Consider the following 57,671-nt stretch of genomic DNA (forward strand, 5'->3'; position numbering starts at 1 on the left):
TTTGTATTATCATTTTTGGCGGTCACTTTAGGGCGCTTACACACCCCTACGCCCCACGCCAACAAACCCGATAAACAGTAAGTGACAGCCATCAATAAAAGCATTCTTGCGGGATCGACAGTCACTAATACAAACACCAGTACAGCAACAAACAGCACCACAAAAGGAACACGTCCTTTTAGGTTTAAACCTTTAAAGGAGGTATAGCGGACATTAGAGACCATTAGCAGACCGACAAGCGTCGTAATAATCGCTAAAGCCATTGATACCTCGTAAGAAGGTACAACATCGCTCCAGCTCCACACGGTACCCGCCAAAATAGCCGCCGCTGGCGGACTAGCCAAGCCCACAAAGTAACGGCTATCAACGACTTCTGCCTGTGTATTAAAGCGCGCTAAACGCAATGCCGCACACGCACAAAATATAAAGGCCGCAGCCCAACCCACTTTACCCAAAGGCTCAAGCCCCCAGCTAAACATAACCAGTGCTGGCGCCAAACCAAATGACACCATATCGGATAAACTATCGTACTGAACACCAAAGGCGCTGGTTGTATTAGTCATACGAGCAACACGGCCATCAAAGCCATCAAGTATTTGAGCGGCAAATATCGCCATACCTGCATGCGCAAAATGCCCATTCATACCTGATACGATCGCAAAAAAACCAGCGAACAAAGCGGCGGTCGTAAATAGGTTGGGTAAAAGGTACACGCCTTTACGACGAATTTTCTCGCCTTTTACCTCTACCTCTTCTACATGCTCATCTACAATTTGCGCCAAAGGATGCTCTTCAACATCCTTAAAGCTGTTGTCATCAGGGTTCGACATATCATCAACTCGCAACAATTTAGGGCTCTTGGCCATTAACTTTAATTGCGCATCATACTCCAGCGCAAGACATTGCCAAGCCCCAATAATGCGACAATCCAATTAATTAACACGCTCTCTCACTGATATTTAAGCCAATAGCACCGCACAAAACGAAAATAAAACCGATACACAGGAAATACTGTACCTAGATTGCCCAATACAAACTACTGAACTAAGCTATTAAGCAAGTCGCCAATAAGGATGCACAATGCAAGGGATAAGGCCGCGTCATCGCACAAGAGCATGCCAATTCATTATAGATTGCATTTTAATGCTAAGCGCCTGCACTGTATTGGGCACACTAGGACAAGCACACACTCTACACAAGCCAGCTGTCACTCTCGCCAATACTTACTCGCTAGACAAGCAGATCAACCTTAATGACTACTGGGCCAGTGAAAAACTTGATGGGGTGCGCGGTTACTGGACTGGGACGCGCATGCTCACTCGGCAAGGCAATATCATTCACATACCTCAAGCACTCCAAAACCAACTCCCCGCTACGGCTCTTGATGGCGAGCTATGGATAGCTCGTAATACGTTTGAGCGCATAAGCGCCCTTATTCGACGAAAAAAAACGACATATCGCGAATGGAGCCATGAACACCATAACGTTAGCTACAAAGTTTTCGATTTACCCCATCATCAGGGTACTTTTGATCAACGACTCAAAGCTTTAAGCACCCTTTACAGTCAAAGCCAGCCCCAAAATGCATTTTGGCAGCCCGTCAAACAATTTAAAGTCGCCAACCATAAAGAGCTAATGGCGCAACTCAAGACGATAGAAGACTTAGGCGGTGAAGGCCTGATGCTTCATAAAGGTGATAGCCTGTACCATACCACTCGCAATAATGACCTACTCAAAGTCAAAAGTTTTGACGATGCTGAAGCTACTGTTATCGCGCATCTACCCGGCAAAGGAAAGTATACTGGCATGCTAGGCGCTATTCGCGTTATCAATACCCAAGGCGAAGCCTTCAATATAGGCACAGGATTTAGCGACGCTGAGCGAGCCGCTCCACCCCCAATCGGCAGTATTATCACTTATAAATATTACGGAAGAACCCACAAAGGAATCCCGAAATTTGCCAGCTACTTAAGGGTTCGCCATGCCGTTACAGGTAATGCACCCTCCATGAGGGGATCATCAGAATAAATACAGCAAAACTCTAGCAAACTTCTACACTCTATATAGCAGCCATTTATACTGTATATACAGCCATAAAATGCATTGCTTTTTAACATGCATGGCTTTACTAAAGAGCTACTGCCTATCAACACACAACGCCATAAACACATAGCCCATTAAAGGTATTTAGCGTATGTCCCTTGCCGTTGTATTAACGCGCGCCCAGCTTGGCGTTACCGCGCCCGAGGTGCAAGTAGAGGTCCACCTAGCTAATGGCTTGCCAGCATTCACGATTGTGGGGCTACCCGAAACCGCGGTCAAAGAAAGTAAAGATCGCGTACGCAGCGCGATTGTGAACAGTCATTTTGAATTTCCGCAAAGGCGCATTACCGTTAATCTAGCCCCGGCCGATCTCCCCAAGCAAGGCGGGCGTTACGACCTCGCCATTGCCCTCGGTATTTTGGGCGCCTCAGAACAAATACCTTTAACCTTATTGAGTGACTATGAATTTGTCGGTGAGCTAGCTCTAACAGGGGCTATTAGAGCGATTCGCGGTACCATTGCCAGTGCAAAAGCCTGTAACCAAAATAACCGGCAGCTCATTTGCCCCAAGCAAAACCAGCAAGAAGCCGCCTTTTGTGCCCCCAATAATAGCTATATTGCCAATAGCCTATTAGAAGTCACGGCCCATTTACATCAACGAGAAACACTGCCAAGACCCGAAAAACTCATCGCCCTCGACGAGCCACTTAGCTACCCAGACCTAGCCGATGTTAAAGGGCAGTTACAAGCACGCAGAGCTTTAGAAGTTGCCGCATGCGGCGGCCACAACTTGCTCATGTTTGGCCCACCAGGTACAGGTAAAAGCATGCTCGCCGCGCGATTAGGCGGTATTTTACCGCCGCTCGAAAATGACGATGCATTAGATGTCGCAGCAATTCAGTCCATTATTGGTCATTGTAAGCCTAACCAGTGGCAACAGCGGCCCTTTCGCGCCCCGCATCACACAGCCTCTGCCGTGGCATTAGTCGGAGGTGGTAGCCACCCTAAGCCCGGAGAAATTTCATTGGCTCATAAAGGAGTTTTATTTTTAGATGAACTGCCCGAGTTTCCTCGCACGGTCTTGGAGGTTCTTAGGGAGCCTCTCGAGAGCGGGCATATTGCTATTTCACGCGCGAACGCCCAAGTGGAGTACCCCGCACAGTTTCAATTAATTGCTGCAATGAATCCCTGCCCTTGTGGCTTTTTTGGTGATAAGTCACAACGCTGCCGATGCAGCCCGCAACAAGTTGCCCGCTACAAACAAAAAATTTCTGGCCCGCTACTCGATCGTATCGATTTACACGTGCCGGTTACACCACTGCCCATTAGCGATCTTCAAAGCAAACCGCAAGGCGAGCCCAGCCATACCGTAAGAGCACGAGTGATAGCCTGCCGAAAAATTCAAAATGACCGACAAGGCAGCCCCAACAGCCAATTAAAAGGGATGGAGCTGCACGATTATTGCGCGCTCAGTAAAGAAGGTGAGCGCCTGCTCGAGCGCGCCGTTGAGCAATTAAATATGAGCGCTCGCGGTTACGATAGAATATTAAGAGTTGCAAGAACCCTCGCGGATATGGCGCAATCGGCGCATGTTGATATCAACCATATTAGCGAAGCCCTAGCCTATCGCGGGCTTGATAGAGGCAACCCATAAATGATCAGACCAAGCTTATGCTTAACCCAAATAAGCACATTTAATCGTCTAGCTCCACAGCAATAGCCACCGCCTCACCACCACCAATGCATAAGCTGGCAATGCCTCGCTTTAAACCGTGAGTTTTTAGCGCAGAAATGAGCGTGACAATAATTCTCGCGCCCGAAGCACCTAGCGGATGACCCAAAACACATGCGCCACCATGAATATTCACGCGCTCTGCGGGCAATTCTAAATCAGCAATCGCTGCCATAGTCACTACAGCAAAAGCTTCGTTAATCTCAAATAAATCAACATCACTCACCGACCAACCCGCTTTTTGCATAACACGCTTGATCGCGCCAACAGGGGCTGTGGTAAACCACTCAGGCTCATGAGCATATTGGCTATAGGCGACAACACGGGCCAGCGGTTTATGATTAAGCTCGGTGGCCTTTTTTTGACTCATTAGCATTAAAGCTGCAGCGCCATCACCAATACCACTGGCATTGGCCGCGGTGACTGTGCCACCGGGCTTAAAAGCCGCTTTCAATTGCGGTATTTTTTCGGGCCTAGCTTGCCCGGGTAGCTCGTCAGTATCTACCGTAATCTCGCCTTTGCGTGTAACCACGACTACTGGAGCCACTTCATCGCTGAAGTGGCCGTTAGCAATCGCTTCGTTTGCGCGCTTTAATGACTCTAAGGCAAAAGCATCTTGCTGCTCGCGAGTAAAGCCATACTTTTCGGCCGTTGCCTCGGCAAACAACCCCATAAGCTGTCCGCTGTGTGCATCTTGTAAGCCATCGGTAAATAGGTGGTCTAATACTTCACCGTGCCCTAAACGGTAACCTGCGCGCGCTTTAGGCAATAAGTGTGGTGCGTTCGTCATGCTTTCCATGCCGCCAGCGATCACAACCTCGGCGCTACCGGCCTTAATGGCATCAGCCGCTTGCATTACAGCCTTCATGCCCGAGCCACACACTTTATTAATCGTGGTCGCATTCACATTAACACCTAAACCACCATTCAACGTGGCTTGGCGAGCCGGCGCTTGGCCTACACCCGCAGGGAGCACACAACCCATAATGACTTCATCAACACCATATTCAGCAGCACCTTGAGCACCGAGTACAGCCTTAATGGCCTGGCCGCCCAGCTGTGCAGCACTCAAAGAGGCCAACCCCCCTTGCAGTGAACCTATTGGCGTGCGCGCTAGCGCAGTAATGACTATTTGGTTTTCGGTCAGTGTATTACTCATAATTAAAAGCCCCATGTGTGAAACACGAATTGAGTTAAAGTGAGAATCGAGTTGATAGTGCTTTACCCATACACAGGGCAAGCGCTAAGCCGAGCATCAAAGCTTAACCTAACACACTGCAAACGGGTGCTTATCCTCGGAATTGTCTTAATTTGTATCGTTTTTGCCACCTTATTTAACGCATATTTGGCTCTACAGAGGCGGCCACTAAAGCAAAGTCTGTCGTAACTATTCAGAGATACCGAAATTGGGCACTGATGAATTATTGTCTGGGCCGCTCAAGCCATCCATGGGCGCTATACAAGCGCTCCCGGCACTTAAATGCCCAGAAAATAATCCATCAGTGCCCTGTCAGATGATTTTTTCAGCTTGGCTGAATAGTTACAGCCTGACCAGCGTATGCACGCCAACACGCTAAAATTTAAACCCTTCAATACTTAAAGCCTTCAATAATAGCCGCTAGCGTTTCGATACGTTCATTCGATAACTGACGGTAATCAAGGTAAGGGCTGACAACTAAATGAGCCTCTTGATTCACCGCAAAATAAGCATCTACCCACGTTAGCGGGGGTAACTTAAGGGCTGCTGCGTAGGTTTTACCCGCAATAATTTTAATGTGAGGCTGAGATTGAAAGGCGGGACCAAAGTGCGGTGCACTAAACAATAAGGCTTCATGGCTATGCGCCTGTAAAAGCTGTGTATCGCGATACTCTTGCCAAGATTGAGCAGAGCTTTGCGTTGTTGGAGTGCGGCCGCTATTTAGCTCGTAATAAAGAGGGTGACCTTTTAAATAATGACCGCAGGGCCACTTTTGGTGCCATTTTAGCTGCCATAACACCTTGGCATACACATTAAACACTTTACGCCAGTGATTGGTATTATTGGCCACAATATGCGACAGCTCGCCAGGGGCTAGAGGCTGTAAATGATTGAGCGTCGGATAATGATCATTCACAGGACGGTTGGCCATGTAAATGGCTAATGGGGCTTGGCTAACGCCTAAACCCACCTCTAAATCGACGGTTGAATCCACCGCTAAAACAGCTTCGTCCGGCATACGTTTTTAATTACTGATCATTACTTAAAATACGGTATTCGGCCGAACGTGCATGCGCCTCTAGTGATTCGCTACGGGCCAATACACTCGCTGTTTTGCCTAAATCACTCGCTCCTTGTGCCGAGCAGTAAATAATCGAGCTACGCTTTTGAAAATCATAAACCCCTAAAGGCGAAGAGAAGCGCGCGGTACCCGAGGTTGGTAAAACATGGTTAGGGCCGGCGCAATAATCGCCCAATGCCTCAGAGGTATTGACCCCCATAAAAATAGCACCCGCATGGCGAATATTAGGTAATAGCGCCTCGGGATCGGCAACCGCTAACTCTAAATGCTCTGGCGCAATACGGTTACTCACCTCAACAGCTTCGGCCAAATCTTGCACCAAAATAAGCGCACCACGATCGCGCAAAGATGTAGCAGCGATGTCGCTGCGCGCAAGTGTCGGCAATAGCTTTTCAATGCTTTGCTGCACGGCCTCTAAGTGTGCGCTATCGTGAGTCAACAAAATAGCTTGAGCCACTTCGTCATGCTCAGCTTGGCTAAAGAGATCCATCGCTATCCAGTCGGGATTCGCTGTACCGTCCGATATGATGAGGATTTCGCTAGGCCCTGCAATCATATCAATATCAACCGTACCAAACACCGCGCGCTTAGCTTCGGCAACGTACATATTGCCTGGGCCCACAATTTTATCAACCTTAGGAATCGTTTCGGTGCCATAGGCCAAAGCAGCCACTGCTTGAGCGCCGCCAATGGTATACATACTATCAACACCGGCTATCGCTGCAGCGGCTAATACGGTTTCGTTAACAATGCCACCTGGGGTTGGCGTAACCAGCACAACATCGGATACGCCGGCCACTTTTGCCGTGACGGCAGCCATTAACACCGATGACGGATAAGCTGCTTTACCGCCTGGAGCATACACGCCCACACGATCCATGGGTGTGACCTTTTGGCCTAACTGGTTACCCATGGTGTCGGTATAGCGCCAGCTTTGTTGTTGTTGGTGCTCGTGGTATTGCGCAATACGGGTAGCGGCGGCTTCTAAGGCTTCACGCTCTTGAGCAGGAATACTGGCTAAAGCTTGCTGTAAACGCTCTTGGCCATAAACCAACTGGCTCATGTTGCTCGCCGCTAATTTATCAAATTTATGGGTGTACTCTAAAACGGCTTCATCACCGCGTGCACGCACATCGTGTAAAACCTCTTTAACCACCGCCTCAACATGCTCATGCGAACCTTCATCCCACGCCAGTAGCGTCGACAACTCTGTATTAAAGTTGGCATCGGTTGAATGTAAACGGTTAATCAGTGGGCTGGGCATAGTGACCTCAAAAAATCAATCAAATATAAAGGGCCGATTGTAACAGGTTTATAACAGACCGCGTTTAGGTAAACTTGCCGCGCACCGCTTTGGTCGCTACAGTGCCAGAGCCCAGCATCACGCCAACCCAGCGGGTTTCATCAAAACTTTCGAGGGCTATTTTGACTGTCATCGTCAACGGGATAGACAGCAACATACCGATCGAGCCCAATACCCACCCCCAAAAAGCTAATGACAAAAATACCACCAAAGCCGATAGATCTAAGCCTTTACCCATAATACGTGGCTCCAGTACATTTCCGATCAATATATTGACAGCCACAAAGCCTATTGCCGTTAGTACCGCATCGCCAATACCCAGCTGCACCAAAGCCAATAACACAGCAGGAATAGCCGCTAAAATAGAGCCCAACGTAGGAATAAAGTTAAGTAAAAAGGCCAGCATGCCCCACAAGACAAAGTAATCGACCTTCAAAAACCACAACCAAGCCATAACTAATAAACCCGTTAATAAACTCAGTGCCGACTTAATCGCCATATAACGGTTTACCACCACCTTAAAACGGTTAAGGGCATGCAATGTTTTTTGATAGTTATCGCTAGCGAGCTTAATTTTGTCACTAAAGCCTACTTCTTCTGCCAAAATAAAGACCACTGTGAGCAGTATTAAAAAGGCATTGGTCATTAGGTTGCCCAAATTAGCCAATGCACTACCGGCAAAGCCCAAGAGTGCAGCGGGGTTAAAGGTTTCGCGTAACTGCGCGGCATCAATATGCAAACCCAGCGCTTGCAGCTTGGTAAACAAGCCCGCAGTTAATGCTGTTAAGCGGGCTTGGTAGATGGGTAAGTCCTGCTTAAAATTACCGAGCGCCGCACCCACTACAGTTCCAATACCCAAACTTACCACTAAGACCGCACCAATAATAATAAAAATCGCTAGGCCATTCGGCACTCCACGCTCTTTTAACCAAACCAAAGGCGGCGAGCACAGCACCGATATAAACAACGACAATAAAAAAGGCACCAACAATGATTCTGCGGTACGCATACCCGCAACCACCACGACAAAACAGGCTGTACCAAATAAAAAACGTGCGACAGGCGAGGCGGGCATAATACAGTCCTTGATAATTAAAAAATTAGTAACTATTCAGAGATACTAAAATTGGGCACTAATGAATTTCTATCTCGGGCGCTCAAGCCATCCGTGGGCGCTATATGAGTACTCACGGCACTTAAATGCCCAGAAAACAATCCATCAGCACTCTATCAGGTGAATGTTTTCAGCTTGGCTGAATAGTTACAACAATTAATAGCGACAGGAATTAATAACCACAAGAATTAATAGTTACAACAATTATTGCCACTCAGGCTGGCGCCCTTCGTAGCGACTGGTTAAGTATTGCCGAATCGCTTGGCAATCGGCTTCGTGGTCACCGGTTGTCGCCCATACTTTTTCGAGTACTACACGCTTTGAGGCGTAATCCCAAGACACTAGCATCACCGGCACTTGAGCTAACTCGGCCACCCGTAAAAAACCCGTTTTATAGCTTTTTACTTTTCGGCGTGTCCCGTCGGGTGTAATCATTAACCAGCATGCTTCTTGCTCAGTAAACCAGCCCGCCAAAGACTCTACCATACCGCCATTGCGTCCACGCGCTACCGGTACGCCGCCGAGCCATTTAAATAGTCCAGCAAAGGGCCAAAAAAAGGCTTCTTTTTTCATTAAATACGAAGCTTTAAGCCCAAGCGTTAAAACCACTAACATCGAAAAAACAAAGTCCCAATTAGAGGTGTGTGGTGCGCCAGCAAGAATTAACTTAGGCTCATTAGGCAGTTCGCCCTCTACGGTCCAGCCCAATAACTTTAACAAACTCGCACCCAGCCAGCGGGTAAAACGGTTACCCTTGCGCGGTGCGAGTGGAGGTAAGACAGTCATCATGGTTATTCCGATTAGTGCTCACGGGTGGCTCTAAAACGTACTTTAGGGTAACGCTCTTGGGCCAATGATAAATTCACACGGTTAGGCGCTAAATATGTTAAATGCCCACCACCATCAATACTTAAGTTCTCGGCACATTTACGCTTAAACTCATCAAATACTTTGTCATCTTCACAATCGACCCAGCGCGCTGTAGCCACACTCACCGGCTCGTAAATTGCCTCAACTTTGTACTCGTCTTTTAAGCGATAAGATACCACTTCAAACTGCAATACACCCACAGCGCCCACAACAATATCGTTATTGTTTTGCGGGAAGAACACCTGCGTACTGCCCTCTTCTGATAACTGCTGCAAGCCTTTTTGTAGCGCTTTGGTTTTGAGCGGATCTTTAAGCCGAATACGACGGAAGAGCTCTGGCGCAAAATGAGGAATACCCGTGAATTTTAAATCTTCGCCTTCACTAAAGGCATCACCAATTTGAATTGTGCCATGGTTATGCAAGCCAATAATATCGCCTGCTTTGGCCTCGGATACCGCACTACGGTCACCCGCTAAAAACGTGACCGCATCGCTAATGCGCACATCTTTACCTAGGCGTACATGGTGCATTTTCATGCCTTGCCTATAAGTACCCGAGCACACGCGCATAAAGGCAATACGGTCGCGATGCTTGGGGTCCATATTGGCTTGAATCTTAAATACAAAGCCACTGAAATTGTCTTCGGTAGGAACCACCTCACGGCTGGCAGCAGGGCGCGCTAAAGGCTCTGGCGCCCATTCGACAAAACCCTCTAGCATTTCACGTACGCCAAAGTTGCCCAGTGCTGTGCCATAAAAAACAGGCGTTAGTTTACCTGCTAAGTAAGCCTCGCGATCAAAGACATGCGTGGCGCCACGCACCAATTCAATTTCCTCGCGCACATCATCAATGTAAGGGCCCAATAGCTCGGCAGCTTCATCGCTGGCTAAACCTTTGATTTGAATATCATCAGGAATAATCGACCCTTTACCTTGCTGAAACACATGCAAGGTATCAGTGTATAAGTTATAGACCCCTTTAAACTCTTTACCCATACCCAGCGGCCAGTTAATAGGCGCTGCTGCAATTTTAAGGACATCTTCAATTTCATCGAGCACTTCAATAGGGTCACGGGTATCGCGATCCATTTTGTTGATAAACGATAAAATAGGCGTATCGCGTAAGCGACACACTTCCATTAACTTAATCGTACGATCTTCAACCCCTTTCGCGCCATCAATCACCATAAGTACTGAGTCAACCGCGGTTAAAGTTCGGTAAGTATCTTCCGAAAAATCTTCGTGTCCTGGTGTATCAAGCAGGTTAACCATGCGCCCCTTGTAAGGAAACTGCATAACCGAGGAGGTGACCGAAATACCGCGCTCTTGCTCCATACTCATCCAGTCCGACTTAGCATGCGGGCCTTTTTTACCTTTTACAGAGCCCGCTACCTGTATAGCTTGCCCCCACAAAAGGAGTTTTTCGGTGATCGTCGTTTTACCGGCATCAGGATGCGAGATGATAGCAAAGGTCCTTCGCTTATTGATTTCATTAAGAAAATCTTGGTTTGCCATGTATAAATTCTTTTAGTTTGTACACGGATTTGTACACACTTTTGGAAGTACTCTCTTTTCAGTTCTTCGCTTGTCAAATCCGTCGTGTTAATCGTAATTGGCCGCTATTTTCGCTGATCTTGACTTTATAAACAATCAATGGTTATCTGATCGGTTACCATTTACTCTCAGCGTGCGCCAATGCTCAGTTGTAGCTGTTTGCAATCGTTGCTTCTTCAGCTCATGAACAACTGTGGCTAAACCACAAATTCCTTTGCTACCAAAAATCGATGATAGCTTGTCGTACTACACCAATGATGGTGCAGTTGCCGTTGATCGGTATTGCAGGGTATTGGGGGTTCAAAGGTTTTAGGTACTTCTGTTCACCATCAATGACCAACTGCTTAAAGGTTGCTTCTTTCGAATCATCCAAACGCGCAACAACCAATGAGCCTGAAGAGTAAGGTAACTCAGGATCAACAACGATCACTGCCCCCTCAGGTATGGATTTTTTTCCGCTTGGATTTTCCATACTGTCGCCTTTTACGCGAAGTGCGAAACAACCCTCATGTGCTTTCCCAGTGACTTCACGCCACTCCTCAGCATCTTCATGGGCAAATCCCTCCGCTATTTCAGTCCAATCACCGGCCTGAACCCAGTTAATGAGAGGAATTCTTCCCTTAATATCAGGCCCGACTTCTACATTACCGACCCCCAAGCCAATCTCGCCATCACCCGTGGCGAGCCAATGAGCATTCACGCGAAGCGCCTCCGCGATCTGCATGGTGTAACGAGACCTAGCCGATTTACCAGAGCAAATCTGGCTGATCGACTGCTGTTTGATACCAATGCGACGAGCCAACTCAGACTGAGTCACCCCAGTAAGCTGCAAGGCATGGTTTAGTCGTTCGGATAAAGTTTTCATAAGCCCGTATTCTACAAATAAAACTGTAGCCTTTCAACAATTTTAACTGTTGACTAATCTACAGTTTAAACTGTAACATTCAATCTTGTAACAGTTATTATTGTAACAGGAGACGGTATGGAAGTGTTCAACACGACACAAAAACATCTCCGCCGTGCCATTGACTTGGTAGGCGGGCAATCAGCATTAGCACGAGCCATCAACTCAAAACAGCAAAACGTTTGGTTTTGGTTGAATAAATCAGGGCGTGTTCCCGCTGAATTCGTTTTACCCATCGAACAAGCTACGCAAGGACAGGTAACCCGATCCCAGTTAAGACCGGACATCTATCCCGAATGCCCAAGCGAGCTGAAAGCCAGTAACCAGTAGGATTAAGGGCAAATAATGGTCAGCATTTTACGTAAACACAAAAGCGAGTTCCTCCATGCGTGATTATGGCAAGGTCTATACCCGCTTTTGGCTAAAGCAAAACGTTTTGTCCTGGAGTGACTCAGCGAAGTTGCTAGGACTGTATTTGCTTACATGCCCACATTGTAATTTGCTTGGCTGCTTTCGATTGCCGATTGGTTACGTTGCTTCTGACTTGAACTGGGATGAGCAACAGGTTGCCAAGGCTCTAAATGAGTTAGAACAAGATCAGTTCCTCATTCGTTGCGAGGAATCCGGTTGGACTTTGATTCGGAGCTTTCTGAAGCACAACCCAATCGAAAACCCAAACCAAGGTAAAGCAGCCTTTCGGTTGCTTAAAGATGTACCTGCCGACTTCATTGGTATGGCATCGCTTTTGAAATCTCTTGCCGCTTTTCAAGCTCGGCTACCAGAAGAATTTTCATCATTGTTTATGCCTGATGGCAACCCGGTAAGGGACTCTCAACGGTCGGATGACTCTGAGAGAAGCAATAAACCAACAGTTAAAACTGTTGACCACATACAGTTTGAAGACTTCTGGGATGTACAAATACGCAAAGAAAAAAAAGCGAAAGCCAAAGAAGAATGGCTTCGCATGGGCCTCAATGAAGACCATGAACTCGCCTTGGAAGTGCTAACACGCTGGAAAGAGCAACGAGACAACCGATTGCAGTATCAAGATCGGACTAAGACCCCTATGCCACATAACTGGCTTTTAAACCGGCAATGGGAAGACGAGTACGTTCGCATTGATGAAGTACAGCAATCATCGACGAGCCTAAAGGGCAGCAATCACCAATTGAATATTGAAGAAAGCAATCGTCGCATCGCTGAAAGCTGGGCCGGACCAGGTATTCGGGAGGTTCGTTCAAGTGCAGGAGGTTGATAAACGCGAGTTTGCTGAAGTTTGGGGAGCAGCTTGGGCCATGTATGGCAAAAGCGTATCACCGCAATTGCTATCCATCGCATTTGAAGCCCTTCGTGCTTATAGCATTGAAGAAGTGCGAATCGGTCTGACTCGGCATATTCAATCACCGGATACTGGGCAATTTTTTCCAAAGCCCGCTGACGTCATCAAGCATATCGATGGCAACTCGGGTTCAAGAGCCATGATTGCTTGGAACAAAGTTGACAAGGCTGTTCGTCAGGTTGGCGCTTGGACATCCGTGATGTTTGACGATGCACTTATCCACCGCGTGATTTCAGACATGGGGGGATGGGTTGAACTCTGCAAAGTTGATGACAGGGAATACCCCTTTAAGCAAAAAGAGTTTTTAACACGCTACCAGGCTTACTTGTTGCGGGACGAAGTGGGTGAATACCCAAGGCTATTACAAGGTATTGCAGACCATCAGAACCAGCAAAAAGGATTTGATATGCAAGCGCCGGTTGCCGTGGGCGACTGGTCAAAAGCAGCACAAGTTTATACAAGAGGCATCACCGACTTTAGCGCAGTGCCTTTGAAAAGAATAAGCCCGAAAGCCATTCAGGCGCTTCTCGGAAATCAATTAGAGGACAAAAATGAAAACGATTAAAGCAAAAACAATTGCCCTAGTGATAGCCATGTCCGCAAGCACTTCAGTCTATGCGTTTCCGGGCTATCAGTGGGAAAAAGCAGCACAAAGCGTTGGTATTGATCCAGTCATGCTCTACGCCGTTGCCTTGGCTGAGTCGGCCTCACATCGTGGTCTCAACATGACCAGTCCATGGCCATACGCAATTCGCAATGGTTCAAACGCAACCTACGCCAAATCTAAGACAGAAGCAGAGCAACTGTTAAACCAGGCACTGCAAGAGACTGAAAAATATCAGCTCGATATTGGCCTTATGCAAATCAATTTGCATTGGCATGGGCATCGGGTGAGCTCAGCAGCGGAACTGCTAGACCCCATCACCAACCTTACGGTCGGCTCAAGTATTTTGGCCGAAGCAATCAAGTCTTCACCAAATGATTTAGAGCTTGGCATAGGCCGCTATCACAGTTGGAACGAAGAGCGTGCACGCTGGTATGGGCAAAGAGTGCTTTCTATCTATCGCAATATTTTACATGAACTGGAGGTCCGTCAATGACAACCAATCAACAAGACTTCTATCAATTAAATTTGGCGTACCTACACGCAGCACGAGAATTAGCGCGAATTGATCCGCAAGAGGCCGTCTTGCGCTTTGGACTTACACGCGACGTGGTTGATGCTCTGATTAATGCTGGTGTTGATGACCTGCAACGAGTGGCGACCTCATCATTCATGCTGTTTCAACCAAGGGGTAACCAAAGCCAACTGATTGAGATGGTGAAGAGCAAAGGCACAGGTATCCCAAGAATCGCTTATTTATTATCAACCCTAAACAACAAGGGGGATGCATGATTGATAACCTGTCCAAAAGTGAGCTATTTACCCGAGCCTCGCTGCTTATTAAATACGGATTTCGAACAACCATTATCGCGCTCGATACAGGTTTGCCAATCCACATTATCAGAAGGCTGCACAAAGAAGTGACTGGCAAGTCACCTTGTCCTGGTCAATTACCAGAATCTGATGCCATTGTTAAAAGCAGAAGAGCCCTAGTTGAAGGCTCCCTGCTGATGGCGCTTTATGTCAATATTGGTGGTGATAATGTCTACAAGCAATTAAATATTGATGCTTTGATGAAAGCTTACGATGCGTACTTGGTTGCAAGGGAAGAAGCAGATCTTCCAGCTGAAATCCCCTGGAAAAAACTAACCATCAATGAAGGTTGGGTTCTAGCTCGTGATTTAAGATCACAGCTTGCATCCTTACACCGGTGTCGATGCGGCAGTCTGTATTTGACGGTATCACAACAGCGCATTCAGCTTAAATGCCCTGTGTGTGAGATTATGGCCGAGCAAACCACTAGAGCACTTTTTGAGAACTAACATGCTGATGCATGATTTGATTGTGCACCGCCCGTGCACTTTGAGAGTACTAAGATGACAAACTTACTTAAATCTTTACCAGCACGCTGCTGGGTTATATCACTGGGGCTTTTTCTGGCGACTTTGGCTGCGGCTCATTTTTATCCATCAGAAATATTAACGGCATCTGCCAAGTTAGCGGCTTTGCCATTTCTGTTCTGCACCGTCGTTTTTTTAAGCTACTTGGGATTCAAAGCGACCTGTAACCCTATCGGCCTTATAACTGTCACCTTAGTGTTTGTAGCAATCGCATATTGGCAAGCGAGTTGGACAATGTTATGTGTCGGTTTAGCTTTCTTGGGCTTAAGCGGTCTAATCCGTTTATTTCAAAGGCAACTGAAAGATACCGGTCGAGAACTAAACCTGAGCGAAAAAAAATATTGGTACTGGGTAAACGAATTTGCAGATGGTCGCTCATCTATCCTCCCCAAAAAACCAAAAAAGTAGCCAGCCTACAACGCTGGCTACCTTCTATTTCTAGTTCCTTCCTGATGCCTGGTTATAGGCCCTAATATCGATCAAGTTGTTCTGAGCATAATCTCCCGCAAGGGATGCATTTGAGATCACCGCTATCTGCTTATCCACAAATGCTTTATCTTCTTCGGACACACTGTCAGGAATGTAAGCGCCACTCTCATCCTTTTGACGATACTCATTTAGCATTTGCTCCCTTAGACCTAGCATTTCAGGCGACCAACTCGATGAGTCTTCAGAGTTGAATACGCGCCCCGCCAAACCTTCATTGAAAGCTTGAGCGAACACTTGACTTTGAATCGGGGTCAATCCCATTCTCTGCCCTTCGCTGTATGCTTCCTGTTTAAAATCATCAGCATACTGCTCTAAGAACTCACCATATCGATTGTTAACTGCCGCACCGAATGCCCCCGCCAACATGGCTTCAGACTTAGTGCCCCAGTTTACTTCGGAGGCATACTGCGAACTCGATCCACTGTATGCATCATTAAACGCCGTCAATGGGTTTTCCAAAGAGGTTCCGGCATCAACGGCGGCTTTTAAGCCATCCCAGGTTGATTTGCTGGCCACCGTTGCATTGTGCAAGAAACCTCGTGAGCCAGGATCTTCAAGCGCTTGTTCTTTGTAACTCTCATAGTCTTCGCCAAAGTGATTCAAGGTATGCAGTGCTGCATCAGTATGCTTGCCACTGAAATCACCTATAGCACTGGCGCTGTTGAAGAACATTTCAGCACCAGAAACTCCGCTATCATCAGCCATAATGCGTGATCGCCACTGAGATCCAGCTTCACTGATTAGTCCAGATTGATAGGTACTTGTGTCAGAAGCTACAGCCTGCTGGGCTTGCTGCTGATGCGCATTCAACTGTCCATCTATACCAGACAGATTGGTTTGGTAAGCCGATTGAGCTGCGTTGAACTGAGTTTGAACTGTTGCAGCATCCTCATAGCCTCCCAGAACACCCGATTCAACTTGGCTTTGAATACCACCAAAAGTAGGTGCAGTTGATGACATGCCTTCATTAGAGCGTGGCTGAATTGATCGTAAATCGGCTCCGGTAGCCATGGCCATAACAGTCATTGCTGCTTGATAATCATTGTCGCGTTCAGCGGGCGTTGAAGAGTTGCTATAGGTTAAAGACTCCATAGCTGCGGCCACATACGCCTGATTATCATCAGGTAGCAAGCGCTGATACATTGGAAGGTTTTCACGTAATCGGTTACCGGCTTCAACATGCTGGTTCATATAGCGACCTAAATAATCCATGACTTCAGGATTATCCGCCGCTAATCGAGTTAACGTCGCACCATCCGTGTTCCTTTGTCCTGATAGACTGTAGCTGGCCTGATCAAGCTCACTAAAGCGGTTTGATGCCGTGACAACGTCTTGTGCTGAACTCTGAAGAGACTGATAGTCTTGGTTAGACAAGGACATCTCAACGCCAGAACGTCTTGAATCTGAAAGGTCCTTAACCATTGCATCGCGATACTCAGCACGTCGTGAATCACTTGATGCCAAGCTTTGCATCTCCCCAGTGAGCGTATTTGCGGTCGTTGACCGAGAACTGCCCTCTGATGACTCAACTTGGCCACTAAAGTTACCACCTAGATCCAACCCAGCTCGTAACCGTGATATTTTTGGTACACGAGATGAGTCTGGCTTATCGACTCCTGGCAAGTTGCCCTGTGGGGAGTCATTCCCCCCTGTACCAAGAAATCTTCCCAAGAACCCTTTATCTGCTACTTCTTTATCATCGGTATTTGTAATGGTTCCATCGCCACCGACCCTTAAGCCTCCCGATAACACGCCAGATACCAAGCCACGTACAGCATCTTTTTTATCGTCTCCAAAACCATACCGAGTTTGCAGGTCATCAGTAACCTGATTAACAACGGCGCTAGATGCGGAGTTAGAAGAACCTATCTGACGTCCAACCGAAGAAAGGTTGTCGTAACTTAGCTTTTCACCAAAAGTTCGACTCATGGTATTGCCAACCTGACGGCTAAAGGCTTGGGTTGCCTGAGTCATGGATTCTTTTGCAGAGCCGACCATTGAACCCACTGCGTTTCCGACAGAGAAACTGCTTAGTAGGTTTGACGCGCCGGTCATAGCAGAACCCGTAAGGGCTGAATTTTGGAACATTGACTGTGATTGCATTACCGGGGCATTTTTCGCGACATCTGGACTAGCCAGCTTTTCATCAATGGCATCACCGTTTTGAAGACGCCCAGCCAAGTGGGTAGCGGTTATTGCTGAGCCATAAACGAGCATGAGCGAAATAGCCGGAACACTCGACGCCAACATGCCGCCAGTAGCTATCCAGGTTTGTAGCACTGAATCCATCTGCATCATCCCAGCAAAAGATGGCACTTCTGTACCTGCAAAGGCATCAAGAGCCGACATTTTCCCTGCAACGGTTAAATGAATATACAGGTTAATGATGGCCATGACAGGCATCCAAAGTTGAATCCAAAGCAGGATTAACAAGTACTTCCCGGCCATTCGCATCCCGATTTGGCCAAGGGCTATCACAAAGGCCATCAATGGGGTGATGGCGTAAATGAAACCCTCAAAAAACGTCATCATCGGACGAACGATACTTTGGAACAGGGTCTGCTCCGCCGCCCATTGCGTATTGCGCTGCTCAATCGCTTGGTTAACCATGACGGCTGCGGTGAAAGCTTGATCATCCATATACTTGCCCGTCACGCTTTGCTCATAAATAGGCAAAAGCACCGACGCGGTCATGTACTCTTGAGTGTTAACTGAAGCCAAACCAAGGTTATTCAGTGCATTTCGGATCACGTCATCAGTGTCCGTTGCTGACGAAGTCCCCAATGAGGCTGACAGAACCTGTTTAAGCCTTGGAATGAAGGTTGATTCTGTCATGAGTTTCAGTTGGCTGTAGGCATCGGTGCAGTCCAGATCGCTACTGCTACCACTAAGCATGATGCGTGTGCCATAAATACGCGAATCAAACCTAATCGCAGTCATCGGATTAGGATCACTCAGCACCTGATCGAGGTTCTTTTGGCCAATGTCGATACCAATCAAGGTGCACTCTTTGATGTAGTTAAACCACGATTGCTCGATGTCCGAACCGGCGACACGATTTGCATCACCCAAACCAGAGCGATCCATCACCTGTTTTCTCACTTTAATCAGTGACTGTAAACTGGATGCAAAGCCGTATTCCGTCATGGCGGGAGTTGAGAACGCCGTTTCAAACAATCGCGTGATTTGAAAGCCAACAGTCGAAATCGTACTACCTGCGGCAGCAACACCGATGGGCACATTATCAACCACTCGAACTTGCCCCGTGTACGCATCCTCAATGCTCACTCGGGTACTGGGTCCAAACATGGTTGCAAAGACTAGCCATGAGACTAAAACGTGTTGAAAGTTAATCCCACGACCGCCTTGCATTAAGGCCTGAACAGAGACCATCAATACCCCAATGAGCAAGCCAATCCGAACCATTGAAGTAAAATCGCCTGTACCAGTGATCATCGCGACAGCGTTCAGGACCTGCTCTAAAAAAGCCGAATCCCCGATGGAATAGATTTCCCACATGACCTATTCCCCCAGTGCCGTAGATTTAACGGTGTAATAACGCTGCTTGCGAATGGTCTGAATCACCTGATTAAAATGCGCCAGCAACTCTTGCTCTGAGCCGTATCTTCGCTGTAACGCGGCGTATTCCTCATTGATTTGGCGACGTGCACGTTCAAGGTCTTCAGTTAACAACTTCGCATAGGCATGATCTTCTACACCAGAGGTGCTTCTAGCTGCATTGAGCATGTCTTCAACCAATGCTCGGGCCATCTCAACAGCAATAAATGGAGCCGCTCGTGAAGCAAACGACCTAGCAGCCCCTTCATTTAATGCAGAAAGTGTTCGAATCATACCGCCAATGCTCGCGGGAGCCGAGGTCATAAAAGCCTTTTCGGTGGTGCTAGCAGCCCCTGTATTTCGAGCAAATTTAAAAATAATGCCGTTACTAGAACCTGTACCTAGAAGTAAATTTTCTACCTGAGTTGATAACCCGGTAAGGGTCACGTTAGTGATTGTCGGGTTCAAACAACCGTCTTGCGTCACTGTGTCACATCGGTACATAGCGACGTTACCGCCATGAATTAGATGCTCAATAGTCACTTTATTGCCATTCAGTCTGGTCAGTTTTGGGGCTTTACCTTGGCCATCAGCGGCATTCGCTAAATCACCAACGATGATCGAGCCCGTCACTGACATAACCGCTTCAAGAAAACGGTCATCCCCCGATGCAAACCAGCTTGATGCCGAGTGACGTTTCAGTGCTCGCCAAACCAAGTTGCCTTTAATCGTTTTGTTCACATCAGATGCCGCGACACTTGAAGCATTCTCGTATGGGTTCTTACCATTGGACTCACTCCAACTGGTAAAAACGTCTCCAGCCCCTTTAAGTGAGCTCAACATGCTGGCTTCTGTTTGCCCCTTTTTACCAAAAGCAGCCAAGGTATCGTTCACGACTCCCTGAGCCATTTGACAGGAATTGCCAAAATACTCGTTCAACTGCTGGATTTTCTTTTGCAGAGTCTCCATGTGCTGGGAACATTTCTCACACATAGCACTGAGCGCCAATTGGAATGCGTACCCCTTGGCGTTTGCAGCAACAGAGCGAAGTAATTGAACAAACTGATCCGCGTTAACAAATGACAAACTTCCAGCGAACATATCAATGCCGCCACAACCAGCTTGGAATGACGGAGGCACCATAGAGACGAGGTTTTCGTTCATGATCCTGTTACGAACAACAACACTTCCACCAGATATAACGCCACGCCGCTGACTCTCGAATACACCAGGCGCAGTGGTGTTGGTCATTGAACCAAACAACTGATTCATCTCCTGCTGCAAGCTTGCTTGGCTCATAGATGAAAAACCAATCGCACAGGCGATTAGCGATACTTGGAATACTTTTTTCATCGTTATAACCCTCCTTGTGCACGCAGATAGCGAACAAGGAACTCAGGGTCCTGTAATATTTTTTCGTTAAGCTCTTGGGCTGACATCGCGAGTGACACGCCGGGCTGAACAGGTCTGGTGGCATAGTAAGTTTGATCGTCAATCCAACCGGCTTGATGGGCTGCAAGAATGATTCGATTATTGAGCTCATCAAGGCTCATTGCGCCCTGGCCAATCGGAGTGATGACATTAGGCGGGTCAACTAAGAAGACCGCAGGAACAGTCGTAACGGACAACGATTGTGCTTGTCCTGAATCGACTTTGTAATTTGGAAATTCTCCACTTGGTAAAGGCAAGCCATCGACAGCAATAGCAAACACCTCGAAACCGTAGTTCAAAGCCATGGATTCGATGATAGGCGCTTGAGCATGGCAATAAGGGCAATCCGAACGATAGAAGAAGAACAAGCCAGCCCGTTTTGCTACTTCACCTAAAGCAACATCCCGTTGAGCGCCAGCTTCTCGATCCATCCGATTAGCAGCATAGGTCGCCAAGGGTCTGCGACTGATTTCATCCAAAACAGGATCGCCCATGACCACCTGCTGACTAACATCAGCAAACTGTGAGCCCTTATCCATCATGACTCGCTGGAGATACAGATAGGCTCTGACATTCTCATTCGTCGGCTCATCAATTGCCTTGTCCATGAACGACTGCATGTGCTCTCGGAACCAGGCAGCACTGAAGGGTTTTAGCTCGTCCTTTGTGGGCTCCATGACTCCAGATTCCGGCATTATTTGCTCTTCAGACTCCGCTGGCTCAGGAATGACCTGATACCAAAACCAGCCTTCCTGACCACGCTGATAGAATTGCCCATCACTAGCATAGGCGGGCATGATGAATAGAAAGAAAATAATGATTGGGATGGTCACCCATAGGATGAACCAAGGTAACAAAGGCGTTCTCATTGTCAGCTCCAGAAATTTCACAGAGCTAACATGCTAAAGATCCCTGTAAGAGCGATTGGCCAGATAGATGAAGGAATCGTGTGTGTTTCTGACTATCTATTAAACACTGTTACTAACGTAAGTGCTTTGGCTGATGGCACCATCACAAAGTGCATACCAGAGCTCCCATGACACCAAAACTCTGCCTGTACGAAATATTTTTTTGCTTTCTTTGAAGCTATACATTCTGGCAATAAAGATTTTGCCAATTCTGTGCTACACAATTTAGAGCACAAAGCCTTCCAAGGATGCTTAGGAGCACCGTCTGAAAGCCGTTCCACAAACCGTTCCAGTGCATGACGAGTCACCACAACAGGTCCAATGTTCGGAACATTGATTAGCTCATCGATTTCTCTGACGGTAGCATTATCGACGCTGTATTCCTCGAAGGGATATGAGAGCCAATCGTCACGCTTTTCTACCGAGATCTGTGCTTCTTGGTAACGGGTGAGCAAGAACCTAGTCAGGCTGTAAAGTGAATGCTGAGTTGAGCGTTGTTTCTGTAACTTTTTGATGGCTCCTTTACTGACCCGGATTTGAAGGCCATTGCCGCTTCGGTTACTCCCCATCACCTCTTTCACTGACAGTAGGTGATGAATCGCATAGAGCTCAGCTGCAATTGGCTTTTGCTGCTCAGGTAGCTTGTCGTATTGCTCACCTAAATCGACCTTTAGTTCACCACCTCTTCGAAGGCCGGTCTTCCAGTAAACCGTAAACTCACCATCAATCTGCTTTGTTAACAGGGTTAATACCATCATGTTTGTTCTCCTATTGATTATCTATTTTTCATTCTCCATGTTTTTTCAAATATGCAAGGCGCAAAAAAAAGGGGCCGAAGCCCCTTGGATCAGATATGAACTTTAGGAAAGCCCATGGCACCGTAAACATTCAGCACATCATTCCAATCCCAACTTTTCACGCCAAGTGACGTTGGTATCGGGGGGATCAGAACTTGTGTCAGAATGCCTTTCTGCCAGGCTTTTTTCTTGAGTTCATTCGCTGCATTCAGGCCGGTCTCAGAGAGATCGTGGTCTGCCCAGATGCACAGCATTTTCACATTACTTGGTGGTTCAAACCTAGCCAGTAAGGTTGCATTCACAACCGACCAACATGTTTGCCCCGTTGCTCTGGTTACCGCTAGGGCCGTTTCTATACCTTCAGAAACACCTAGTACTTCACCAGGCTCACCTATAGGAATGGCACCACCAGTGATTGTTCTGTCACTTGGTATCGGCATCATCTTTTTAGGCTTTTCAACCGGTGCTTTGAATCCATCTTCACTTAGGTAGATCCGATGAAACGTAGCCGAACGCCCCTGCTGAGTAACGATTTTACCTAGCAGCGCTGGGTAGCTATCGATAAACAGACCATCTTCGTCATGGTAAGGCAAGTTTGGATGAAACCTCAGCACCGAATCCCATTCAGGACGAAGCCGCGTAACAATGCCACGACGATGCAAGTAGTTCCAAACAGGTTGCGCACGAGTATCTGCAAGAGATAACGTTTCTCCCCACGTTTGATTCAAACGATGGATAATCGCTTTGTCCTCGTCCTGCTTTCTAGCCCTCCATTCAACTGCGTTACTCGGTATTGGCCGAATAGGCGCTTGTATTTGTCCGGGTTGAATACCTAGAACTTGGCCGATTGCTTCAATAGACTGAGCAAAGTTCCATCCATTAATCCAAGACAACAGTTCAAAGCCATCATGAAAGATACCGCAGGTGTTACAAACGCCACCTCCGGTATATTCAGCATCTTTGAATAGCCTAAAGCCATCACGACCGCCATGAACAGGACACGCCACATGACGGCCTTTTCGAGCAATGGCGGCATCAAGTTCTGGCACCAATGCCGCTAATACTTGAAGCCATTGGCCATTAAGATATGGCCTTACTGTTTCAATTTGTAAAGGTAACGCCATATAACCTCCTTAAGTTAAAAGCCGACTCCTACCACTGGTGGTAAAAGTCAGCTTGGGTCCTGCATTGAGCCGTTTGGTTAATGCAGGAACGTTAGTCAAGCTGGATACCATGTCGTCTTAATAGCCACATGATGGAATCACGAAGCACATCAGGATCGACAACCGCAGCCATTGCGCAAACACGAAAGCAAAATGGCGCTAATTCGTCATTTTGAATCCACGACAACACATCCTTGCGCAACCGAGTGCTGACACGACCGTCCAGCAATACTCGGATCGCATCCAATAGAATGCCTTCGCGTAACTGCCAGATTTCCGTGTCAGACCAAGTGACTGGGGCATCATCAAACTCAAATAGAAATTCGAGCTGTGATGACGTGTGTTGATGGGACTGCTTTTGTGATGTAGGAGAATGGGCAATGCGCCCATTCATTAAAGATAACCGCGTTCGGCAAGCGAAACGCAGCCCTCGGATGCGACCACGACATGGTCAAGCGTTCGAATATCAACAAGTGACAAGGCGTCACGGAGTCGATGAGTAATGCGTTTATCAGCTTCACTGGGTTCAGGATCACCCGATGGATGGTTATGAACCAGTATCACTGCTGCTGCATTAAGTTCTAGCGCTCGTTTTGTTACTTCCCTTGGATACACGCTCGCCGCATCTAAAGTGCCTTTGAACAGCTCTTCAAATTGAATGACGCGATGCTTTGTATCAAGAAACAGCACACCAAAAACCTCGTGCTCATACTCGTGCATCAGTGTTTGCAGGTATGAGAACGCCGATGATGGCTGTTCAATTTTGCGACCTTTACTCAATCGACCACGGGCAAGCTTGAGCGCCATATCTAAGATATCCGCTTCAGTCACTTGCTCAGGAACGATGTAAGTACCGGCTTCTTCGCCAGCTAAGAACTTTCTGTTTTTCATAGGAGTCTCCAAAAAAAGCGGAGACGAACCCATGCCCTGACGGAGACGGAATCGTCCCCGCAGGGTGGTAAAATTGATGTGGTTACTGAATTAACAGTTGTTGTGTTACTTCGAATAACTCACGCTTTAGATCTTTGACGTCATTAATCACAATGCTTTGAGGAAAGAATTTCTCAACACTGCGTGTTTGAATCCCGATCCCCAGCAGCTCAAAGCCACTGCGTCTGCACCGGTCAACAATGTCATGCGTGGCAGCCCAATCATCTGGGTCACCATCCGTTAGCACTATCATTAGCTTTCGCTTCTGTTTTTGCGCTAACAAACTGTTTGCCGCAAACCACATCGCTTGTGCCATAGGCGTACAACCTCGTGGTTTTTGGTCAAAACAGGCGGCCCGATGTCGAACCGATTGCTTGGGCAATAACGCGATAGAAACTTCCTGATGAATACCAGGAAAATAACTGACCGCAGGTACAACACCCGGTATGCCTTCCAGTGCCATGGCCAAAGCCAAAGCGGCTTCATTGGCAACATGAAAGTACTTTCGATTACCTTCGCCAATGGGTTTACCCATTGAACCCGATATATCGACCAGCAAGTGCACAGCAGCATTAGGCGCAATGCGAGGTTGCCTTTGAATAAACAATCTCGACTCACCTGCTTGTGAAGCGGCAAGACGATGGGTTGCAACTCGAAGACCGTGCCGTTTGGCATGATTCCGATTGTCCTGACTGGACTGAACCATGCCCCTAAGTCGGGCTCGAATTTGAGCCGACTCAGACGCCGATAAGGTCAAAATGGCCTCATCACCCAACATAGCCTGCTCTGCTTGAGGCAAACTGAGTGGTGTAACGCCCTGATGTCCTTCAGCTTGTTCCGACAACACTTCTGCCACTTGGGCAAAGGTATCGGGTTCAAACTGAGCGGCACTGGCCTCTAAGGCTTGTCGCAAATTGTCAGCTTGATCAGAGTTATCTGAATCACCCGTTTCAGCGGCATCCCCCATTGCAGACGATGCTGCTTCTGGGGTTTGACTGTCACTACTGTTATTGCTGTCATTACTCGCATCTTGTCCAATGTCATTACCGCTATCAGCATCCGACTCATCCTGTGGTGGACGAGATTCTTCTTCCAACATGGCAACGATGGCATCGACAAGTTTTAGCACTTCACCTGTAGACCCTAAGCTAGGCACTGCTGTCAGCATGGCACTTAACCGGCTCATCGCTGCGGCTGGAAAGAGTTGTCTGACTCTTTCATCAACTGCTTGATACAAAGGCGTCAGCGCTTTCTGGCCCAGAAAATGGCATCTCAAGCGGAACAACAACCAGGCTTGCAAGTTAGATGCAGGCTCAAGCTGTTCAGGTACACTCATTTGCTGAGTGTCCACCATGTACTCAATCACTTGCGAAATACTGCGCCGGGTTCCGGGGTAATCCTTTGCCAATTCGTTTTCAATGCGAACATCCTCAATAATATTGAGAAGTGCCTTACGGATCGGCTTGGACGACGCCTTCTGCACCATGTCAAAATTAGTATGCCGAATATGCGCCGCTTCATGAGCCAGATAACCCCAAGCTATCTGTTGATAGTGTGGGTCGTCTGGGTTTGCTGTTGGGATCACAATCCGATCACCATCGGTAAACGCATCTTGTCCTTGAATAAGCACCTTCACACCAAACTTTTCGCCATAAGCTGCGGCAACGATTGGTAGTGCGTTTTTTAATGGATGATTCATGGGAGTCTCCTAATCATTAGGGGGAATACTCCCTCAGCGGGAGCGTTTCCCCGCTGGGAATGTGGGTGTTTAAACCTGTGCTTTTAGCTTATCCAGGTCGTATTTTTGACCTAACCAAGCTACCAATTCAGCAGGACTTTCATGCTGCTCAAATGACGTTTTAAGCTGGTCTAAACTCAGGATGTCATCCAATGTCAGACCGTACTGGTCTTGTAACTGAGTAGACACCTCGTGTTGATATTGCAGCCAGGCCCGCTCATGAGCGGTTTGCTGCAATGCCATGTTTGGAACAAATACCATAGCGGTTACCCAAGCTCCTTGTGCGTCCGCATCTGCGATCAACACAGGGTTCTTGGGGATCACGACACTATGTGTTGAGTACGACCGTTGTACTAACATTCGACAACACGCCAGTTCTGGTATCGATTCACTTTCAACAGCATCAGCCACACCACGAAAATGTGCTTCAAACTGGTTCAGTTGGCTGGGGTTATGGATGGTTGATTGCATAATTTCCTCTTACATAGTTCAGAGGACATGCGCACTTCAGGGCAACATGCCCTCAAGGACGTTAAAAATAAAATGAGTTTGGTACAGTCGAACCAAGGTTTGGTCTGACGGTTGGTTGGGGTATTGCACGTAAGTTATCTGCCTGAGCAGATACTGCCTGTGCGGGTTTAGGTTCAGGTTTGGGCATCAGTTGTCTGATATCCAATTGACCTTCACCGTGCATTCTCATCTTGTCTGGATCAGACAAAATTAAAATGGTCGCCATCAGTTCGTGATAGAGATTGTCTGTCACAGGGCCGGTCTTCGGCAGACGAACAAATAAATTGTCCATCGCTTCAACCATTGGCTGAACTCGGTGATCCAGGAATGACAAACCATCCAACTTGTCTCTTAACCGCTTCAGAGGATTAAGAGCTCGCTGGCTGATTTGATTCTTACCTGCAACGGAACGCTCAAACAGTTCATTGGCATCACGAGCCACCTCCCTAAAGAGGGTGTGTCCCATACCATTGACCTTGTCATCTAATCCACCAGCTTGTTCAGCTGGTTGCATTCGATAAATGGCATAATCGAACTGAAGCCGTTGTTCCACGTCTTCGATGGGTGACAACGCACGCCGGATTGCATCTGCAAATTCCGGGTGTTTTGCAACCCAGTCAAACGTCACCTGATCATAGTTGTCCAAGAACAACTGCTTGCACTGCGCAAACTCCTGACCGATCCGGTCAAGCTCTGGAACAATCTGATCAATTCGGTCTTCAGGGACGGCATAGCCACCTAAAAACCGCACACCGACTTGCTCACACAAGCGCTGCGCTTCTTTCTTAAGCCTTTCAAAGTTCGCCAATGCCTCTGGGTCGCAAATTTTTTTACTCCCTAAGCTGGCAACATCCTTCGGTGGAAGTTGGCTGCCATTGGCTAATCTGAAATCTTCAGGCCTTAGTTTTTTTCTACCGCTCCAGATGGAACAGTCGATGTGACAAATCAAAAGTTTGTCGAGGGTTTTAATACTCATAGTGCATCCTCATGTAAGATGGGGACGCACCACTCCCAACAGGAGCAATGGCCCCCGTTTGGGTGGTAGTAGTTGACGCGCTAATGCCAATACCACTATCAGAAATAGTAATTTTGCGAATCAGGCGACGATTGGTTGAGATCGATTTTCACAGGCATTAAGTCCAGTGCTTCAGCTATCGGGCGAACCCGCTCTAAATCACTGCCTAGCAACCGCAATACATCTTTTTCCAACTTCAGTTGGTCGGATACTTCTATCCCTTCAGGACTCGCTACTGTTAGCGAACACAGTGGTGGTAATTGACGCTTAAAGGCCAGTAACAGCAACAATGGCCACGGGCCATCATCATTGTTAACAATGCCAGCGCCTTCACCTGACACCATGCTGATTTGATTGGTACTAGGTAATCCGCTTTTGCAAAACCCTAATGACCATTCTCCAATCCTGACCTGGTTATCATCAATAACAGCCAAGCCATAGGCTTCAAGCAGCTTTGCCATATCGAACAACGCTTTTTGCGCCAGCGAGATTTGGCCATTGACGTCCTTGCGAGTACGAAACTCCCAACTGACGTTATTGGCGCACGCGACGCTATCAAGCGCATTTGAGAGTTCAAATGGCCGCCCTTGATGATCAATGCCGACTTGTCCAACAAATCGATAACCCTTGTTGATTTTCTCATTGATTCTTCGGTCTGCTTCAGCCTTAGGATCAGTCGAGTCAATCAATCGCTGCTGCGACAATTGACCGGCTTTTCCAAACCAAACTTCAATCTCCTGGGTATCTGATCCAACGTAAATGGCCCATTCTTTGGCTGTCCCATCAGAATGACTGTAACGGTAAAGAGCAAAGCACTTATCCATCATCAATCCTCCCAATGGTCACCGAAGACATCAGCGGCAATACGGTGAATGGCTTCTCGTTGCTCCAACTCAGCACGAGCCGTCAAAGACCGAACCAGTGCATACTCCACTGCGTTAGGAGCACCTTTAAAAGCAAGTGTTAACTTTGCCCAGCGCACCAAGGTCCGAGTGGACATGGTGATACTAAGCTCCGCACCGCCATCCGCGCCCCCAATAAAAAGACGACGAATGTCACCAGCCACCTTCACCATTTTTTGGCGAAAGACTTCTGGCAAGCTCGGCGCAACGTTCTCCAGAATGGCTTCCTCTACAGATGGCTCTGCATAGGTCGCTTCAATGATTCTAAAGCGATCAAGGAAAGCCAAATTCTGTTGAAGCACGCCTTGATACAAGCCCGTTTGATCACCGCTGCCCGCACTGTTGCCGGTTGCGATAAAACGAAACTTGTTATGTGGCATGATGATCTCACCGCCATTTTGTGCGATGACCAACGGGGCACCTTCCAAAATGTCATTGAGCCCAGCCAGTTCAGCAGGCTCAGCAAGATCCATTTCATTAATGATCAGCAAATGGCCATGCTTTACAGCCAGTGCCAGCGGTCCATACACAAAGGTCATGTTGCCATTAACCAGCGTGTGGTGACCGATAAGATCGGACAACTCCAATCGACCGTGCGCAGTAATTTGCTGAACAGGCCAATTCAATCGAGAAGCAACTTGGCAAATTAGCGAGGTCTTACCGCATCCAGTGGGGCCTGTAATATACAAACCGTCACCGTCTGGGTTAGACAAAAACGCCAATACGTCACGTAAGTCTTCTTTTCTAAAAACATACTCGTCCTTGCGAACGGGAATGTTTGGATGGGTAGTGTCGGCACTAAATCCTTCCAGAACGAAAGCATCAGGAGCCGGGACATTAAACGCTTGATTCACTTGAACCAAAAATGGAGATTGTTCAGTCATGGTAAACCTCATCTGTTTTGACGAGGCCCCATGCCCCAACAGGGAATGAAGTCCCCGTCGGGTGGTGTGTTGATTGTGGTATGGCTGTGTATGTAAGAGTTCAGCTCGCTCTATCATTCGTACCCAGCATTGGCTACGAGTGAAACTGCTTTCTGATGCACTCGATGTAAGCGCATGAGAAAGGAGCCGAAATCGGCTCCAAGTGAACGTTAAAAATAAAATGAGCTCGGCGAGTCACCTGGCAGAACCAAGTTCTCTTGCTCAAGGCTGATTTTGATTGGTGTTTCAACGGGCTGATCTGGCTTATTGGTGCTGATGCGCAACCGCTCTTGTGGCGCTTTTCGGTAAGCGGCTAAAACCTGTTCATCCAGCTCGCCTAACTTATCGGTGGCCAATTGCTTATAGTCCACCGTGCCCGCCATCATGTAGCGGCTGAGTTTGACCCCAGCATAATCCGCATGAGCGTAGTTACCCATCATGGCGACCAATTTTGACTGAGCTTCTCGCATTTCCTCTTTCAAAGATTTAATGTGATTTTCCAGTCGGACCACTTCGGCATGTGCTGAGCAATACTGTCGAGACAGCGATGTCCAACGGTATTGGGCTTCACCCTTGGGAACAAAACAATCTTGCTCAGGGCATTTTGACGGTTCTTTTTTGGTCTGTACTAACTCCCAAAACTGTAGCGCTGTTTCTTGCAACTCAGTTAAGAACGCCGCGTCTCGTTGTATTTCAAACTCAATCAGTTGATCCTCAAAATAGAATACCAACCAACCACGCGTGCTATTGGCGACCAGTATTTGATGCTGTACTTGTACCCAATACAACTGGTACGCCTCGCTTTGTTCTCGGTGAGCTTGCACATCCTCAAAAACTGACTGGCAAGGACATTTCAGTTCAACGGGTTCGCCCGCATCGTTGATGCCATCAAAGCTGGCTCGAAAGATTGCGTTATGATCGGCTTCTGCACATAACGGCAGAAGAAAGTCATTATGCGCATTCTCAAATGCTCGCCTTGCTTGAGGCTCCAACCGTATACCGCGAAGCACATTTGGATTATTCGACAGGTCTTCCGGTAATACGAATCCAGTTTTTTCTGCCCATAATCGCCAAGGTGTTTTGTAGGGTGAACGCCCCATAATAATTGGGGCTTCAGATGCCGTAACCCCTGCAATGCGCCACTGGTGCCATGCAGGAGTACGTTGTGATAGGTCGATAACCTTCATATTGTCTCCTTTGAGGGGGAGACTCCCCCGAAGGAGAGAACTCCCCTTCAGGGTTAAGTGGTTACTTTGCAGCTTGTGCTAACGCTGTTTGGTGCTGAACAACACTTGCTTGAACCGAATCAATTGCCGCTTTACCGGCTTGAATCGAACCTACGACAAGGGCAACAACCAATACCAAGCGAAAAAGTGAGGCTGATTTAGTCATGGAAGATCTCCAAAAAAAAGACGAGACCTTCCCCCTGACGGGAGAATAATCCCGCCAGGGTTAGTAAAATGAATGCGTGGCGCTAAGAAGCTAAAGGCTGTGTGAGCGCTTTGGCTGCTTGTTGTTGTGCATTAAATATTTCTTGTTTCGCAAACGTCAGTTCAACACCCTGAAAATGTTCATTGGCATATTCCAATGCACTATTCCAAGCGTTTGAAGCTTCTGCCCGCTCGATAAGCTTGTAAACAAGCCCTCGGGTTCGATCATCAACTTGCTCGGGTGGAATCACTGATGGCTCCACAACGTGTGTTGCTTGGCCTTCGATAATTCGCTCCGCTTCGTCTTGATCGAAAATTCCCACAAAGCCAAACGCAATGCGGGAACACTGGATCATGGATTTATGTCTTAGCATTCGCTTAGTGTGCGTCTGCCATGGACCATCTACACGGTAAGGGCCATTTTTGCCGTTACCTTCAAAAGGCGGTCGATAGACTTCATCCAGATACTCAGTGATTTTGACTGGGTGCGAACGGTCGCGCCGATAGATGATGCATTCCATCCATTCAGGGCATTCTTTCGCGCCATCCAGTGAGACTTTGTTTTCTGAAGTCTTAAACTCCATGCCATCAAACTGGTCGTGTTGATTGATGATGCGAGACCATCCATCGACACCTACCACTGGAATAATTCCAGCTTGCTTATCAGGGAACGCAAAAATCTCTTTGGTGAAAGGGTTCAAGCCGTACTGATCTGCAACCACCAAGAGCGCCATCATCTGCTCATTGGTCGGTGCACTACCGTCACGTTGCTTGAATGCTGTTGCTTTTAGGGTATCGAACAACTTGTTTGGATCGACACTAAAGCGCTCAGCAAAGCGTTGGATTAGCTTTGGTTTTTCCATTGTGGACTCCGACAATCAAAGTGGGAGTCTGCCCCTGACGGGAAAGTACTCCCGGCTGGGTTAAAGCGTTTTTGCTCGATTAAAAATCTGGTTCAGGATAAGTTTGTGCCCAATTAGCTTGGGAGCTCGCATCATCCGCTGGTGATGGCTCAGATGCTTTGTTCACACTATCAAGAAGCAGAAACTCGTCCGCGTCCACTTCGGTCAATCGATGCTTAATGCCATCTTTCTCCCATGAGCGCGTGCGCTGAGGCCCTTGAACAAAAAGCTTCGCTCCTTTTTGGATTAAATCTTTTGCCCTGAGCCCTAACTTAAATCCACCACGATCTCGAAAAACGACCCGATGCCATTCCGTATGCTCTTTGAGCTCATTGGATTGACGGTCGCGCCATTTCTCAGAAGTGGCCAGTGAAATACTGGTCACTAAATCACCTGATGGATAGGCTCGTGTCTCTGGCTCAGAGCCAACGTAGCCTATGAGTGTTACTTGGTTTTTCATGATGTTCTCCTCGTCTTAGTTGAACTCTGTGCACACAGTCGCTTCTACCCGGCTGGGCAAAGAAGACTGACGACGCAGATAGGTTGGTATTTCGAGTAAAGCCATGTCGTACTGATGTGGCTCTTTGTAAAACGCAGATGTCAAACGGGGCATACCAGGAGCTTTAGGCACTGCCATTGGACGACGTTTTGGTGTTGGTGTGAACAATCGCTTGATTTGAGTGAGTACAAATCGAAACGGGCGCACGCTTTGACGAGCAACCAATCGCAAAAGCGACCAGCTCAGTTTTGCAAGCAACATAATGCCTGCGACTTGGATAATAAATCCGAAGATATATTCCATTGGTGACTCCTTAATTAGGTTGTGAAGGAGTCACCCCCAACTGGGGAAAACTCCCCCAGTTGGGTGGTGAAAAGGCGAACCGTAAGGAACGCATGGTTGAGCATGTAAAAACATGCAGGCTATTTGTTTAAGGAGGCTAGCTACCTCTTAGTACCACTGAGAAAACTCAGCGGCGGGCTTCCTTTGAGCTCATGCTCTCAGGCGCAGATATCACTGAAACAGATCAGCAATATTTGATAGTCAGTGTAACCGTCTTATACAGACAGGATAGTTAGAAAGATGCTCAATTCTTCCACCTAGCTGAAAGGCCATTACCTCACAGAGGATTAGGCTAGGGACTGATTATTGTCATATCAGGAGCAAACTTATGGCCCAAGCAAAACCCAATTACTCGAAGCCCATCTTTGAACAATCATTCACAATTAATAGCTTACAGGCGCAACGTGTCGTTGACCGTGTTTTTAGACGGACGGTCAGTGCGCTTTACGGAATCGATGTCATCCTGCGCATCATTGGCGATGATAACGAAATTGATGAAGTGGAGCAGATCATTAGCCAGTTGATCGAGGATTGCGCTAAGGCGGTAGACAACGAACAAGCTCGTTTGGACAAAATGATGGAGTCCAACGGCATCGATGAAGTACCTGACTACACCGCCCCAATTACCTTCAACGCCAAAATCAGCTCGCCTCAGGTTGGCCAGTTTGTCGGTTTAGTTCGCAAACTCGATGCGTTAATGATCTCAATGGACACACTCTGGTTATCTAGCGTGCTTAGCAACAAGCAACGTGTTGATGGCAACTACGCATGGCAACAGCGCATCATCAAACTGGCTCGACGCATAATTGATATCGAAATTCGAGCACGAAAATCAGCCCAAGCTAAGGGTAAAGAAGCAGAAGTTGAGCAAGCGGTGCCTTCAACCGATGACGATATCACTGAAGAGGAAACAGATAACCCCGCCAACTAGCCAACTAGGCTCCCATCAACCAGCCCCTCTCGAAGGGGCTCTATATCGCTATCCATGCTATCGGTAATGAGTTCAATAAACAGTATACAATGTACGCATAATGCAGTACATTGTATTGCTTATTTATCATGGAGAAGCACAGTGTCGCGTTCCAAAGAAGAGACTTTGTCAATACGAACATCTAAAGAAATCAAGCTGTTGCTAAAAGCAGCAGCGGAAAAAGAACATCGCTCTCAAGCGTCTATGATAGAAATACTAATTTTGGATTATGCAAAATCGAATGGGCTAAGCCCCATCATAGCCTCAGATAATACTAAGTAGTTACGTCTGATTATTTTAAATCGTTATTAATATGATGAAATAATTAGTATTTAATACGATAAACGACTGAGTAATTCGATTATAAATGAACATTGCAAAGGGGAATAATAGTGGCTAACGGTAAAATACTGAGACAGTTGATTAGGGCTGGAGCCATTGGTGATTCCGAGGCCTTTCGGCTTGCTTCAGAAGCTGTTATTCAAGATGAGCGTCAAAAGCAACATCACCTTCTTGCAAATGATCTTGAGCAGATATTGTATGGTGAGCATTTAAGACCGCTTAAACAAAATGGACGTAACGCTTTGCCTACTCCTCCTGTAGATAAAGAGCGAGGACTACCACTTTTAGATGTTCGACAAGCTCAGCGACCAATAGAAGAAATGGTTTTACCTGAATCTAGTATCGCACCCATCGAGGAACTTCTTGAGGAACACCGCCGTGTCGATGTACTGAGAAGTTTTGGAATGAAGCCTTCTGGAAAAATTATTTTTCATGGTCCTCCAGGTTGCGGGAAAACCTTAGCAGCTGAGGTCATTGCTTTTGAGCTTGATTTACCTCTTGCAATTGTTCGTCTCGATGCGTTGGTATCTTCTTTTTTGGGTGAAACAGCCGCGAATCTTCGCAAAGTTTTTGATTTTGTTTCTGAACATTCTATGGTGGTTTTATTTGATGAATTTGACGCCATAGGCAAAGAACGTTCTGACTCAGGTGAACATGGTGAGTTACGCCGCGTCGTTAACGCAGTGCTTCAGATGATGGACGCTTATCAAGGGAAGAGTCTAATTTTAGCAGCTACAAACCATGAGCACATTTTAGACAGTGCTATCTGGCGACGCTTCGATGAAAAAATTGACTTCCCATTACCTGATGAGCTGCAAATACAACAAATTCTTTCACTCAAATTGCGTGGTGTACGTCGCCAATTTGAGTTAGATGATAAATCTATCCTCGGGATATTTTCTACAAAGAGTGGCGCTGATATTGAACGTATTGTTCGTAGAGCAGTAAAAAGGATGATCCTACGTAGTCAGGAATTTTTGACCGTTAAGGACTTGAAGCAAGCAGCTTCTCGAGAAAGTTAAAAAAGGGACTAGGAATGGCTAATTATGAACATCTTAAGATTGAAAGAGAACTGCTTGAAAATGAACGTAGAACAAGGAAAGTCAATATCCCAAAACATCCACGAGGTGATCTTCGGGGGCATGGTCAAAAATTATCTAGAGACTTAACTGAATCAATCAGATTCGCACAAAATCAGCAAACGTCACGTCCGGGTAATTTTGTACTGAAAATTCGTTATACAGGACTTCTCGATATTACCCATCTAAACAAACATGGTATCGAGTTTGTAAGCCAAGAAGACAATCATCTGTGTGTTGTTTTTGTTGATGAAACCGGAATGACTGTGTTTGAAGATCACCTGCAACGCTTAGGTTTGGACGAGACAGAATTGACGTACAAGCAGATTCTCGAGGCCATAGAGGGAATCGATAACTGGACAAGTGATGACCGGAAAAGTTGGGCTCTAAGAAGGCATGGCTTACCAAGATCAGAGAAGTTTCTCTTAGATGTAGAGCTTTGGCCTGTAGCTGTTGCTCATCACCCAGAGAGATTAAGCACTTGTGATGCATTTGAGCGTTGGCTAGCTCATAACGGAATACGGCGAACAGATAAAGTTAACCTTGATAGCTTAGTAATGTACCGTTTGGAGGTTAACTCTAGTCAGGTTAATCTACTGCTGAATCACTCTGATGTCAGACTTGTTGATCTGCCCCCCAAGAGCGGTATTCGCTATAGCCAACTAAATTGTGACATCAATAGAATTCCTGAAGGAATACAATCCCCTACTCATCAAGCTGCAAGAGTTTGCGTCCTTGATAGCGGAGTAAATACTAACCACCCCCTGTTGGCACCCGCAATTGCGGAAAGTGCAGACTTTATTGGTGATACAGACGGCATGGATTTGAATGGTCATGGCACTGCTGTTGCTGGTGTAGCTCTGTATGGTGACTTGGAAGCGTGTAACTCAACAAATTATTGGCACCCTGAACTTTGGATTTTCAATGGTAGAATTCTTGATGAGAATGCAGAATTTGACTCCAGTTCTATCGAAAAAACGCTCATTGAAGCTGTAACCTATTTTGTCGAGGAACACCAATGTCGGATTTTCAATTTGTCGTTAGGGAATTCCAATGCACCTTACGATAATCGCCATATTCGAGGAATTGCGTATGTCTTGGATAAATTGGCTAGGGACTTCAATATCTTATTTGTCGTTTCTGCTGGAAACTTCTCAGGCTCTATCGATCCAGATGTGCCAAGACATAGCTGGAGGAACGAGTATCCAGAATACCTTCTAGCTGACGAAAGTATCATCATAGATCCAGCTCCGGCACTAAACGTTCTAACAGTGGGCAGCTTGGCTCGACATAACGCGACTTTCGATGCTCAACGGTATCCTGAAATTAGTCAATTGGCTCCAGCTACAGAAAATCAACCATCGCCATTTACACGTCACGGTCCATCTATTAAAGGCGCAATTAAACCCGAACTGGTAGCTATTGGTGGAAACCTGGCTACTCCTATAAGAATAGGCAACGAACTGAAGGATGTTAAGAAAGGCATGGGGGTATTGACCTGCAATAGTCTATTCGTTGGGAACACATTGTTTAGCGAAATTAGCGGAACAAGTTTTGCGGCACCTTACATTACCCATCTTGCAGGTCGTTTATTGAATAACTACCCGAAGGCTTCTGCTAATTTGCTCAGAGCACTACTGGTTAATCATGCGAATATGCTGTCGGAGATTGAAAGCAGCTTTCCTGAAGATATGAAGAAATCTTATAGGAGCGCAAATGGACGAGATGCGTTTAGAGATATAGCTGGTTATGGTGCTGTTGATGAGGGGGAGCTTTTTAGATCTTCACAAAATGCCGTTGTCTTAATGGCTGAAGAGAAAATAGAAAACAACTCGCATCACTTTTTCGAACTGCCGCTTCCCGATGATTTTTTAAGGTCTCAGCGTGCTTCCAGAGAAATTAGAGTTACTCTGTCTTATTGTCCAGCGGTCAGGACAACTAGGATAGACTATGTGGCCACTAAAATGTCTTTTAGGTTAGTCAAAGATCAGTCGCTTGAGTCTGTTCAAAGGCATTTCAATCACAGTACTCAGGATGAAACTAAAACCAGAAATGATGATGCTACAAGCAATAGGGACATAAGTGCTGAATTAAGAGGTAAAGGTACGGTTCAATCTTCAACTTGGCGGATTAAACAGCCGAAGCCTTCTGAAAAGTGGTTTGTTGTAATTACTCGACAAGATAGAGATTGGGGTGAGGCGTTGAGTTTCGAACAAGAAGACTATGCCTTGGTTGTGACTGTCACTGATCGAGAGAATGAGGAAGCCCAGCTGTATAGCCAAATATCACAACGCATAGAGCTTAAGGCTAGAGAACGTGCACGGGCTCGAGTGTAGGGAATTCTTGTTCTGTAAAAATCACCCATGGAACAGGAAGATTAAATTTTTCGGGCCATATGTATTAGGATAAAAAAATGAAACTGCACAGTATTCGGGTTTCAAATTTTCAGAGTTTTGGTGCTGAACCAACAGAACTGACACTGGAAAATATTACCTATCTGATTGGCCCCAACGGGTCAGGCAAGACTGCTGCACTCCAGGCTTTGTGCCGACTGTTTGCATTTGATCCATCATTACGCCGTATTCAGCGCTCAGACTTCCATGTTCCGCACGATGAACAAGAAGCGCCCGAAGAAAGGCAGTTATGGATTGAGGCGGACTTCGTGTTCACCGAGTTGGAGGATGAAGAAGATAACTCGACCGTTGCTCCCCATTTCAGCCACATGCGCCTTGATGACCCTGACGGAATTCCTAGGGTACGATATCGCCTAAGTGCCACTATGGGCCTAGATGGGGATATTGATGAGACTTTTGTGTATGTGCTTGAAGCTGGCCCGGATGGTTCGCCTCTAAATCCTCAAACGGTTCCCAGGTCTGAACGAAATCACATACAAGTCCACTATCTGCCCGCAAGAAGAGATCCGACTGACCACATAGCATATGGAACGAACGCGCTGCTTGGCCGCTTGCTACGGGCAGTGAACTGGGAAAATGAACGGGAGGAGGTCAAAGGGTTCACCGACCAGATTAGTGAGAGTTTGGCTGCTAATCCTTCGGTCAATGCTTTTAGTGCCCACCTGAAGAAAACATGGAGCACCCTTCATAAAGGCAGCTACTTTACAGATCCCAAGATTACTTTTGTGGCATCTGAGATCGAGGCGTTGCTTCGTCATTTGTCCGTATCATTCTCGCCTGGACATGATGAACATCTTGTCGATTTTTCCCGACTCAGTGACGGCCAGAAGTCGATGCTCTATCTGTCATTGGTTCTTTCATCTCAAGCAATTGGGCGTGCTGTCCTTGCCGGTGAGGACGGCTCTTTTGACCCAGAAAAATTGCGTCCGCCAGTCTTTACTTTGATTGCCCTTGAGGAACCAGAGAACAGCCTCTCGCCTCACTATCTGGGGCGGATTGTCAGCGCTCTGAACTCCATGACGAGCAACGAGGATGCTCAGGCCCTAATCGCTACGCATGCTCCGTCAATGTTACGACGTGTCGATCCGGAACATATTCGATATCTTCGACTTACCGAAACCCGGCAATCAAGAATTACGAAAATCCAATTACCCGCTAAAACCGATGAAGCGCACAAGTTTGTACGCGAGGCTGTCCAGGCATTCCCTGAGATCTACTTCTCACGTTTGGTTGTGTTGGGTGAAGGGGATAGCGAAGAAATTGTACTACCGCGCCTTTTCCAAGCGAAGGGTGCGCCAGTTGATGAGTCAGCGGTTACGATTGCTCCGCTTGGAGGTAGGCATGTCAACCATTTTTGGCGCCTGTTATCAGCACTGCAAATCCCATTTTTGACCCTTCTCGATTTAGATGTGGGCAGATATCAAGCGGGCTGGGGAAGAATAAAGTATGTAAATAACCAACTTGGCTTATATCAACCTGAAAAAGTTCTGCCAAATACTTTTTCTTTATCAGATTGGAATGATGACAAAGTACCTGTTCGTACCCACCATTTCTTTGAAAACGGTACTAAGAGTGTATTTGCAGAGCTTGAAATGCGTGGTGTGTTTTTCTCATTTCCAATGGATTTAGATTTTTCAATGCTCCTTGCTTTCCCAGATGCTTACGGTGTTCAGCAGGAAGTTCCGGATGACTCAACGATTAAAGCCGTGTTGGGCAAGAGCCATCATGACCCATCCCAATATAGCTATGACGAGTTAAATCTTTTCTCTACGTATCACAAGCTTTTTAAACTGGGCAGCAAGCCCGCTGCTCATATCGATGCTCTCGCTCAACTAAGCGACGAGGATTTGCTGGCGAACATGCCTGAATCATTTGGACGACTCACTGATGCCGTGATCGCCAAGCTTGCGGAACTGCCCGAGTGATTGCTGTAGATGCATGGCTGCCTTCGGATGGGCTAACGCTTGAACCCAATGCACTGCGGGCTGCGAAGGAACAAGCGCGCTGTCTTGCACTGACGGCGGGGCCGGGCGCGGGCAAGACGGAAATGCTTGCACAAAGAGCTGACTTCCTCCTACGAACCGGAACCTGCCGTTATCCGAAGAGAATACTCGCTATCTCTTTCAAAGTTGACGCCAGCAAAAACTTGAAGGAGCGAATCCAGCGACGCTGTGGACAAGAATTGGCTTCCCGTTTTGATAGCTACACATTTCATGCGTTTGCAAAGCGTATTATTGATCGTTTCCGAGTAGTGCTTACTGGTAATGATGCTCTTGATCTGGATTATTCGATTGGCGAAAGAAAAGTCACAAAAAGGCAAATTACATTTCATGATCTTGTACCGCTAGCAATTCAAATTCTTAAGGCCTCCACTGTCGCAAGAAATGCCATACGCCAAACTTACAGCGATGTTTTCTTGGATGAATTCCAGGACTGCACGGATCAGCAGTATGAACTCGTGAAGGTAGCCTTCCAAGGTACGAGCATTCGTCTCACTGCTGTCGGTGATACCAAGCAGAAAATCATGGGATGGGCAGGTGCATTGGACGGAATTTTCCAAACGTTCGCTAGGGATTTTTCAGCGGTCCCATTAAACATGTACCGAAACTTTCGTTCAAAACCACGCCTGCTTCGGATGCAGAACGAGATAATTCGCGTGCTCGATCCGGCTTCCGTCATGCCTGATCACCAACTTGCTGGTGAAGAGGGAGAGGTCTTCGCGTGGCAATTCGAGAATGCCCAGAGTGAAGCTGAGTACTTGGCCGATTTGATTGCCGGGTGGATAAGAAATGAACAGGTTCCGTTATCCGAAATCGCCGTATTAGTGTCCAAACAACTAGATCTTTACGCCAATCACCTGATGGTGGCATTAGAAGTTAGGGGAATACCGTACCGGAATGAGCAGGAGATGCAGGATATTACTGTCGAACCTGCCGCAAGGCTCGTTGTTGACTATTTGTCCTGTCTCTATGGCCAGCGAGAGCCCAAAGCCTGGATTCGGCTGATGAATCAATTGATTCCCTTTGCCGATGACGAGGTGCAGTCTAGCGTCAGGCAAAATTTCCAAAGCTTCTTCAAGGAACAGCGAAAAATCATCGCCATGGCCGAGTTGTTGGATGAACCGTTTTCGGGATGGTGGGATTCTGTGTGTAGATTTTTGAAGAAAATAGGAATGGAGACTCTTGTTGCTCTCTCGCCTGACTATGAGTCACATGCCAGATTAGGTGAAGTTTTGGGAGATACCAAAGCGCGCATTGAAGAATTGCTTGAACTTACCCCCGACTTGCCTCAAGCCTTGACTCGTTTCTCTGATGATCAGGCTGTGCGTATTCTGACTATCCATAAGAGCAAAGGATTGGAGTTCGACTCAACGATAATTTTGGCCGTTGAGAACGAAATATTTTTTGGGGATCAAGATTCTAATCTGTGTGCTTTCTTTGTTGGTGTATCCCGTGCCAAGCGTCGGCTTGTTCTTACATACGCTAAACAACGCGACAGGCCCCTTAACTATGCTAAAAGATGGGATGTAATTCGAACGCCACAACAGGAATATCTTCAATATGCAGCACAGTTTATTACCGATTTAACGCACATTTAAAAAGTCATTAGCTAAACTACTCAGTTCAAAACTTGCAAAGCCATAAACCGTACTCAAAAACGTTCTCTTTACTAAATATAATGCAACATCTAGCGCGATGTCAGCTCCAAAATATACTGGAGCTGACAAAGATTTTTTCTTCTAGTTATTCCCCGAAATTTCTTCCGTCGCCACCTGACGCAGTTTCTGGGCATCCATTCCGTTTAGCCGTTCAATGGCTCTGTCTGCGGCACTTTGACGGTTTCCATCCACGTTTAGCGTACTTCCTGAGCCAGTGAGTCTTTCCAGATCCAGTGACGGTACTTCGGGTAGGTTGCCCGTGATCGACAAAATACCTATCCATTCATCCAGATTGACTTGGCTCCAATCTACCTGGTTTAACTGACTCGCGGTCAAACCTTCGCAGTTTGGTGACTTTGCACTGCCCCAGCCAAGGCCCAACTGCGGACGAACTTGTTCTTGAATGATCCGTGAAAGCGGCGAAGTAAAGCAGCAATATGACTGCCGTTTCTCAACACAGGCACCTAAGAACTTAGACTTGCAGTAAGAGCCTACATAATGGCAACTCTTCAATACCCGCTTAGCGTTCATCTCAAACTCACTCTGCTCACATTTCCAGATAAGCTGAATGAGGATCATAGTGACTGAATAAATCATGTAGGCCGTCATAACCGTACTCAGAACCGCGCCCGCAGCGCCACCCAGCGCAAAGTTACCACCCGATACGACACCATCGGCTCCAACCGCGCCACCAACGTTACTAAACAGTGCCGATTGCGCCCCCGAACCAAAGGTCGTACCTACCCATTCAGCCGTTTTGTTGGTCAACACCTGCATGAAGCCAGTCGCAGCTTGCTCCGCTCCCGCGCCAGCAGCCGTTGATGGCCCAGCCCCCATGAGAGAGTCCCATGCAGACACAAAGGGCTCTTTGACCGCACTCCAAGTACTGGTGATTGGTTCCCTGAGCGTATTCCAGGAACCATAGATTGCCGAAGACGGATTCATGGCCATGACTGCCGTATCAAGCTTGTTGACCGCCACTATCATCGTGATGTAGTCCGATAGCGACACGCCACTTGGCTTTTCACAGCAATCCACTATACCGCCAACGGCTTTTTTGCACTGGCCAGCATTACCTTTAAAGACCGTACACTCGACGTTGTCTTGGCCATCAGCTCCCGTACATGACATATCATTGGTCATAAACTGCGCCGCATTAAGCATGGCAGCGGCCTCTGCAAAGTTAGCCTGCTTGATTGACTCTGGCTCTAAACAATCTGTGCCCATGCAGCGAACTGGCCCCTCACAGTTGTATTGAGTTTCCATTCGAGCGTTTTGCACTTCAACGCTTTGTCCGCAGTCATACACCAAACTTTGGATATAGCAGAAGCCTTCATGACCAGCCCCGCCTTCAGTGCATTCGGTTCTGACATACTGGCAGGCCGGGTTTTGCTCCAGCGCGGCACACGTATTGGTGGTCGTGTTTTGTCCGTTATTGACGATGGTTTGTGTATTACCATTGGCATCTACCCAGCTATCTGAGCTGCCCATGTTGAACTCTGGATGAGCAGTCGAAGCATTGTAGGTCGCTCTTGCCCTCCAGCATGAGAGCCCCAGTCCATCAGAGCTGCCACGACTGGTTAAATGAGCAGGAGACGAAACAACAGCCGGGTAAAGACTTCCAAGATTCGCCAACTCACCACTACCAACCGTTAACCCGTCGATTCGTTTTGTCCCTGTATCCAAACACTGCCACTGAACCGCAGTAAACTGATCCGTTTGCATCAAGCATTGGTCTATGCCCGGATCACTTGATTGATGAACAACGTCTTGCTCTAAGTATTTGCCAGAGAAGGTCAAGGAAGCACTCAGTTTCGCAGGAGCCAAACACTTCTGAACTTCTCGGCTGCAAGTTTCGAAATCGACTTTGTTCCAGCCGGACTCACATCTGGAACGCGTGACTTCCTGCGGTTCATGCCACGAAATAATCGACCCATTAACGACCTTGCACAATGAGCCAACCAAGGTTCCTTTTGGACAGGTCATTTCAGGGTATTTAATGGACGGTTTCGTCTCTGTGACCGTCTCCTTGTTGCCCGTCAATGAGAGTGTCGTTTTCCAGCCATTTGCCTTGGACGGCGACTCGGTGATTTTTATCTCAGTATTTTGATTATCAAACACTCTCAGCGTCGCGTTTCCAGTTTGCATAGTGCTGCTGTGCTGTGGAACAAAGCTGAGCGTTTCAGAGCTAAAGCAACCGCGCTCAATGGACCAGCTTTGTTGATGGGTTTCAGCGGATACACGTCGTTCTAACTGACACTCAGTAAGCGTGCTGATCTTCTCACACACCTGGTAATCCGGTACATGCTTGGTTTCAGTAAATGGCGTAATCGTCTGAGTAGGCTCACAGGCCTCAAAACTACTCGGCATAAGATTGGATACCACGCACTTTGGATCGTTGGTTTGCAATCCACAGTCAAAGGTATCGGTAAAACGAATGCATTCACCTCTATCATTGGTTTCGGCACATTCTGACGACATGAAGCCACAGGAAGGGTTCGCTTCAAGCACTTGGCAGGCCTGATTTTCAATCCCCTTATAGCTTTCATCATCCACACTAACTTGTACACGCCGACACAAAGGCGATATGCCAGCCACTGGGCTTGGGGCAAAGTAGGATTCACAAACTGAAACACCATTAACCACCGTACATCCGTTGGTTGAAGACGGCTGATCCGTGCATTGAATGCTGTAGTCTGAAAACTTAGCTGGGATATCCGCTGCTTGTTCGATACAGGCTTGTGGCGACCAACTATCATTCATCACCACCTTGGTTGGATCAAAGCGCACCTTGATGCGTGCATACCCCTCACCACTACCCGTAACCGATACGCGAATTTTTATCGGCACTTCTAAACCGGGCTCTACCGCTTTTAGCTTGGCAGTGAGATCGGTATTTGGATTGCGCTCCCAACTGGTACTGAGCTCGCAGCGACCTGCCGTTTCTGGTGGAAAGTTATTGTTCGGCCCAGACCAGACTTTCTGATCGCCAAGCCAAACTTGCATGTAGTCATCCCATTTAGCGTACTCAAGAACGGCTGAGGTAATCGCATCGGGGTTCACGACTTTGAGTGTGATGGCCTGTTCAAACACTTTACAACGGCCACTCCAGTAGTTGTCGCCAATACGTCCTATCCAAACTTCAAGACACCCCTCACCACAAGAGCGAAGGTTCATCGGTCCTGAAACATGCTCAATAATGCCTGCCGTGTAATCGTGAGTAATAGTGCAGCTGTTAACCGCTGTATTGAGCCTGTCACATTGCTGGTAATTTGGGCTGCCTTCACCTTGAGACTCACAGCCGGGGAAGCTTTGGGTTAATAGATTGGGGTCAGTTTGAACCGCATCAGTTAATGCCCAAAGCGGATCATTGACCATATCTGGCCGCGACCTGTCTTTGATTTCCTGTAGCGAACGAAACGCCTCACCCGTAGCGCCACTCTCGGATGCCATGCTCTCTTGGCGCTGCGTCCCCAATTGATTCATGCTGGTATCAGAGCCATAAACGCCCGTTAAGACATCTAATGAGCCCTGATCCATACCAGGAAATAGCTCTTGCAAGTTAATGGACTCATTACCACTGCCACTCGGCACCAACAATGTATTGCCGTTAAGTGCGGGCATCGTCCAGTTTTGCAGTAATTGCTTACCTTCTTGTTGTCCGCTTAAGCCGGATTGGCGCTGCACATCAGCGGTCACACCATGTAAGGGCAAGCACGCCATAGTGATTGATAAAACACCCGCTAAAACTCGGGTAAAAAGTGTTGGTTTCATGGTTAACCTCCCGAGTTACAGCAGTCTTGCCAGCGCCACAAAATGTAGAGCGCATCTTCACCGGCACCGGGGATCGTTCGCCACTCTCCCCATTTCATGGTGCTTTCACCGATGACATGCGCACTTTCAGTTTCTGGTACAGGGAAGAACATACTCATCTTGTATTGGGATTTCGGCAGCATGGGTTCGATAACAGGTCGGCATAGCGCACTGTTCCCCATTGTTCGCCTTGCAAGACCACGCCTGTGTTGAGCCGCGATTGCACGCGCCGCTAAATGGCTGGTGTTTTCTGCTATTGAGCCAAAGGCTAAGGTGTGGCCAGATAACGGGTAGAGATGGCCCCAACTGCCAGCACACCAAAACAATTGGTCGATGGGTTTACCAAGCGTTGATGAGGCAGCGTCAGCGGTACAAGCCGAAATAGCCAATGGATTGGCAACGGCAGCAGCTTCAGGCTGAGTAAAAAAGGCCAGTTCATCGTTCAGCCATGTTGGGTCCAATTCCGACAAATACATCAAGTCAAAGTCCATGTAACCATCGGCATTGCAATTGCCATCCATGAACAAATCGAGCATGACCAAAAGCGGAAAGGCATAATAATGGTAATGGTAGAAAGCGAGATCACCGGTATCGTATTCACCCTCGCCATGACCACCTTGCAATCGCCTATCACCTAACGGTAAACGAATCCCTCCCAGGGAAGGCGAGCAACCCGGCGTTCTGACCAGTTCAATCAGACGCGCTGGCTCCCACATGCTGGTAACAATACCTGGCCTTGGCACGCCTAAGTTGTCTTCACATAAGCAAAATGACTTGTTTGATGCGCCGCTTGGGACACTGCCAGAGCCAAGTGGAAGACCTGCAACCCGGATAGGAAAAATGCATGACCAGCAAACATCCGTCAGCAACTTACCCGACAATAAACCCGCGTCTGGGCAGGTTAGTTCGGCTTTAGCAGGAATAGATGCGCCCAGGACAAACATGACAACGAGAGTCCGCAACAGACGATACGTATTATTGAGCTTTTTCATGAACAAGCTCCTTTGCTGGAATTTCTTCTATTTCAAACGCGAGTCCCTTTGCTTGAACAAACGATGGGGTGACTTGCAAATCAAAGCGCTGCTTTAGCGAGGCATTGAGAAGGTAAACCGGGCTATCCAATGTCTTTTCGAGCGCATTGAGGCGATTCCAGCCTTGGGCACGGTCGAGCTGCGTGGTGATAAGCGTAATGCGGCGCAGTGTCCTATCTTGCGTCTCAAGCCAATGCGCTACTGCGTCCACTTCTTCAGCGTTCGACGCATTAAACACCACAAGCTGCTGAGTAAACGGCAAGGCTTTTAGCGGGTTAATACGCGTTCCTGCTGGGATCAATGTTCGGCCATTAGCATCCAATAGTGGCCGCTGCATGACGATGGTTGGATCAACCATTCTTATCCGATACTGCGTGGCTTTGGGTAACTCAGTAAATGTTTGGCGAGACCAGAAACGCTCAATGGCTTTTTTCTTTAATGCGCCCAGGTCAATCGACTGTAAGCGCTGCATCGCCACTTGCATCAAATCCAGTTCTAAAATGGAATGAATAGGACCGCGTTGACCCAATGATCCGGTATTGCCTGTTTCAATTTGACGTTGCAACCAGTCCTTGCTGTAAACCCCTAGTGCACTTGCAGTCACCTTGTCATCCTCTATGCGGAATATGGCAGGCACGCTAGTCACCCGCCAGTGCACAAAGGCTTTAGGATCGATTCGAACCTGAGGAACAGGATCAAGCCCCGTCATCAGGGTATGCCAATCACGGATAGCCGCCCCCAAGGTCTTTCCTTCAGGAATTCCCCGAAACAACACAATAGCGCCGGTAGCACTGGCCTCTTTAAATAGCTGCTTCAGTGAGGAATCCCCCAGTGAGGACGACGCAAATATCAACCATTCATCGTCGTGTTTGAGCGACGCAGGTTGTTCAATCGGTGAAAAAGGCTCGATAAATTCAGATGAACCATCCACAGAACTTTGTAAAATGCTGCGGCTCATTTCGACGATCTTTTTGTCTTCGTCAGACAACAGAAAAGGCTCTTGTGCCCAGGACACTTGAACCCAAGACAATGGAGCAACCAACAAAAATAAGAGACATAGTCTTCTCATCATCTACCTCCTACCAAAGCGACCAAGCGCGACCGACAATCTGCTCGCGCTTAACGGCATTCCAATAGCGGGAGTCGAAACTCGTTGCAGCCTCGCCGGAAAACCAATATTCGTTTTCTTGCAGCGTCAATGAGCGGCTAAATTGTGATTCCGCCACACCAAGACGCTGGGCTAATGCCATGCCGGTAGAGACTTCAGCACCGTTCACCAGCACATGCTCAGGCGTCACATTGACTTCATCCCCAGGCATCCCTGTTAGGCGTTTAAGCATCCGAGTACCGTCGGTATATAACGGAGCGAGTCCTTTTGAGTGGAAGGCATACAAACCATCCTTAACGGGCTCTTTATTCCATAGGTCAATCAGATACACCGTGGTATCAGGCAGGCAGCGCTCTTGCTGGGTATCAATACCTATTCGGTAGCGCATCATGGCGTAAGTGCCTACCAAGGCCATGATTAACGCAAGAACAGTCAACCGGATGAGGTATGGCCGCCAAGGCATTCTTTTACGGAGTATCTGCATGAGACACCTCCTTTGAGCCTACTGGTACGAATACAGAATCATCTGCACCCACCACAGCTTGGGCATCCAGCACGATAAAACCGGCCGCTTTTAACTTTTCAATTTGCTGGTTGGTCTGAAGCAACCTGGACTCGATGTCTTGTTCGCTGGCATTGGGGCCTAGTGACAACACCGCCTCCCCAAAATCCACGACTGCAATGGGCGTACTTAACGCCAACTGGCTGTGGATGGGTTCGAGTGTTTTCATTAAGAGCCAGCTGGTCATTAAACCGCTGCCTGCAATAGACAAAGTAATAGAGGCCATAAATGGCCAAAGCGTGGTCTTATTCATAGCCTCGCTCCTTCAACAACTGAGAGATGGCATCAGCAACAGAAAGGCCTTTGCGCGTTAACTGTTTAATCGCGTTTACATCTTCTGCACGGGACGAGTACAACAGCTTGTGAAACGGATCGACAATGAGGCGGCCAATCCCGGTGCCCATTTCGGTAATAAAGAAAATTTCGGAATAGACACCCGTGACGGTATGAACCGTTTTCAGGTATTCATAACCGCCTTCACCTAGTGGCAAGCGGCCTTCTTTTTTGAGCGCGTTGATGGTTTCAGCTTTTTGGCCAAGCAGGTACATATTGGCTGAGTTTTCAGCGATGGCTTTACCTGTAGGGCTATCATACAAATCGTTGACCGATTGCGTTACCGTTACAGCACTGCCGCCATATTTTCGAAATCGCCGGTAACCCGTTTCGATAAATTTACCGACATCACCTTGAGTCAGCAGATCCCAGGCTTCGTCGATGAACACAATCTTGCGACGATCACGCTCACCTAAGTACATCTCTTGTTGGATTTGGTAGATAAGCTGAAGCAACACCACTTGTTGTAGGTGCTTGCGCCCCTTGAGCTCTTCTAACTCCAAAACAGTGAAACGGTTTTTGAAACGAATATTGTTGTGGCCATTAAAGAAGCGGCCATATTCGCCTAGTGTCGTAAACGGATAGAGCTGCTCACCCACGTCTTGCACACGTCGGTCTTCATGATTTTTCAAAGCCTCTGCCACATCATCAACCAACATGGCACGACCTTTTTTCTCCCACAGTTCACGGGTCTGACGCTTTAGGTTGGCCATCTGAAAATCGGTTAATGACTGCGTAGGTGCGGCCATTGCGGCCAATAACCCAACCAACACATCCGCTTCTTCGTCATAGTCCTCAACGATTTCAAACGGATTCAAGCAAATGCCACTGTCCCGCCCGAACTGTAAGAACTCACCGTCATAGACTTCACACAGCTTTTCATAAGACCGGCCAACATCAATCACCCAGCATTGCCCGCCTTCAGATAAGTAGGAGGAGATGATTTCGTTCACCAGGAATGACTTACCCGACCCTGATTGCGCCGCGATGCAACAGTTGTAATTACTGCCCGAGTCATAAAGGGACACACTCATGATCTGGCCATTACGGGAAACAAAGTTAATCACTGGCGTGCCCGTGCCTTTCCAATCCGCAAACAAAGGCAACAGTGGGATCACATGCCGTGTCGCCATGGTCTTGAATCGAAACAAGTCGTTCATCGCCTGGCGATCAGCACCAAATGGCAGGGCATTCAGAAAAATGGGCAAACAGAAGTACTTGTCTTCCATCAGCTCAAATCCGAGTTCTTTGAAATAAGTTCGAGCATTTGAAACAGAGCTGATGGACGCTTCTTCAGTTGGTGAAAACAGCGTTAAGGTCATGTTTGCCCGAATAGGACGATCACCTTCTTGCAAGGCTTCAAAAAGAACATCAAATCCCTTTTTCTTGGCTGCAAGCACCGGCACAAACTTGAGCATCGGGCCATAGGCCTGATTGACCGCCCATTGACGCTTCGTCTCTAAACGAGATCGCATGGCCTCGGCTGAAGGAAAGTGAATGGTGACATTCAGCAAAAAGCTTCCGCGTAAACCGCGACTACCCGTCATCATATCGCCCGCAAAACTTGCGGCATGACCAAACCAGATCCGCTCAGGCAAGCGTTTAAACGATAAGGTTTTAACTCGGTAATCGCCCAGCATTAGACCTTGGCTATCCACCTTGATAGCTCGGTCATAATCCAACACTTGCTCTCGAAGTGGTTTATCAGCCTCACTTCGAATGGGTGATGGATTGCGCCAGGAAGCATCTTTTCCCCAGTTAAGCTGCGCACTTAATGCCGCGATCCAGTTTCGGTCAGTCATCTCAGTGACGCGAAAACCAACCGTTGCCAACGCCTGAGAGAAAGAAGCTCGAAGCGCGGATGCTCGACTCAACTCACGCTCCGTCGGTATAGGGCTTTCCAAAGGCAATTTGCAGGTGACGATCAGTTGAAAGTTGCGTACCTGAGTCTGAGTCGATTCTTCTATCGGTTGAACCGTGCCCCCATCGAGGAAGTCCGCACGTTTGCGTATCGACGCCCTAAGCAATGGATCGGATTGACGATGCCGTAAGCCCATCATGCGCTGAAGGTCGGTTTGAATATCAGGGGATGCGTACAGGCCAAATTGCAGCAAAGTGTCTTTTGGCCAGTCGTTGTTGAGTAGAACATTAACCCTGTCTGCAACAGACTCATCACCACCCGGCAATGGGTCACATAGAAAACCAAAGCCAACACTCTGGTCTTCCATGAAAAACAGTTGCTCATCGTCTGAATAGGCCAATACTGGCAAGAGCTCTGAAGCGCGTTGCCCTGAATACAGAGAGGCTTTCATTAACGCCCCTCCAACCAAGCAGAAAGATCATAAGGACGGCCTCGGCTGATGCGACCATCATTGGCGACGATGAAAGGCACACCTTGAATGCCCAGAATTTGAGCCGTCACCAAAGTACGCTGCATTGGTTCTAAGTTGCAGGCATCATCCTGCTCTAGGTTACCAATCCGGCCATTCAGCAATGCATCGGTGGCCGCTTTCTTGTCACGCGCACAGCCGAGCTGGCGAACCTGACGCTCTGAATCTGGACCAAGCACTGGCACAGGGAGAATTTGGAAGGTGTATTCTTTGGTGAGCGGTAAGGCTTGCTTCAAAAGCTCATGGCAGTGCGGGCATCGTGGATCAACAAAGACCACCACTTTCTTTTTGCCTTCGCCCAGCGTCAGTGGGTTCAAATCATCCATTTTTAAGCCAAGACGACTTAAGTCCAGCGTGTTCCCCGCTTCACGAATCTCTTCAAGGCTAGTAAGCGGCTTTTTCGACCAAGCGTCATAGAGCGTGCCATCAATGACGAACCGGCCACTGTCTGACATGAAAACAATACGGCCATTGCTTTCGACCGCTTTCATACCCGTGACAGGTAAAGAAACCATGCCGTCAATTTTGCCAACGGGCGACACTTCAGACACAGGTTCAGCTTGAACCAATGGAGACAGCGCAAGAGCCAGAATAATTGGAGATAGTTTTCGCATGAGGAGTCCTCGTTAATGTAAATCGAGGCTCCAGTCTATGCAGTTGTCCTATGTGGACTCGGTTAGATAGATTGAAGAATTGGGTGCCTTGCTAGGCATCCTATTCTCCCGTTGACCTAGAAAAATTGAAAAATCAGAAAATATCAGTGAATATCACCAATTATCATCAAATCATCAGTCGCGTGATTTTTTGCCCTTGATAGCATGTGCCTTGTACTTTTACATAAACAAGGAGACAAAATGTCTAAGCAAAACAATCACAACTCAGATATGACAAACGCCAATAAGGGTACGTCTGGTACTAACAAGACTTACTCACAAAACCAAGGAAATCGAGGGTGGCAGATGAACCCTCAAAATCCGCAGAATGGCGGTAAGAAAAAATAAGTTGTGAAGGGGGCTTAATGCTCCCTTTCCTTTAAGGGACTACATGGACAAGAGCAAAAACAGTAAGAAAAAACCGTTCAAATGGACAAGAGAACTTATTCGGCTTGCACTGAACGACGGGTGGACGCAACAAGAGATTGCAGAAAAATGCAGAACACAGCAATCCATCGTAAGTGCTTGGAACAAAGGTTCGAAACAAGGCACGGAACAACAACTGCTGCCTTTGCTCAATATCTATGGCAACAAAATTCGTCGAAACAGTTTTAAAGTTTATTGGTCATTAAACACTGAAACTATGGAGAAAACCTTTTACCGTGTTGAAGGGAAGGTAATTCTTAGCCAAGCATTTTATGATCCGCGAAGAGACCAACGAGGCAAACTGGTCAAAAAAGTTCCAGAGCTAAAACTCGTGGTACACCATCAAGGGGCCGATCAGTTTCGCGTCGTCAGTCAAAGTCGATTGACTTTCAGGCATACGAATGAAGAACTTGATCATAGCGTAGAGGATGCTGTTTGGAATTCGCATGTGCTCGAACCTTTAACTACGACGCAGCTAATCGATTTCATTGATCACTATTCCAATGAAAAGTTAAGCAGATACCCAAGTGATGCTAATACGTTGCCGTTCTTAATCAGACAATCTCTTTTAAACCATGGATTCCCAGTGTCGGGTATTGTTGAATATCCTGCCGTTTGGTAGTGTGTAAATCCAACCCAAAAGGAACGAGCGCCTAAAGCTCAAAATATCAGGCTAGTAGCCTGTTTGAATGTGCTCCCTCAAGGAAAGCCCCGCTAACTGCCTTTTGCAGTGGCGGCGCTAGCATTCTTTTCGGTATTCATGGCCGCTGCTTGAAATCAAGCTAAGTGAATGGGAAACCTATTAACTGAAACGCCGTCATGATAAACGGGTACGGGGTGGGATGACGCCCAAGCCGTCAGATATCTGGCCGCTTGGGCGTTTTTTAGTGTTATCAGGTGCCCAGTAAGACGGCGCTAATTGCTGGAACTGTTGTGCCAATGACTTCTTGAGTGCTGGCAACTACAGGTAAAGTTGCAGACATAACACTTTCAACGACTGTTGGCGTATTGTAGAGACCCATACCGCCACCAATGCCCAAGGCAAAAGCCATCAAGCTTTGGCGAGCGATACCGCCCACAATACCCACCAGTACCATGGCTCCCGCTACGATCCGTCCCAAAGTACCTTGGGTCCAATCTTTTAGGGTATCCCACACATCGGTGAAAGCATCACCACCGGTGCCCGCAAATGAGGGCTCCGAAATCATTAACGCCATTAAACCAAGCGCACCAATGGTCATTAGGCGCTGAGTTTGAATGGTGCGAACTGCATTTGTCATTCGTTAGTTTCTCCGTAGATACTCAAGTTATCGCGCTTACCATCAGCTCCCGCTGAGGCAGAATCGCTTTGAGTCTGAAGTGGACGTAGCACTGGCGAAACCGTTCGAGGTGCTGACACCCCAATATCCCACCGGCGCGGTTCAATTTCGGTAAACACGTAGCTGGATAAATTCAGATCTCCACGGTCATCCTCCCAAGGCGCAATCCAAATTCTCATCACCCTTGAAGGAATGCGAAGAGGTGCAGATTGCTGCGTCTCGGGTAATGCTGGATGGCTCAGCAGTCCTGTCTCTAAATCAGATTGTGAATACCCAGAGGGAGAACCAATTCGAGTCGCCACAGCATCAATCGTCTTGGGTGCAGCGCCATTGCTGGTAAGCTCATAGACTTCACGAGCGGATAAACAGCGCACACCGTCAGGCATACCTGGGCATCCATATTCACTACTCCCAAGACCCAATGAACTACAGCCAGACAATAAGGTTGAGCCGACTGCCAATAAAAGTAATCCAGCTTTAGACCACTGTTTTGACTGGTGCTTTGGGTTGTTCTGCATTGATGTCGTCATGGTTAACTCTCCTCTGGATACACATCTTATTGTCTGAAACGGACTTCGATCGGTTAGCAACATGCAGGATTTTTTCATCTTCTTGCACCTCCCCCTTGCGAAGTGGCCAACGACAACGAGACCCCACGAGTGACTATGACTTCAATTTTCCTTGCAGCGTCTACCTCTATAACTGGGAACATATTTTCAGCCATGTCCAAATAGAACTTGGCCACTCTATCCAAGGCTTTGCCAGTACCTTTAATCGCAGCACCTTGCAATGCTTCTTGGCTCATGACCTGCTGGTATAGCTGAGTATCACCGGCATTACCCGTTTGAATCGTTGGAACTGGCTTCACATCAAAAGCACCAGCCAAGCCCTGAAGGAACCCGGCCATCATCGATTTGGCCACCAGTTGGCCTTGTTTCGACACTAACCGGCCACGAATACCGGCTTTGCCGTCTTCACCCACTGCATAAGAATCCAGTCGTGTTTCAATGACGCCACCATCTTTTCTCACACATGAGATGGTCTCACCTCGCAAATAAGCACGCTCAGAGCTCAAATCACCGTAACCTGCGGCGATCAAGAAGCACTCTTTGATATCCGCCCTAAATCGATTGGGTAAAATGGCGTCCTTTTGAATCCTCAGCAATGCAGGAAAAGGTTCGCGTCTTGCGGACTCGTAAGTTGGTGCATCCAAACCCGTGATCAAAGTACCTGAGATAATGCTACCCGCCGGTAGATATAAAGGCGGCGTTTCTTGCACAGCAACTTCTGGTTCAGCAACCACTTCAGACTCAATCATACGAATCGTGATTGGCAGCAATGGAACATCCCGTGCTCGTGTACCTTGGCCATTGACTGACTGCTGATAGAGCGGATCAGGCAGCGGCGCATTAGCAAAATAGTCGTCTGGGTTAGACGGCAGTGGCTTTTCTTCTTTAGGCAATTCCATGGCAGACAAAGGTACTTCAAAACGACTCTTTGTGCCTTCAACTGCTGCATCGTCTCCAGCGCGAACATCATCAAGTTCCGCTCGAAGGCGGGCCAGCTCCGCATTGACCTCACTTGGTATAGAGGGCGAACCTGGACTTACCCTTCCTGAATCGACGTCACGACGCAGGCGCTCAACTTCACGACGTAACTGTTCATTGCGCTCACTGAGTAGTTTTACGTTCGCAGCCAAACTATCGACCCCAACACCACGAGTATTGGTATCCGTAAGAATGTGCCGGATGGTTTCCTGTCGGTTACGACTGCTTGCGCCATCATCAGGATTAGGTGAAAACACCATTACCATAAGGATGAGACCACCAGCAATACCAGCAACCGATAGGCCCCGCTTCATGTTCGGGCTTATTTGTTCCCATTGTGCTTTCATCGTTACTCCCCTCCCATAAGAAGCGAAGGCCGCTGACTTTCCACCACTTCTTCACGATGATTGCGGACAACTACGTAAAACTCAGTTTTTTCACCCGGCAACAAGATATTGCGAGGCCAGTAGGCGCTTGCCACTATATCCGGTGCATGACAGGCTATCTCACTGGCTTCTAGCGGCTCATCGGCAAAGCTTTCAACCAGTCCTACATAGACAGTGAAGTAATGCCCTGTCACAATTTGCCCCTGCTTAAAACCAAACTTTAGGCCTGGCTGAAAACATTTAGGACTGGTATCACCCTGAGAGGCCAAACGAATGTCATAGCCTTGTGGCAACTCATCTAATGCAAGGCGTCTGAGTAAATCACGTAGGCTATCAACGTATGGCTGAGCCGTTTCCCAAGTGGCGGCTTTTCGGTTCACGACGCCCTTGATAGGCCACTGCTGACCATCAATAGCCAAGGCAATTTCACGCGGTGGAATACGACGAGGTACTAAGGTGACAGATAATGCGGGTGCTTCCTGACCAAGCGGAGTTATGTATAGTGAAACCGGTGATTCTTTGTCCGTGGCCACATATACAACATTACCCTTGATTTGCGTCTGAGCATCACTGGTCGTTCTCACCTGAGGGGATTCAAACGGCGTCACAATCCGGTTCAGATGCCCAAGTGCTACAGGGATCAGCTCATTGACTCCTGGAGTCATCAGTAGCGTTGTTGGCGCAGCTGTTGACACCGTCTTGCTTTGAACCGGTGGATTTGCAGTAGCGGACTGCTTCATCACACTGGCTGGCACAATCGGCAATTCCACGTCTGCATACGACGCTTGAGATAACAGGACGCTACTCAAGCTCATTGCGATTAAGCTTGGTGTCATCCACCGACTAATTTGGGTTAGCATCATTCACCCTCCTGTTTTGCTTTTGGGTTAACTTTTCACGAACTCGCTTCGTTCGAGCTTGCCCCTCATACGTATCCATCCAACTGAGTTTTGGACGGTATTGCTCAATATCGATGTCAAACTCATAGGTGCGAGTTTGGCGCTGTTCATCTCCAGATGGTCCAGAAACCAAGGAATAACCAGTCACAAAGACATGACCGGTTTCATGCTCATACTCCACTTGTCTGGGTTGGAATTTGAGCGTGACTCGGTCTTCTCGGATTTGCCTTACCTGAATTTCCAGTGCATCGACCACTTGCTGGTAGACTGCTGGAGAGAGTAGCGGCTCAATAGCAACTCGGATGAAAGACACATTACCCGGGGTCACGTTGCCCATAAGCTCAGCCAGGTAGAGCCCCCAAGATTCAAGGTAAGGTTGAGTGGCTTGGTTTCGTGACACTTCAGCCATTTCAGACAAGGTTGGCGGTTGAATGGCTACCACGGTATTGCGAGACAATGCCGCTACCGCAAGCAGCAAGTTAGATAGCACCAGCACCGCAATCAGGAACCGTTGCCATCGGTTTTCTAATCGCGTGCCTTGCCATGATGTTAAAAACACGTCGAACTTCACGGGAGATAGCTCCTGATAAATGGGTTAGGGATCGTCTTGGCTTTGGTTGGCAGCAGTCCGGCCCAGTAGATGGCGTGAAGAATAAAACCATCTGGGCGACCGTCACGAAAACGCCGATAGAGCTTGGTTGTCACCAAACCCAACAAGCATAAAACCAGGGCATTACCGGTAAAAATGCCGAACACTAGCCCCAATAGAATGGGAGCCATCTCATCGGCACTCCAAAGCAGGAAGTGCGGCGGGTCATCGATATAGGATGGAATATTTACAGGTTCCATGGTCACTCCTCATTGTTTGAATTGAGAAGTGAAGAATGCCTAGGGATTGGCAGGTTCAGTGGTCAGCTAGATGCCGAATTCTTGAAGCTTTTGAGGGTTCAACTCAGACAAGCCGGTTAAGTTCTAGACAAACCGAGCAACCATAGTTATCATTTATGATAACCCAAATTAAGGATACCCATGAGCTGGAAGATCGACTTTTACGATGGCGTTGAGGATCAGATCCTCGATATGCCACCCAAAATACAAGCTCGCATGATTAAGCTATTAGAGCTGATGGAAAAGCATGGTGCAAACCTGGGGTCTCCTCATACTGAGTCTATGGGCAATGGGTTATTTGAAATCCGCGCCAAAGCACAAGAAGGTATTGGTAGAGGCTTGTTTTGTTACTTAAAAGGGAAGCACATTTATGTGTTGCACGCTTTTGTAAAAAAATCTCAAAAGACGCCCCAAAATGAGCTCAATCTTGCCAGAGATAGACAAAAAGAGGTTCAAAAATCATGAGTCTGCAAAAACTGAAACAACGTTCCTTAGCCAATGCTGAAGTTAAGAATGAGTACGATAAGCTTGAGAGTGAGTTCAGCTTTATTGACCAATTGCTTACCATGAGAACAAAAGCAGGGCTTACTCAAGAACAGGTTGCTGAAAGAATGCATACCCAAAAAAGTAACGTCAGTCGTTTAGAAAAAGGTAATGCCAATCCAAGTTGGTCAACTCTTCTAAAATATGCTCACGCATGTGGTTTTGAACTAACACTCAAGCCACAAAAAATAAATTAACGCCATTCATGAGGCCTGATAGGCCTCATATCTTCTTCTGCAAGTGGCTTAACGCCAACCCCGCCATTAATGCTAAACCGATGATCAGCGACGGTAACACCACTGGTGGAATAGCTAATGGAGCGAACAATCCCATAAAGAGAAAGATGACGCCTGAGCCCAGAATTATCATGCTGTAGCGGTGAATGATAGGGCTCGAAAAATCAAAGGTTGTCTTCTTAATCTTCCAGATCATCAAGCCGTCCCACAGCGCCGGTAACATGAGAATAAGCGCAAAGGGCAACCAGACCATCAACAAAGCAAATCGAGTGAACACTTGGTACAACACATCAAAAAATGCCTGAATACGGTCTTCCACCCACACAAACCAAAAGCCTCCCATGTTCTCCATCCCTTTAGAATAAAGTCGTTGCTCTTCAGTGGGGATTAGAAAAT

General features: G+C 47.5%; 57 protein-coding genes (1 of these 57 running past the window's edge). 18 read left to right on the top strand and 39 right to left on the bottom strand.

The window, feature by feature from the left end; translation table 11 throughout:
- Positions 1–830, bottom strand: an 830-nt coding sequence (gene pssA, locus AC438_RS04770; protein ID WP_156316998.1) for a CDP-diacylglycerol--serine O-phosphatidyltransferase, incomplete at its 3' end; no start/stop codon positions are given.
- Between the two features lie 313 nt (positions 831–1,143).
- Here pssA and AC438_RS04775 point away from each other — a divergent pair.
- Both AC438_RS04775 and AC438_RS04780 read left to right on the top strand, forming a co-directional pair.
- On the top strand, positions 1,144–2,028 hold the full coding sequence (locus AC438_RS04775; RefSeq protein WP_053980130.1) for a DNA ligase: 885 nt from the start codon (positions 1,144–1,146) through the stop codon (positions 2,026–2,028).
- Between the two features lie 166 nt (positions 2,029–2,194).
- Positions 2,195–3,697, top strand: coding sequence for a YifB family Mg chelatase-like AAA ATPase (locus tag AC438_RS04780; RefSeq protein WP_053980131.1), 1,503 nt, complete (start codon positions 2,195–2,197; stop codon positions 3,695–3,697).
- A 40-nt stretch (positions 3,698–3,737) separates the two neighbouring features.
- Here the strand turns inward: AC438_RS04780 and AC438_RS04785 are convergent, their stop codons facing one another.
- The 7 genes from AC438_RS04785 to AC438_RS04815 form a co-directional block, all read right to left on the bottom strand.
- Positions 3,738–4,934 (bottom strand): thiolase family protein, encoded by a 1,197-nt coding sequence (locus AC438_RS04785; RefSeq protein WP_202904709.1) that lies wholly within the window; start codon positions 4,932–4,934, stop codon positions 3,738–3,740.
- A gap of 430 nt (positions 4,935–5,364) precedes the next feature.
- Positions 5,365–5,991 (bottom strand): DUF6942 family protein, encoded by a 627-nt coding sequence (locus AC438_RS04790; protein WP_082353978.1) that lies wholly within the window; start codon positions 5,989–5,991, stop codon positions 5,365–5,367.
- 10 nt (positions 5,992–6,001) lie between these two features.
- The gene (gene hisD, locus AC438_RS04795; RefSeq protein WP_053980132.1) at positions 6,002–7,318 is read right to left on the bottom strand and encodes a histidinol dehydrogenase; all 1,317 of its coding nucleotides are present in this window, start codon (positions 7,316–7,318) and stop codon (positions 6,002–6,004) included.
- 64 nt (positions 7,319–7,382) lie between these two features.
- Positions 7,383–8,432, bottom strand: a complete 1,050-nt coding sequence (locus tag AC438_RS04800; RefSeq protein WP_053980133.1) for an AI-2E family transporter — start codon at positions 8,430–8,432, stop codon at positions 7,383–7,385.
- Between the two features lie 243 nt (positions 8,433–8,675).
- Complete coding sequence (locus tag AC438_RS04805) at positions 8,676–9,260, bottom strand: 1-acyl-sn-glycerol-3-phosphate acyltransferase (RefSeq protein WP_053980134.1); 585 nt, start codon at positions 9,258–9,260, stop codon at positions 8,676–8,678.
- 11 nt (positions 9,261–9,271) lie between these two features.
- Positions 9,272–10,855, bottom strand: a complete 1,584-nt coding sequence (locus AC438_RS04810; RefSeq protein WP_053980135.1) for a peptide chain release factor 3 — start codon at positions 10,853–10,855, stop codon at positions 9,272–9,274.
- A gap of 256 nt (positions 10,856–11,111) precedes the next feature.
- Positions 11,112–11,759, bottom strand: a complete 648-nt coding sequence (locus AC438_RS04815; protein ID WP_000854920.1) for a LexA family protein — start codon at positions 11,757–11,759, stop codon at positions 11,112–11,114.
- Positions 11,760–11,876: 117 nt separating this feature from the next.
- Between AC438_RS04815 and AC438_RS04820 the strand changes: the two genes are divergently transcribed.
- The 7 genes from AC438_RS04820 to eexR are packed head-to-tail and all read left to right on the top strand — an operon-like array spanning position 11,877 to position 15,549.
- Positions 11,877–12,128, top strand: a complete 252-nt coding sequence (locus tag AC438_RS04820; protein WP_000451746.1) for a helix-turn-helix domain-containing protein — start codon at positions 11,877–11,879, stop codon at positions 12,126–12,128.
- Between the two features lie 55 nt (positions 12,129–12,183).
- Entirely contained in the window at positions 12,184–13,053 is an 870-nt protein-coding gene (locus tag AC438_RS04825) for a hypothetical protein (RefSeq protein ID WP_053980136.1), read from the top strand.
- The gene (locus AC438_RS04830) at positions 13,040–13,702 is read left to right on the top strand and encodes a DUF6475 domain-containing protein (RefSeq protein WP_053980137.1); all 663 of its coding nucleotides are present in this window, start codon (positions 13,040–13,042) and stop codon (positions 13,700–13,702) included. Before AC438_RS04825 ends, AC438_RS04830 begins: the two co-directional genes overlap by 14 nt.
- The gene (locus AC438_RS04835; RefSeq protein WP_008843242.1) at positions 13,689–14,237 is read left to right on the top strand and encodes a lytic transglycosylase domain-containing protein; all 549 of its coding nucleotides are present in this window, start codon (positions 13,689–13,691) and stop codon (positions 14,235–14,237) included. The genes AC438_RS04830 and AC438_RS04835 overlap by 14 nt, the downstream gene beginning before the upstream one ends.
- Positions 14,234–14,533, top strand: coding sequence for a flagellar transcriptional regulator FlhD (locus AC438_RS04840; RefSeq protein ID WP_000210563.1), 300 nt, complete (start codon positions 14,234–14,236; stop codon positions 14,531–14,533). Before AC438_RS04835 ends, AC438_RS04840 begins: the two co-directional genes overlap by 4 nt.
- Entirely contained in the window at positions 14,530–15,063 is a 534-nt protein-coding gene (locus AC438_RS04845) for a FlhC family transcriptional regulator (protein ID WP_000566753.1), read from the top strand. Before AC438_RS04840 ends, AC438_RS04845 begins: the two co-directional genes overlap by 4 nt.
- A 54-nt stretch (positions 15,064–15,117) precedes the next feature.
- A complete protein-coding gene (gene eexR, locus AC438_RS04850) occupies positions 15,118–15,549 on the top strand; it encodes an entry exclusion protein EexR (RefSeq protein WP_053980138.1) in 432 nt (143 codons plus the stop codon).
- Positions 15,550–15,579: 30 nt separating this feature from the next.
- Here eexR and AC438_RS04855 read toward each other — a convergent pair whose 3' ends face one another.
- From AC438_RS04855 to AC438_RS04930, 17 genes are all read right to left on the bottom strand, one after another.
- Entirely contained in the window at positions 15,580–19,149 is a 3,570-nt protein-coding gene (locus tag AC438_RS04855; protein WP_053980139.1) for a conjugal transfer protein TraG N-terminal domain-containing protein, read from the bottom strand.
- Between the two features lie 3 nt (positions 19,150–19,152).
- A complete protein-coding gene (locus tag AC438_RS04860) occupies positions 19,153–20,541 on the bottom strand; it encodes a conjugal transfer protein TraH (protein WP_000755290.1) in 1,389 nt (462 codons plus the stop codon).
- A 2-nt stretch (positions 20,542–20,543) separates the two neighbouring features.
- A complete protein-coding gene (locus AC438_RS04865; protein ID WP_476638768.1) occupies positions 20,544–21,509 on the bottom strand; it encodes a thioredoxin family protein in 966 nt (321 codons plus the stop codon).
- 71 nt (positions 21,510–21,580) lie between these two features.
- Positions 21,581–22,285 (bottom strand): hypothetical protein, encoded by a 705-nt coding sequence (locus AC438_RS04870; protein WP_053980140.1) that lies wholly within the window; start codon positions 22,283–22,285, stop codon positions 21,581–21,583.
- Between the two features lie 89 nt (positions 22,286–22,374).
- A complete protein-coding gene (locus AC438_RS04875) occupies positions 22,375–23,448 on the bottom strand; it encodes a DUF7146 domain-containing protein (protein ID WP_053980141.1) in 1,074 nt (357 codons plus the stop codon).
- 91 nt (positions 23,449–23,539) lie between these two features.
- The gene (locus AC438_RS04880; RefSeq protein ID WP_032482365.1) at positions 23,540–23,881 is read right to left on the bottom strand and encodes a hypothetical protein; all 342 of its coding nucleotides are present in this window, start codon (positions 23,879–23,881) and stop codon (positions 23,540–23,542) included.
- Complete coding sequence (radC, locus tag AC438_RS04885; RefSeq protein ID WP_425311650.1) at positions 23,881–24,411, bottom strand: RadC family protein; 531 nt, start codon at positions 24,409–24,411, stop codon at positions 23,881–23,883. The genes AC438_RS04880 and radC overlap by 1 nt, the downstream gene beginning before the upstream one ends.
- A 49-nt stretch (positions 24,412–24,460) precedes the next feature.
- Complete coding sequence (locus AC438_RS04890; RefSeq protein WP_053980143.1) at positions 24,461–26,116, bottom strand: VWA domain-containing protein; 1,656 nt, start codon at positions 26,114–26,116, stop codon at positions 24,461–24,463.
- A gap of 69 nt (positions 26,117–26,185) precedes the next feature.
- Positions 26,186–26,626 carry a hypothetical protein gene (locus AC438_RS04895; protein WP_053980144.1) on the bottom strand — a complete coding sequence of 147 codons (441 nt, stop codon included), beginning with the start codon at positions 26,624–26,626 and terminating at the stop codon, positions 26,186–26,188.
- Positions 26,627–26,687: 61 nt separating this feature from the next.
- A complete protein-coding gene (locus tag AC438_RS04900; protein WP_053980145.1) occupies positions 26,688–27,641 on the bottom strand; it encodes a DUF3150 domain-containing protein in 954 nt (317 codons plus the stop codon).
- Between the two features lie 98 nt (positions 27,642–27,739).
- Positions 27,740–28,507, bottom strand: coding sequence for a hypothetical protein (locus AC438_RS04905; protein WP_053980146.1), 768 nt, complete (start codon positions 28,505–28,507; stop codon positions 27,740–27,742).
- A complete protein-coding gene (locus tag AC438_RS04910; RefSeq protein ID WP_053980147.1) occupies positions 28,507–29,466 on the bottom strand; it encodes an AAA family ATPase in 960 nt (319 codons plus the stop codon). The genes AC438_RS04905 and AC438_RS04910 overlap by 1 nt, the downstream gene beginning before the upstream one ends.
- Positions 29,467–29,675: 209 nt before the next feature.
- Positions 29,676–30,692, bottom strand: coding sequence for a YqaJ viral recombinase family nuclease (locus tag AC438_RS04915; protein WP_031500502.1), 1,017 nt, complete (start codon positions 30,690–30,692; stop codon positions 29,676–29,678).
- Positions 30,693–30,753: 61 nt separating this feature from the next.
- Complete coding sequence (locus tag AC438_RS17080) at positions 30,754–30,897, bottom strand: hypothetical protein (RefSeq protein WP_000167275.1); 144 nt, start codon at positions 30,895–30,897, stop codon at positions 30,754–30,756.
- Between the two features lie 82 nt (positions 30,898–30,979).
- Positions 30,980–31,798, bottom strand: coding sequence for a phage recombination protein Bet (gene bet / locus AC438_RS04920; RefSeq protein WP_000414662.1), 819 nt, complete (start codon positions 31,796–31,798; stop codon positions 30,980–30,982).
- Positions 31,799–31,877: 79 nt separating this feature from the next.
- Positions 31,878–32,297, bottom strand: coding sequence for a single-stranded DNA-binding protein (locus AC438_RS04925; protein ID WP_012368368.1), 420 nt, complete (start codon positions 32,295–32,297; stop codon positions 31,878–31,880).
- A gap of 15 nt (positions 32,298–32,312) precedes the next feature.
- Positions 32,313–32,639 carry a hypothetical protein gene (locus AC438_RS04930; protein WP_053980148.1) on the bottom strand — a complete coding sequence of 109 codons (327 nt, stop codon included), beginning with the start codon at positions 32,637–32,639 and terminating at the stop codon, positions 32,313–32,315.
- A 367-nt stretch (positions 32,640–33,006) separates the two neighbouring features.
- On the opposite strand from AC438_RS04930, the gene AC438_RS04935 reads away from it, so the two are divergent.
- From AC438_RS04935 to AC438_RS04955, 5 genes are all read left to right on the top strand, one after another.
- Positions 33,007–33,609 carry a hypothetical protein gene (locus AC438_RS04935; protein WP_053980149.1) on the top strand — a complete coding sequence of 201 codons (603 nt, stop codon included), beginning with the start codon at positions 33,007–33,009 and terminating at the stop codon, positions 33,607–33,609.
- Between the two features lie 431 nt (positions 33,610–34,040).
- Entirely contained in the window at positions 34,041–35,012 is a 972-nt protein-coding gene (locus tag AC438_RS04940; RefSeq protein WP_053980150.1) for an AAA family ATPase, read from the top strand.
- Between the two features lie 14 nt (positions 35,013–35,026).
- Entirely contained in the window at positions 35,027–37,405 is a 2,379-nt protein-coding gene (locus AC438_RS04945; protein ID WP_053980151.1) for a S8 family peptidase, read from the top strand.
- Between the two features lie 77 nt (positions 37,406–37,482).
- A complete protein-coding gene (locus tag AC438_RS04950; RefSeq protein ID WP_053980152.1) occupies positions 37,483–39,408 on the top strand; it encodes an ATP-dependent nuclease in 1,926 nt (641 codons plus the stop codon).
- Complete coding sequence (locus AC438_RS04955; protein WP_053980153.1) at positions 39,405–41,081, top strand: UvrD-helicase domain-containing protein; 1,677 nt, start codon at positions 39,405–39,407, stop codon at positions 41,079–41,081. Before AC438_RS04950 ends, AC438_RS04955 begins: the two co-directional genes overlap by 4 nt.
- A gap of 141 nt (positions 41,082–41,222) precedes the next feature.
- Here AC438_RS04955 and traN read toward each other — a convergent pair whose 3' ends face one another.
- The 7 genes from traN to AC438_RS04990 are packed head-to-tail and all read right to left on the bottom strand — an operon-like array spanning position 41,223 to position 50,992.
- Positions 41,223–44,915, bottom strand: a complete 3,693-nt coding sequence (gene traN / locus AC438_RS04960; protein WP_053980154.1) for a conjugal transfer protein TraN — start codon at positions 44,913–44,915, stop codon at positions 41,223–41,225.
- 2 nt (positions 44,916–44,917) lie between these two features.
- On the bottom strand, positions 44,918–45,916 hold the full coding sequence (locus tag AC438_RS04965; RefSeq protein WP_425311635.1) for a TraU family protein: 999 nt from the start codon (positions 45,914–45,916) through the stop codon (positions 44,918–44,920).
- Between the two features lie 13 nt (positions 45,917–45,929).
- Positions 45,930–47,057, bottom strand: coding sequence for a TrbC family F-type conjugative pilus assembly protein (locus AC438_RS04970; protein ID WP_238376322.1), 1,128 nt, complete (start codon positions 47,055–47,057; stop codon positions 45,930–45,932).
- Between the two features lie 7 nt (positions 47,058–47,064).
- Complete coding sequence (locus AC438_RS04975) at positions 47,065–47,577, bottom strand: S26 family signal peptidase (RefSeq protein WP_172676695.1); 513 nt, start codon at positions 47,575–47,577, stop codon at positions 47,065–47,067.
- On the bottom strand, positions 47,561–47,908 hold the full coding sequence (locus AC438_RS04980; RefSeq protein WP_001044650.1) for a hypothetical protein: 348 nt from the start codon (positions 47,906–47,908) through the stop codon (positions 47,561–47,563). Before AC438_RS04980 ends, AC438_RS04975 begins: the two co-directional genes overlap by 17 nt.
- Positions 47,901–50,300, bottom strand: coding sequence for a type IV secretion system protein TraC (traC, locus tag AC438_RS04985; protein WP_053980156.1), 2,400 nt, complete (start codon positions 50,298–50,300; stop codon positions 47,901–47,903). The genes AC438_RS04980 and traC overlap by 8 nt, the downstream gene beginning before the upstream one ends.
- The gene (locus tag AC438_RS04990; protein ID WP_001228924.1) at positions 50,300–50,992 is read right to left on the bottom strand and encodes a DsbC family protein; all 693 of its coding nucleotides are present in this window, start codon (positions 50,990–50,992) and stop codon (positions 50,300–50,302) included. Before AC438_RS04990 ends, traC begins: the two co-directional genes overlap by 1 nt.
- Positions 50,993–51,232: 240 nt before the next feature.
- Between AC438_RS04990 and AC438_RS17085 the strand changes: the two genes are divergently transcribed.
- The gene (locus AC438_RS17085) at positions 51,233–51,379 is read left to right on the top strand and encodes a hypothetical protein (RefSeq protein WP_162838621.1); all 147 of its coding nucleotides are present in this window, start codon (positions 51,233–51,235) and stop codon (positions 51,377–51,379) included.
- Between the two features lie 43 nt (positions 51,380–51,422).
- Positions 51,423–52,079 (top strand): hypothetical protein, encoded by a 657-nt coding sequence (locus AC438_RS05000; RefSeq protein WP_025611037.1) that lies wholly within the window; start codon positions 51,423–51,425, stop codon positions 52,077–52,079.
- A 271-nt stretch (positions 52,080–52,350) separates the two neighbouring features.
- On the opposite strand, the gene traA is transcribed toward AC438_RS05000, so the two are convergent.
- The 6 genes from traA to traL form a co-directional block, all read right to left on the bottom strand.
- The gene (gene traA / locus AC438_RS05005; RefSeq protein WP_000180225.1) at positions 52,351–52,737 is read right to left on the bottom strand and encodes a TraA family conjugative transfer protein; all 387 of its coding nucleotides are present in this window, start codon (positions 52,735–52,737) and stop codon (positions 52,351–52,353) included.
- The gene (gene traV, locus AC438_RS05010) at positions 52,734–53,306 is read right to left on the bottom strand and encodes a type IV conjugative transfer system lipoprotein TraV (RefSeq protein ID WP_146008853.1); all 573 of its coding nucleotides are present in this window, start codon (positions 53,304–53,306) and stop codon (positions 52,734–52,736) included. Before traV ends, traA begins: the two co-directional genes overlap by 4 nt.
- A 74-nt stretch (positions 53,307–53,380) precedes the next feature.
- Positions 53,381–54,670: a TraB/VirB10 family protein gene (locus AC438_RS05015; RefSeq protein ID WP_053980158.1), complete on the bottom strand. Its 1,290-nt coding sequence runs from the start codon at positions 54,668–54,670 to the stop codon at positions 53,381–53,383.
- A 2-nt stretch (positions 54,671–54,672) separates the two neighbouring features.
- On the bottom strand, positions 54,673–55,572 hold the full coding sequence (locus AC438_RS05020; protein ID WP_420798147.1) for a hypothetical protein: 900 nt from the start codon (positions 55,570–55,572) through the stop codon (positions 54,673–54,675).
- The gene (locus AC438_RS05025; RefSeq protein ID WP_045595196.1) at positions 55,553–56,179 is read right to left on the bottom strand and encodes a TraE/TraK family type IV conjugative transfer system protein; all 627 of its coding nucleotides are present in this window, start codon (positions 56,177–56,179) and stop codon (positions 55,553–55,555) included. The genes AC438_RS05020 and AC438_RS05025 overlap by 20 nt, the downstream gene beginning before the upstream one ends.
- Positions 56,176–56,457, bottom strand: coding sequence for a type IV conjugative transfer system protein TraL (traL, locus tag AC438_RS05030; protein WP_045595195.1), 282 nt, complete (start codon positions 56,455–56,457; stop codon positions 56,176–56,178). Before traL ends, AC438_RS05025 begins: the two co-directional genes overlap by 4 nt.
- Before the next feature lie 180 nt (positions 56,458–56,637).
- Between traL and AC438_RS05035 the strand changes: the two genes are divergently transcribed.
- Both AC438_RS05035 and AC438_RS05040 read left to right on the top strand, forming a co-directional pair.
- Positions 56,638–56,961, top strand: a complete 324-nt coding sequence (locus AC438_RS05035; protein ID WP_047109284.1) for a type II toxin-antitoxin system RelE/ParE family toxin — start codon at positions 56,638–56,640, stop codon at positions 56,959–56,961.
- Positions 56,958–57,236 carry a helix-turn-helix domain-containing protein gene (locus AC438_RS05040; protein WP_047109286.1) on the top strand — a complete coding sequence of 93 codons (279 nt, stop codon included), beginning with the start codon at positions 56,958–56,960 and terminating at the stop codon, positions 57,234–57,236. The genes AC438_RS05035 and AC438_RS05040 overlap by 4 nt, the downstream gene beginning before the upstream one ends.
- A gap of 25 nt (positions 57,237–57,261) precedes the next feature.
- On the opposite strand, the gene AC438_RS05045 is transcribed toward AC438_RS05040, so the two are convergent.
- On the bottom strand, positions 57,262–57,671 hold the 3' portion of the coding sequence (locus AC438_RS05045; protein WP_053980159.1) for an IncC plasmid conjugative DNA transfer DtrJ family protein. 226 nt of this gene lie beyond the right edge of the window; only the last 410 of its 636 coding nucleotides appear in the window; the start codon falls outside the window, past its right edge — the gene reads right to left on this strand; it ends in the stop codon at positions 57,262–57,264.

The sequence above is a fragment of the Marinagarivorans algicola genome (assembly GCF_001292705.1).
GTDB lineage: Bacteria > Pseudomonadota > Gammaproteobacteria > Pseudomonadales > Cellvibrionaceae > Marinagarivorans > Marinagarivorans algicola.

What these genes read in the sequence shown, in the direction of transcription:
- AC438_RS04775 (WP_053980130.1), top strand. Translation starts at nt 1,144, where the DNA reads ATGCTAAGCGCCTGCACTGTATTGGGCACACTAGGACAAGCACACACT.
- AC438_RS04780 (WP_053980131.1), top strand. Translation starts at nt 2,195, where the DNA reads ATGTCCCTTGCCGTTGTATTAACGCGCGCCCAGCTTGGCGTTACCGCG.
- AC438_RS04785 (WP_202904709.1), bottom strand. Translation starts at nt 4,934, where the DNA reads ATGAGTAATACACTGACCGAAAACCAAATAGTCATTACTGCGCTAGCG.
- AC438_RS04790 (WP_082353978.1), bottom strand. Translation starts at nt 5,991, where the DNA reads ATGCCGGACGAAGCTGTTTTAGCGGTGGATTCAACCGTCGATTTAGAG.
- hisD (WP_053980132.1), bottom strand. Translation starts at nt 7,318, where the DNA reads ATGCCCAGCCCACTGATTAACCGTTTACATTCAACCGATGCCAACTTT.
- AC438_RS04800 (WP_053980133.1), bottom strand. Translation starts at nt 8,432, where the DNA reads ATGCCCGCCTCGCCTGTCGCACGTTTTTTATTTGGTACAGCCTGTTTT.
- AC438_RS04805 (WP_053980134.1), bottom strand. Translation starts at nt 9,260, where the DNA reads ATGATGACTGTCTTACCTCCACTCGCACCGCGCAAGGGTAACCGTTTT.
- AC438_RS04810 (WP_053980135.1), bottom strand. Translation starts at nt 10,855, where the DNA reads ATGGCAAACCAAGATTTTCTTAATGAAATCAATAAGCGAAGGACCTTT.
- AC438_RS04815 (WP_000854920.1), bottom strand. Translation starts at nt 11,759, where the DNA reads ATGAAAACTTTATCCGAACGACTAAACCATGCCTTGCAGCTTACTGGG.
- AC438_RS04820 (WP_000451746.1), top strand. Translation starts at nt 11,877, where the DNA reads ATGGAAGTGTTCAACACGACACAAAAACATCTCCGCCGTGCCATTGAC.
- AC438_RS04825 (WP_053980136.1), top strand. Translation starts at nt 12,184, where the DNA reads ATGCGTGATTATGGCAAGGTCTATACCCGCTTTTGGCTAAAGCAAAAC.
- AC438_RS04835 (WP_008843242.1), top strand. Translation starts at nt 13,689, where the DNA reads ATGAAAACGATTAAAGCAAAAACAATTGCCCTAGTGATAGCCATGTCC.
- AC438_RS04840 (WP_000210563.1), top strand. Translation starts at nt 14,234, where the DNA reads ATGACAACCAATCAACAAGACTTCTATCAATTAAATTTGGCGTACCTA.
- AC438_RS04845 (WP_000566753.1), top strand. Translation starts at nt 14,530, where the DNA reads ATGATTGATAACCTGTCCAAAAGTGAGCTATTTACCCGAGCCTCGCTG.
- eexR (WP_053980138.1), top strand. Translation starts at nt 15,118, where the DNA reads ATGACAAACTTACTTAAATCTTTACCAGCACGCTGCTGGGTTATATCA.
- AC438_RS04855 (WP_053980139.1), bottom strand. Translation starts at nt 19,149, where the DNA reads ATGTGGGAAATCTATTCCATCGGGGATTCGGCTTTTTTAGAGCAGGTC.
- AC438_RS04860 (WP_000755290.1), bottom strand. Translation starts at nt 20,541, where the DNA reads ATGAAAAAAGTATTCCAAGTATCGCTAATCGCCTGTGCGATTGGTTTT.
- AC438_RS04870 (WP_053980140.1), bottom strand. Translation starts at nt 22,285, where the DNA reads ATGATGGTATTAACCCTGTTAACAAAGCAGATTGATGGTGAGTTTACG.
- AC438_RS04875 (WP_053980141.1), bottom strand. Translation starts at nt 23,448, where the DNA reads ATGGCGTTACCTTTACAAATTGAAACAGTAAGGCCATATCTTAATGGC.
- AC438_RS04880 (WP_032482365.1), bottom strand. Translation starts at nt 23,881, where the DNA reads ATGAATGGGCGCATTGCCCATTCTCCTACATCACAAAAGCAGTCCCAT.
- radC (WP_425311650.1), bottom strand. Translation starts at nt 24,411, where the DNA reads ATGGGTTCGTCTCCGCTTTTTTTGGAGACTCCTATGAAAAACAGAAAG.
- AC438_RS04890 (WP_053980143.1), bottom strand. Translation starts at nt 26,116, where the DNA reads ATGAATCATCCATTAAAAAACGCACTACCAATCGTTGCCGCAGCTTAT.
- AC438_RS04895 (WP_053980144.1), bottom strand. Translation starts at nt 26,626, where the DNA reads ATGCAATCAACCATCCATAACCCCAGCCAACTGAACCAGTTTGAAGCA.
- AC438_RS04900 (WP_053980145.1), bottom strand. Translation starts at nt 27,641, where the DNA reads ATGAGTATTAAAACCCTCGACAAACTTTTGATTTGTCACATCGACTGT.
- AC438_RS04905 (WP_053980146.1), bottom strand. Translation starts at nt 28,507, where the DNA reads ATGATGGATAAGTGCTTTGCTCTTTACCGTTACAGTCATTCTGATGGG.
- AC438_RS04910 (WP_053980147.1), bottom strand. Translation starts at nt 29,466, where the DNA reads ATGACTGAACAATCTCCATTTTTGGTTCAAGTGAATCAAGCGTTTAAT.
- AC438_RS04915 (WP_031500502.1), bottom strand. Translation starts at nt 30,692, where the DNA reads ATGAAGGTTATCGACCTATCACAACGTACTCCTGCATGGCACCAGTGG.
- AC438_RS17080 (WP_000167275.1), bottom strand. Translation starts at nt 30,897, where the DNA reads ATGACTAAATCAGCCTCACTTTTTCGCTTGGTATTGGTTGTTGCCCTT.
- bet (WP_000414662.1), bottom strand. Translation starts at nt 31,798, where the DNA reads ATGGAAAAACCAAAGCTAATCCAACGCTTTGCTGAGCGCTTTAGTGTC.
- AC438_RS04925 (WP_012368368.1), bottom strand. Translation starts at nt 32,297, where the DNA reads ATGAAAAACCAAGTAACACTCATAGGCTACGTTGGCTCTGAGCCAGAG.
- AC438_RS04930 (WP_053980148.1), bottom strand. Translation starts at nt 32,639, where the DNA reads ATGGAATATATCTTCGGATTTATTATCCAAGTCGCAGGCATTATGTTG.
- AC438_RS04935 (WP_053980149.1), top strand. Translation starts at nt 33,007, where the DNA reads ATGGCCCAAGCAAAACCCAATTACTCGAAGCCCATCTTTGAACAATCA.
- AC438_RS04945 (WP_053980151.1), top strand. Translation starts at nt 35,027, where the DNA reads ATGGCTAATTATGAACATCTTAAGATTGAAAGAGAACTGCTTGAAAAT.
- AC438_RS04950 (WP_053980152.1), top strand. Translation starts at nt 37,483, where the DNA reads ATGAAACTGCACAGTATTCGGGTTTCAAATTTTCAGAGTTTTGGTGCT.
- traN (WP_053980154.1), bottom strand. Translation starts at nt 44,915, where the DNA reads ATGAAACCAACACTTTTTACCCGAGTTTTAGCGGGTGTTTTATCAATC.
- AC438_RS04970 (WP_238376322.1), bottom strand. Translation starts at nt 47,057, where the DNA reads ATGATGAGAAGACTATGTCTCTTATTTTTGTTGGTTGCTCCATTGTCT.
- AC438_RS04975 (WP_172676695.1), bottom strand. Translation starts at nt 47,577, where the DNA reads ATGCAGATACTCCGTAAAAGAATGCCTTGGCGGCCATACCTCATCCGG.
- AC438_RS04980 (WP_001044650.1), bottom strand. Translation starts at nt 47,908, where the DNA reads ATGAATAAGACCACGCTTTGGCCATTTATGGCCTCTATTACTTTGTCT.
- traC (WP_053980156.1), bottom strand. Translation starts at nt 50,300, where the DNA reads ATGAAAGCCTCTCTGTATTCAGGGCAACGCGCTTCAGAGCTCTTGCCA.
- AC438_RS04990 (WP_001228924.1), bottom strand. Translation starts at nt 50,992, where the DNA reads ATGCGAAAACTATCTCCAATTATTCTGGCTCTTGCGCTGTCTCCATTG.
- AC438_RS17085 (WP_162838621.1), top strand. Translation starts at nt 51,233, where the DNA reads ATGTCTAAGCAAAACAATCACAACTCAGATATGACAAACGCCAATAAG.
- AC438_RS05000 (WP_025611037.1), top strand. Translation starts at nt 51,423, where the DNA reads ATGGACAAGAGCAAAAACAGTAAGAAAAAACCGTTCAAATGGACAAGA.
- traA (WP_000180225.1), bottom strand. Translation starts at nt 52,737, where the DNA reads ATGACAAATGCAGTTCGCACCATTCAAACTCAGCGCCTAATGACCATT.
- traV (WP_146008853.1), bottom strand. Translation starts at nt 53,306, where the DNA reads ATGACGACATCAATGCAGAACAACCCAAAGCACCAGTCAAAACAGTGG.
- AC438_RS05015 (WP_053980158.1), bottom strand. Translation starts at nt 54,670, where the DNA reads ATGAAAGCACAATGGGAACAAATAAGCCCGAACATGAAGCGGGGCCTA.
- AC438_RS05020 (WP_420798147.1), bottom strand. Translation starts at nt 55,572, where the DNA reads ATGATGCTAACCCAAATTAGTCGGTGGATGACACCAAGCTTAATCGCA.
- traL (WP_045595195.1), bottom strand. Translation starts at nt 56,457, where the DNA reads ATGGAACCTGTAAATATTCCATCCTATATCGATGACCCGCCGCACTTC.
- AC438_RS05035 (WP_047109284.1), top strand. Translation starts at nt 56,638, where the DNA reads ATGAGCTGGAAGATCGACTTTTACGATGGCGTTGAGGATCAGATCCTC.
- AC438_RS05040 (WP_047109286.1), top strand. Translation starts at nt 56,958, where the DNA reads ATGAGTCTGCAAAAACTGAAACAACGTTCCTTAGCCAATGCTGAAGTT.